The sequence below is a fragment of the Pseudomonas sp. TNT2022 ID1044 genome (assembly GCF_028656895.1).
Classification (GTDB): Bacteria; Pseudomonadota; Gammaproteobacteria; order Pseudomonadales; family Pseudomonadaceae; genus Aquipseudomonas; species Aquipseudomonas reinekei.
In genome coordinates, this window is the sequence record NZ_JAMDHB010000010.1 from 115,344 (window position 1) to 170,841 (window position 55,498).

A 55,498-nucleotide genomic window follows, 5' to 3' on the forward strand; every position below is an offset into this window, starting at 1 on the left:
CTCGAAACCCTGAACATCACCGCCCCGGTGTTCGCCATGCTGTTTCTTGGGGTGCTGCTCAAGCGCATCGACTGGATCAACGACAACTTCATTCACACCGCGTCGTCCCTGGTGTTCAACGTCACCATGCCGGCGTTGCTGTTTCTGGGCATCCTGCATGCCGACCTGCACGCCGCACTGCAACCGGCGCTGCTGATCTACTTCTCCCTCGCAACGCTTGTGTGTTTTGCCATCGCCTGGGGCTGGGCGATTTTCAAGTGTCCGCGCGAAGACCGCGGGATCTACACTCAGGGCGCGTTTCGCGGCAACAACGGCGTGATCGGCCTGGCGCTGGCGGCGAGCATGTACGGCGACTACGGAATTTCCCTCGGGGCGATTCTGGCGGCGCTGGTGATCCTGTTTTACAACACGCTCTCGACCATCGTCCTGGCGGTATACAGCCCGGTGATCAAGTCTGATCCGTGGAGTATTTGCAAAAGCGTGATGATCAATCCGCTGATCATCAGCGTGCTTGCGGCGGCCCCCTTTGCCTACTTCAAAATCGGCCTGCCGGGATGGTTGGAAACGTCCGGCCAGTATCTGGCGCAAACCACCTTGCCGTTGGCGCTGATTTGCATTGGCGGCACACTGTCGCTGGCGGCGATGCGCAAAAGCGGCTCGATGGCGCTCAGTTCAAGCCTGGTGAAAATGCTCGGCCTGCCGATTCTGGCGACACTCGGTGCGTGGCTCTGGGGCTTTCGTGGGGCGGAACTGGGGATTCTGTTTCTGTACTTCGGCAGCCCGACAGCGGCCGCCAGTTTTGTCATGGCCCGGGCGGCGGATGGCAATCATGAACTGGCGGCGGCGATCATCGTGATCACCACGTTGATGGCGGCGGTGACCACCAACATCGGGATCTTTTTGTTGCAGTGGGGCGGGTGGATCTAGCTGCCTTGTGCAGTGATCATCAGATCCATTCGCGAGCACAGACAGCACAAGTTCCAGCGATTCACTCCGGCTTCTGGTAGCTATCAATCACTTCCTGCGCTGCCCGAAACGCATCGATCGCCGCCGGCACACCCGCATACACCGCGCAATGCAGCAGCGCCTCTCGAATCTCATCCACCGTGCAACCGTTATTCAGTGCACCGCGCACGTGACCTTTCAATTCCTGCGGGCACTTCAGCGCAGTCAGCGCGGCGAGAGTGATCAGGCTGCGGGTTTTCAGTGGCAAGCCTTCGCGGTTCCACACGGCGCCCCAGGCGTGTTCATTGACGAAATCCTGTAGCGGCTGGGTGAAATCGGTGGCGTTGCCCAGCGCGCGGTCGACAAAGGCGTCGCCCATCACTTGGCGACGTACTTCGACGCCGGGTTTTTTATGTTCGGTCATGGCAATTCCTTCTTGTGGTGTTGGCGCCGCCAGGCGCGCAGCGACGTGAACAGCAAGAACGCCACCAGCGCCGGCAGGATGTAAAACAGCATCAGGTGTTCAAGCTTGCCCGCCAGGGGCATGCCGGTGGTGAACGACACCACGTGCAGGCCGTACGCCAGGTACAAGCCTAAAAACAGAAGACCTTCGGCGCGGGTGACCCGATAACCGGAATAGAACACCGGCAGGCACAGCACCGTGACACCGAGCATCACCGGCAAGTCGAAGTCCAGGGCGTTGGGCGATACCGACAACGGCGATGGCGCAATCAGTGCCGTCACGCCGAGCACGCCCAGCAGGTTGAACAAGTTGCTGCCGATCACGTTGCCCACGGCGATCTCACGTTCACCGCGTAACGCGGCGATCAGCGAGGTCGCGAGTTCAGGCAGGGAGGTGCTCACCGCAACGATGGTCAAGCCGATGATCCGCTCCGACAAACCCAGGTCGGTGGCCACTGCCACCGCTGCGCCCAGCAACAAGTGCCCCGCATACACCAGCATCCCCAGCCCGGCAACGATCATCAGCACGCTGGTGAGCCATGGCGCCTCGCCGCTGTGGTCATGGGTCTTAACCGGGCGCACCGAATGCCGTGACTGGCGCAGCAACAACGCCAGATACAGAAGCAATGCGGCCAACAGCATCACACCGTCGGCGCGGGTCAGTTCTTCATTCCAGGCCAGTACGGACACCAGCAGGCTGGCGCCGATCATCAAGGGAATGTCCAGGCGCACCAACTGCCTCGACACCCGTAGCGGAATGATCAGCGCCGAAAGTCCGAGGGTGACGAGGATGTTGAAGATGCTGCTGCCAATCACACTGCCGACAGCGATGTCAGTGTTATGCGCCAAGGTGGCTTGCAGGCTGACGGCCATCTGCGGCGCACTGCTGCCGAGGGCGACGATGGTCAGGCCGATGATCAGCGGACGAACATGCAGGCGTGCAGCCAGGTGCACCGCGGCACGCACCATCAATTCGGCGCCGGCAATCAGCAGCACCAGGCCGCTGAGCAATTCGATCACGCTGATCAGGGGTAAGTCGGCTAGTCCGAGAATGGTCGGCGCTCCAAGTGTCAGTCGTCGAGGGCCTGTACGCGAACTCGCGCAGTGCCGCTCCTGATCATGCCCAGGCGCTCGGCAGCCTCATGGGACAAGTCAATCAGGCGTCCACGGATATGTGGCCCGCGGTCATTGATGCGTACCACGCAGGACTTGTCGTTATTCAGATTGGTGACCTTCACCCGCGTGCCGAACGGCAACTGGCGGTGGGCGGCGGTCATGGAATTCTTGTCGAAACGCTCGCCACTGGCGGTGCGTTTGCCTTGGTGTCTGGCGCCGTAGTAAGACGCCACACCGGTTTTGTCGTAGCCGTGTGGATCGACGATGTCGTTGCTCGCGCAACCGGCGAGGAGCGAGAGTGTGGCGCAAAGTCCAAGTAGACGCTTCATTTGAAGGCTTCCAGATACAAGTGTGGGAGCGAGCCTGCTCGCGAATGCAGTTCTGACAGTCAACTTTGAATTGAGTGCCGAATCCCATTCGCGAGCAGGCTCGCTCCCACAGGGGCTGGAGCCAGGTTGGAAAGCTGGCTCCATCCTTATCAGCCTTCGAGCTTGCTTTTCAGCAGTTCGTTGACCTGTTGCGGGTTGGCCTTGCCCTTGGAGGCTTTCATGGCCTGGCCGACGAAGAAGCCGAACATCTTGCCGCGCTTGGCTTCGTCTGCCGCACGGTATTGCTCGACCTGCTCGGCGTTCGCCGCCAGCATTTCGTCCAGCACCGCCGAGATGGCGCCGCTGTCGGTGACTTGCTTGAGGCCGCGCTTGTCGATGATCTCGTCCGCGCTGCCTTCGCCGTTGGCCATCGCTTCAAACACGACCTTGGCGATTTTGCCGGAGATGGTGTTGTCCTTGATGCGCAACAGCATGCCGCCCAGTTGCTCGGCGGAAACCGGCGACTGTTCGATGTCCAGGCCTTGCTTGTTGAGCAGGCTGCCCAACTCGACCATCACCCAGTTCGCCGCCAGCTTGGCGTCGCCGCCGATGCTCGCGACTTTTTCGAAGTAGTCGGCTTGTTCGCGGCTGGTGGCCAGGACGCTGGCGTCGTAGACCGACAGACCGAACTGCGCCTGGAAGCGCTCGCGCTTCTGCGGTGGCAATTCCGGCAGGGTGGCGCGCACGTCGTCGAGGAACGAGTTCTCGATGACCACCGGCAACAGGTCCGGATCGGGGAAGTAACGGTAGTCGTTGGCTTCCTCTTTGCTGCGCATCGGACGAGTTTCGTCTTTGTTCGGGTCGTACAGGCGGGTCTGCTGGATCACCTTGCCACCGTCTTCGATCAATTCGATCTGACGCTGGATTTCGCTGTTGATCGCCTTCTCGATGAAGCGGAATGAGTTGACGTTCTTGATCTCGCAGCGGGTGCCGAACTCGACCTGGCCTTTCGGGCGGATCGACACGTTGCAGTCGCAACGCAACGAACCTTCGGCCATGTTGCCGTCGCAAATCCCCAGGTAACGCACCAGCGCGTGGATCGCCTTGACGTAGGCCACGGCTTCCTTGGCGCTGCGCATGTCCGGCTCGGAGACGATTTCCAGCAGCGGCGTGCCGGCACGGTTCAGGTCGATGCCGGTGGCACCGTTGAATTCTTCATGCAGGCTCTTGCCGGCGTCTTCTTCCAGGTGCGCGCGGGTGATGCCGACACGTTTGACCGTGCCGTCTTCCAGGGCGATGTCCAGGTGACCCTTGCCGACGATCGGCAATTCCATCTGGCTGATCTGGTAGCCCTTGGGCAGGTCCGGGTAGAAGTAGTTTTTACGGGCGAACACGTTGTGCTGGCCGATCTCGGCGTCAATCGCCAGACCGAACATCACCGCCATTCGCACGGCTTCCTGATTCAGCACCGGCAATACGCCGGGCATGCCCAGGTCGACCAGGCTGGCCTGGGTGTTCGGCTCGGAACCGAAGGTGGTGGAACTACCGGAAAAAATTTTCGACCGGGTGGTGAGCTGGGTATGAATCTCCAGCCCGATCACGACTTCCCATTGCATGTGTGTCTCCTCAGAAGCCGGTTGGGGTGCGAGTGTGCCAGTCAGTGTTCAACTGATACTGGTGCGCAACGTTGAGCAAGCGGCCTTCCTGGAAATACGGTGCGAGCAACTGCACGCCGACCGGCAGACCGTCGACAAAACCGGCCGGCATCGACAGGCCCGGCAGGCCCGCGAGGTTGGCGGTGATGGTGTAGACGTCTTCCAGGTACGCGGCGACCGGGTCGCTGTTCTTGGCGCCGAGCTTCCAGGCCGGGTTCGGCGTGGTTGGGCCGAGGATGATGTCGACCTCATTGAAGGCGGCCATGAAGTCGTTCTTGATCAAGCGACGAATCTTCTGCGCCTTCAGGTAGTAGGCGTCGTAGTAACCGGCGGACAGCGCATAGGCGCCGACCATGATCCGGCGCTGCACTTCCGGCCCGAAGCCTTCGCCACGGGAGCGCTTGTACAGGTCGATCAGGTTGACCGGGTTTTCGCAGCGGTAACCGAAGCGCACGCCATCGAAACGCGACAGGTTGGACGAGGCTTCTGCCGGAGCGATCACGTAGTACGCAGGGATCGCGTGCTGCATGTTCGGCAGGCTGATTTCCTTGATCACAGCGCCGAGCTTTTCCAGCGCCTTGACGCTGTTGTGGATCAGCTCGGCGATGCGCGGGTCGAGACCGGCGCTGAAATACTCTTTCGGCACGCCGATGCGCAGGCCTTGCAGCGAACCGTTGAGGCCTGCGCTGTAGTCCGGCACGGGTTCATCGATGCTGGTGGAGTCATTTGGATCGAAGCCGGCCATGCCTTGCAGCAAAATCGCACAGTCTTCGGCGGTGCGTGCCATCGGTCCGCCCTGATCGAGGCTGGACGCGTAGGCGATCATGCCCCAGCGTGAAACACGACCGTACGTCGGTTTCAGGCCGGTGAGGTTGGTCAACGCAGCGGGCTGACGAATGGAGCCACCGGTGTCGGTGCCGGTGGCTGCCGGCAACAGACGAGCGGCAACGGCTGCTGCCGAACCGCCGGATGAACCGCCCGGAACGTGTTCCAGGTTCCACGGGTTTTTCACCGCGCCGTAGTAGCTCGACTCGTTGGCCGAACCCATGGCGAATTCGTCCATGTTGGTCTTGCCCAGGGTCACGGCGCCGGCAGCGGCCAGTTTGGCGACGACGGTGGCGTCGTACGGAGCCTTGAAGTTGTCGAGCATCTTCGAGCCGCAGCTGGTGCGAATGCCCTGGGTGCAGAACAAATCCTTGTGGGCAATCGGCGCGCCGAGCAGGGCGCCGCTCTCACCATTGGCCCGGCGGGCGTCAGCGGCTTTCGCCTGCGACAGCGCCAGGTCTTCGGTGAGGCTGATGAAACTGTTGAGCTGTGGATCGAGCTGGGCGATGCGCGCCAGCAGGACTTTGGTCAGCTCTTCGGAGGAAAACTTTTTATCGGCGAGTCCGCGGGCGATCTCGGCCAGAGTCAATTGATGCATTGCAGGCTCTTTCCCTTTAGTCGATGACTTTCGGAACCAGGTACAGGCCGTTTTCGACCGCTGGTGCGATGGACTGGTAGGCCTCGCGGTTATTGGTCTCGGTCACGACGTCTGCACGCAGGCGCTGGCTGGCTTCCAGTGGGTGGGCCAGCGGTTCGATACCGTCGGTATTGACCGCCTGCATTTCGTCGACCAGCCCGAGAATGCTGTTGAGGGCTGAAGTGATGTGCGGAAGATCGGCATCATTGAGGCCAAGACAGGCCAGATGAGCGATTTTTTCCACGTCGGAGCGTTCAAGCGCCATTGGGATTCTCCAGTGGAAAACAGAACGGACGGCGTCCGTGTGTTAGATTGTCGGAACACTACCGCACTTCTACGGTCATAAGGCCGCGATTGTGGGGCTTGGTGCACAGAAAAGCGGCCAATTTAACATATTGGCGCCTTGCCCAAAATCCCTGTCGTTGTTAGAGTTTGCCGCACTTTTTTACCCACGCGTTGCCTAGGGTCCCTTTCCCATGTTCAAGAAACTGCGTGGCATGTTTTCCAGCGATCTTTCCATTGACCTGGGCACTGCCAACACCCTTATTTACGTGCGCGAGCGCGGTATCGTCCTGAATGAGCCATCGGTTGTGGCCATTCGGACACACGGTAACCAGAAAAGTGTCGTTGCTGTCGGCACCGAAGCCAAGCGCATGCTGGGCCGTACGCCGGGCAACATTGCTGCCATTCGTCCGATGAAAGACGGCGTGATTGCCGACTTCAGCGTCTGCGAAAAGATGCTGCAGTACTTCATCAACAAGGTTCATGAAAACAGCTTCCTGCAGCCTAGCCCTCGTGTGTTGATCTGCGTTCCGTGCAAATCCACCCAGGTTGAGCGTCGTGCCATTCGTGAATCGGCCCTGGGTGCCGGTGCCCGTGAAGTGTTCCTGATCGAAGAGCCAATGGCCGCTGCGATCGGTGCCGGCCTGCCGGTAGAGGAAGCTCGCGGTTCGATGGTCGTGGATATCGGTGGTGGTACCACTGAAATCGCACTGATCTCCCTCAACGGTGTGGTTTACGCCGAATCCGTACGCGTGGGCGGCGACCGTTTCGACGAAGCGATCATCACTTATGTACGTCGCAACTACGGCAGCCTGATCGGCGAATCCACCGCCGAGCGCATCAAGCAGGAAATCGGTACTGCCTACCCGGGCGGCGAAGTTCGTGAAGTCGACGTTCGTGGCCGTAACCTGGCTGAAGGCGTTCCGCGCGCATTCACCCTGAACTCCAACGAAGTGCTGGAAGCTCTGCAAGAGTCCCTGGCCACTATCGTTCAGGCCGTGAAAAGCGCCCTGGAGCAATCGCCGCCGGAACTGGCTTCCGACATCGCCGAGCGTGGTCTGGTACTGACCGGTGGTGGCGCCTTGCTGCGTGACCTCGACAAGTTGCTGGCCCAGGAAACCGGTTTGCCGGTGATCGTCGCCGAAGACCCGCTGACCTGCGTTGCTCGCGGCGGTGGCCGTGCATTGGAAATGATGGATAAACACACCATGGATCTGCTTTCCAGCGAGTAAGTCGCCGGAACGCCTCTATGCTGTTGAGCGCGCAGGCGGCACTTTGCAGTGCTGCCTGTTCGCGTTTATCTTCTGTCACTCTGCATCCAGGCCGGTTTGCTGCCGTATGAATAAAGAGAACATTTGCCTGGGAGGAGCGGCTTATTAAACCGCTTTTCACCAAGGGTCCCTCACTGGGCGTGCGCTTGTTGGTGCTGGTCGTGCTTTCGGTCGCGCTGATGGTGGTCGATGCGCGCTTCACACTGCTCAAGCCAGTGCGTAGCCAGATGTCGCTGGCGTTGATGGAGTCTTACTGGATCACCGACCTGCCGCAGCGGCTGTGGCAAGGTGTCGCCAGCCAGTTTGGCAGCCGGACCGAACTCGTCGCCGAAAACGAAAAACTCAAGACTGAAAACCTGCTGTTGCAGGGGCGCATGCAAAAGCTGGCCGCCCTGACCGAGCAGAACGTTCGACTGCGCGAGTTGCTCAATTCTTCGGCACTGGTCAACGAGAAGGTCGAAGTGGCCGAGTTGATCGGCATGGACCCCAATCCATTTACCCATCGCATCATCATCAACAAGGGTGAGCGCGACGGTGTCGTGCTGGGTCAGCCGGTACTCGATGCTCGTGGCCTGATGGGCCAGGTGGTGGAGTTGATGCCGTACACCTCCCGCGTTCTGTTGCTGACCGATACCACCCACAGCATTCCGGTGCAGGTGAATCGCAACGGCCTGCGCGCCATTGCCAGCGGCACCGGTAATCCGGAGCGCCTGGAGCTGCGGCATGTGGCGGACACCGCCGACATCAAGGAAGGCGATCTGCTGGTCAGTTCCGGCCTGGGTCAGCGTTTCCCGGCAGGTTACCCGGTGGCGACGGTCAAGGAAGTGATTCACGACTCCGGCCAGCCGTTTGCCATTGTCCGTGCCGTACCGACCGCCGCACTGAACCGCAGTCGTTACCTGCTGCTGGTCTTCAGCGATACCCGTACCCCGGAAGAGCGCGCCAACGATGCCGCCCAGGCGCAGGAGGCTCTGGATGCGCAGGGCGGTGGGCCGATCATTCCGGCGACCGTGCCGAAGGCGGCGCTTGTCCCGTCTGCCGTTGCAGTGCCGGCATCACCGGCCACGCCAGCAACCCCGGCGACAGCACCGGCTGCCGCCACACCGGTCAACCCAACGGCCACGCACCCGGTTGCGACTAAACCGCCCACGGCTGCACCTGCTGCATCCGCCAAACCACCGGCAGCTCAACCTGCCGTCGTGAAGCCTGCTGCCAAACCGCCTGTCTCCGCACCGGCTACCACTGGGGGACGAGAATAATGGTCGGTGTTACTGCCTCCCGAAACGGCTGGATCGTCTGGATGACATTCGCCATCGGTTTGCTGCTCAGCGTTTCGCCGCTGCCGCAATTCATGGAAATCCTGCGTCCGCTGTGGCTGGCCTTGCTGCTGGCGTTCTGGGCGTTGGCCCTGCCGCAGAAAGTCGGGATGGTCACCGCGTGGTGCCTGGGCCTGGCCGAAGATGTGCTCTACGGCACATTGCTGGGCCAGAACGCATTGATCCTGACCCTCATCACTTACCTGGTCCTGGCGCTGCAACAACGTCTGCGGATGTTCCCCATGTGGCAGCAGAGCCTGGTTATCCTGGTGATCTTCGGTCTCGCGCAGCTTGTCCAGTTGTGGCTCAGTGCCCTCACCGGTAACCGCCAGCCAACACTGGCGCTGGTGTTGCCGGCACTGGTCAGTGCTTTGCTCTGGCCCTGGATCAGCTTTGGTTTGCGCGGATTGAGTCGGCGCTACAAAATCAATTAATTCGCTCGAGCATTAGACAGGGAGAGGTCTTGATGAAACGGTTGTACCTCGCCTCTGGTTCGCCGCGTCGGCGTGAACTGCTCACGCAGATCGGCGTGCCGTTTTCCGTCCTCAGTGCGGATATCGATGAAACTCCTCTGACTCACGAAACCCCGTCTGCTTATGTCGAGCGCCTGGCGCGCGGCAAGGCCGAGGCCGGGCGCTGTGCAGTCGTGTCTGAAGACTCGTTCTGTGTGCTCGGCGCCGATACCGCCGTGGTGCTCGACGGAAAAATTCTTGGCAAACCGGTTGATGAAGCCGACGCGTGCGCCATGCTGATGATGTTGTCCGGCAACGAGCATCGGGTGCTGACCGCGATTGCCGTGCTCGATGGCGAGCGTTGCGAGTCAAGGGTGATCACCAGCCTGGTGCGTTTTCGACCCGTCAGTCGCGACGAAGCCGCCGCCTATTGGGCCAGTGGCGAGCCGAAAGACAAGGCCGGAGGCTACGGCATTCAAGGCCTGGGCGCGGTATTTGTCGCCGGGCTCAATGGAAGTTACTCGGCGGTGGTTGGACTGCCACTGTGCGAAACCGCAGAACTGCTCGGCCATTTCGGCATACCCTGTTGGCAAACCCATAACGCGCGTTAAGCGTCGTACTGACCAGATGCGGCCATTATCGTGAAAATGCCTGAACGAGACCCTGCCATGAGTGAAGAGATCCTGATCAACATCACGCCGATGGAATCGCGCGTGGCGGTGGTCGAAAACGGTGTCCTGCAAGAGGTCCATGTCGAACGCACGCAAAAGCGCGGGATCGTCGGCAACATCTATAAAGGCAAAGTCGTGCGGGTGTTGCCCGGTATGCAGGCGGCATTTGTCGACATCGGCCTGGATCGCGCGGCCTTCATTCATGCTTCGGAAATTTCCCTGCGCGAAGGTCCGGCGGTGGAGAGCATCAGCGCACTGGTGCATGAAGGCCAGAGCCTGGTGGTGCAAGTCACCAAGGACCCGATCGGCTCCAAGGGCGCACGCCTGACCACGCAGCTGTCGATCCCGTCGCGCTATCTGGTGTACATGCCGCGCACCGCACATGTCGGGATTTCACTGAAGATCGAAGACGAAGCCGAGCGCGACCGCCTCAAGCAAGTGGTCACCGATTGCGTCGCCAAAGAAGGCATCAAGGAAGCCGGCGGATTCATTCTGCGTACGGCGGCCGAAGGCGCCGGGGCTGACGAAATCCTCATGGATATTCGTTACCTGCGCAGGCTGTGGGACCAGATCAGCGAGCAGATCAAAACCATCGGCGCCCCGAGCGTGATCTATGAAGATCTTGGCCTGGCGCTGCGCACCCTTCGTGACCTGGTGAGTCCGAAAATCGAGAAAATTCGCATCGATTCCCGGGAAACCTTCCAGAAAACCACGCAGTTCGTTGCCGAATTGATGCCGGAGATCGCCGATCGTCTGGAGCACTATCCGGGCGAGCGGCCGATTTTCGATCTGTACGGCGTCGAAGACGAAATCCAGAAAGCCCTGGAGCGCAAAGTGCCGCTCAAGTCCGGTGGCTACCTGGTGGTCGACCCGGCGGAAGCAATGAGCACCATCGACGTCAACACCGGGGCTTTTGTCGGTCACCGCAATCTCGAAGAAACCATCTTCAAGACCAACCTCGAAGCCGCGACCGCCATCGCTCGCCAGCTGCGCCTGCGCAATCTGGGCGGGATCATCATCATCGACTTCATCGACATGGAAGATGAGGAGCATCAGCGCCAGGTGCTGCGCACGCTGGAGAAGCAGCTCGAGCGTGATCACGCCAAGACCAACATCATCGGCATCACCGAGCTGGGCCTGGTGCAGATGACCCGCAAACGCACCCGCGAAAGTCTCGAGCAAGTGCTGTGCGAGCCGTGCACCAGTTGCCAGGGGCGCGGCAAGTTGAAGACGCCGGAAACCGTTTGCTACGAAATTTTCCGCGAAATTCTCCGTGAGGCTCGCGCCTATCAGGCGGAAGGCTATCGTGTATTGGCGAACCAGAAGGTTGTCGACCGTCTGCTGGATGAAGAGTCGGGTAACGTCGCCGAACTCGAAGGGTTTATCGGTCGCACCATTCGTTTTCAGGTGGAAACCATGTACTCCCAGGAACAATACGACGTGGTGTTGCTCTGATTCGCTGCACTTTGATTTTTCCACAATGGCTGGCCTCAGCTTTTTGCAAAACTTTTGCCATGGGAGCCAACTGACATGGAGCGTCTGACACGCATTTTGGCCGCACTGACCCGCTTGGGTCTGGGCCTGTGCGCGTTGGTTTTGGTGTTGATGGCGTTGTACGTCAGCCTGGGCCGGGAACTGACGCCGCTGATAGCCGAATACCGTGCCGAAGTCGAAACCAAAGCCAGCGAGGCTTTGGGCATGTCCCTGCAAATTGGCGAACTCAAGGGCAGCTGGAGTGGCTTTGCCCCCATTCTGTCGGCCCATGATGTGACGGTCGGTGACGGTGCCAATGCCCTGCATCTGGAAAAGGTCCGCGCGGTGCCGGATTTGTGGGCCAGCCTGATGGCCCGTGAAGTACGCATCGCCCATCTCGAACTCAATGGCCTGAAGATCAGCCTCAAGGAGGGCGAGGACGGTCAATGGGCGCTGGAGGGTTTGCCGGTCAAGGATGATCAACCGCTCGACCCCGAGCAGTTGCTCAATCGCATGCAGATGATCCAGCGCTTGTCGGTGCTCGATAGCCAGGTCACCTTGCAGCCCTTTGGCGAGTCTCCGCTGACCCTGACCTACGTCGGCGCAAGTCTGAAAACCGGTGCCGTCCGTCAGCGACTGGATGCCCGCCTGACCTTGCCCGACGGGCAGCCGGTGGCCATCAACCTGCGTACGCGCATTCGTGCCAGTCAGTGGAAGGACGGCGAAGCCCAGGCTTACGTGAGCCTGCCGCAGAGCGACTGGTCGAAGTGGCTGCCGGAACGACTGACTCAACAGTGGAATTTTTCCGAGATCAAGGCCGGTGGCGAGATCTGGGTAACCTGGGGGCAGGGTGCCTTGCAGAGTGCGGCGGTGCGCCTGAATGCACCGCAACTCAATGGCGCTTACGCCGAGCGCAAACCGATCAAGATCAGCAACCTGGCGCTCAACGGTTACTTCCAGCGCAACGCCAAAGGCATGCAGGTGACGCTGGACTCGCTGGCCATGAACCTTGGCGAGCATCGCTGGGAGACGCATCTGCAGCTGCAGCAAACCGCCGCCTCCGACAAGTCTGAAGAGCTCTGGCACCTGCAGGCCGACCGCCTCGACCTGACCCCGCTGACGCCGTTGCTCAATGCCCTGGCGCCTTTGCCGCAAGGCTTTGCCACGGTGGTCGACCGGCTCAAGGTGACGGGAGGGCTGCGCAATGTGCTGATCGACCTGCGTCCCAATGCCACCGACGACAGCAAGTTCAGCTTCGCGGCCAACCTCGATCAGGTCGGTTTCGACGCCTATCACGGCGCTCCGGCGGCACGAAATGTCACGGGCAGCATCAGCGGTGACCTGGGGCACGGCGAGTTGCGCATGGACAGCAAGGATTTCATGCTGCACCTGGACCCGATTTTCGCCAAGCCATGGCAATACATCCAGGCCAACGCCCGCCTGACGTGGAAACTCGACAAAGACGCGTTCACCCTGATCGCGCCCTACCTGAAGGTGTTGGGCGAAGAGGGCAAGATTGCCGGTGACTTCCTGATTCGCCTGCATTTCGATCCCGCCCGGGAAGACTACATGGACCTGCGGGTCGGTCTGGTCGACGGCGACGGCCGCTACACCGCCAAGTACCTGCCAACGGTTCTCAGCCCGGCGCTGGACGAATGGCTGCGCACGGCGATTCTCAAAGGCGCGGTGGATCAAGGTTTCTTCCAGTATCAAGGTTCGCTCAACCAGGGTGCCGCCGATGCCGACCGCAGCATCAGCCTGTTTTTCAAGGTTCACGATGCCGAGCTGGCGTTCCAGCCAGGTTGGCCGCACGTCAGCGGGGTCACCGGTGATGTGTTCGTCGAAGACAGCGGCGTGCGCATCCTGGCCAGCAAGGGCCAGTTGCTCGACACCCAGGTCAGCGACATTTACGTGAGCATTCCCCACGTGCCCCAGGGGCAGAACTCCCATCTGTTGCTCGACGGCGGGTTTGCCGGTGGCCTGGGCGATGGCCTGAAAATCCTTCAGCAAGCCCCCATCGGTACGGCCGAGACCTTTGCCGGCTGGGAAGGCGAGGGTGATCTGCAAGGCAAGCTGAAGCTGGATATCCCGCTGGCCAAAGGCGAACAGCCGAAAATCCTGGTCGACTTCAAGACCGCCAAGGCGCGCCTGAAACTTCCCGAGCCGCCTCTGGAGCTGACTCAGCTCAAGGGCGACTTTCGTTTTGACAGCACCAAGGGGCTGAGCGGACAGAACATCACTGCGCGGGCCTTCGATAAGCCTGTGAGCGCGCAGATTTTTGCCGATGGCCGTGAAGGCAAGCTCAATACCCGGGTCGTGGCCTCGGGGCAGGTTGAAGTGAAGAAGCTTACCGACTGGCTGAGCGTGACCCAGCCGTTGCCGGTCAGCGGCGTGATCCCGTATCAACTGCAACTGACTCTGGATGGAGCTGACAGCCAGTTGAGGGTCAATTCCAGTCTCAAAGGGGTCGCCATCGATCTGCCCGCACCTTTCGGCATGGCGGCGGATGTGGGGCGTGACACGACGTTGCGCATGACCCTGCAAGGCGCGGAACGGCGCTACTGGGTGAACTACGGTGAGCTGGCGAATTTCACCTTTGCCGCACCGACGGGCAACTTTGCCGAGGGCCGTGGCGAGTTGTTCCTTGGCAACGGCGATGCGGTGTTGCCGGGTGCCAAAGGCTTGCGCATTCGTGGCGTGCTGTCGGAGCTGGATGTTGGCCCATGGCAGGATCTGGTGAACAAGTATGCCGGGCAAGATCCGGGCGGCAGTGCCAAGCAGTTGCTCAGTAGCGCCGACTTCAAGGTCGGCAAACTCAGCGCACTCGGCACCACGCTGGATCAGGCCTCGGTGCAATTGACACGCAAGCCGTCCGCCTGGGCCTTGCAGCTCGACAGTCAGCAAGCCAAGGGCAGTGCGACTGTCCCCGATGCGAAAGCCGCGCCGTTGGTGATCAACCTGCAATACGTGCGTTTGCCGGCACCTGATCCGACGGTCCTGGCTGACGAGAATTCGCCCGATCCACTGGCCTCGGTCGATCCGACCAGGATCCCGGCGCTGGATATCATCATCAATCAGTTGTTTCAGGGCAACGACCTGGTCGGCGGCTGGTCATTGAAAATTCGTCCGACCGCCAAAGGCATCGCCTTCAATTCGCTGGATATGGGCCTCAAGGGCATTCTGTTGCAGGGCAGTGGTGGCTGGGAAGGCACGCCCGGCGCCAGCACAAGCTTTTTCAAGGGCCGGGCCAGCGGCAAGAACCTCGCGGATGTGCTCAAGGGCTGGGGTTTTGCGCCGAGCGTCACCAGCAAGGACTTCCATATGGATGTCGACGGACGCTGGCCGGGATCGCCGGCATGGCTGGCCACCAAGCGCTTCTCGGGCACTCTGGATGCATCGCTCAAAGAAGGCCAGTTTGTCGAGGTCGAAGGCAGTGCCCAGGCATTGCGGGTGTTTGGCCTGCTTAACTTCAACTCCATCGGCCGCCGCTTGCGCCTGGACTTCTCCGACCTGTTCGGCAAAGGCCTGAGCTATGACCGGGTCAAGGGCCTGCTGGTGGCGACCAACGGCGTGTACGTCACCAAGGAGCCGATCCGCCTGACCGGCCCGTCGAGCACCATCGAACTCGACGGCACCCTGAACATGGTGGCTGATCAGATCGATGCGAAGCTGCTGGTGACCCTGCCGGTGACCAACAACCTGCCGATCGCCGCGCTGATCGTCGGTGCGCCAGCCATTGGTGGTGCGCTGTTTTTGATCGACAAGTTGATCGGCGACCGCGTGGCCCGCTTTGCCAGTGTGAAGTACACCGTCAAGGGGCCGTGGAAAGAACCGAAAATCACCTTCGACAAGGCTTTTTGAGTTCATTTTTGAAAAGGCACGCCCCAATCCTATGGAGTAGCATGGACGCCTGTCGATTCAGGAGTGCGTCATGTCTGTAGCGGTGATTCAAATGGTCAGCCAGAGCGATGTGCTGGCCAATCTGTCCCGGGCCCGACACCTGCTGGAGCAGGCTGCAGCCGGTGGAGCGAAGCTTGCCGTGCTGCCGGAAAACTTCGCCGCTATGGGCCGGCGCGACATTGCCGACATCGGCCGCGCCGAAGCCATGGGCGAAGGCCCGATCCTGCCGTGGTTGAAACAGACTGCACGCGACCTCAAGTTATGGATAGTGGCTGGCACCTTGCCGTTGCCGCCGGTGGATCATCCGGCGGCCAAGGTGCATGCCTGCTCACTGCTGGTCGATGATCAGGGCGAAACGGTGGCGCGCTACGACAAACTGCACCTGTTCGACGTCGACGTGGCCGACAATCGTGGCCGTTATCGTGAATCCGATGACTATGCTTATGGCAGTGGGGTCGTGGTGGCGGACACGCCGGTAGGCCGGGTCGGCCTGACGGTCTGTTACGACTTGCGCTTCCCGGAGCTGTACAGCGAACTGCGTGCAGCCGGTGCGCAGCTGATTACCGCGCCATCGGCGTTTACTGCGGTGACCGGCGCCGCGCACTGGGATGTGCTGATTCGCGCACGGGCCATCGAGACGCAATGTTATGTGCTCGCGGCTGCCCAGGGTGGAACGCATCCGGGGCCGCGGGAAACGTTCGGTCATGCTGCCATCATCGACCCGTGGGGCCGGGTGCTGGCGCAACAGGATCAAGGCGAGGCCGTGCTGCTGGCCGAACGCGATAGCAGCGAACAGGCGTCCATCCGGGCGCGGATGCCGGTGTCCAGTCACCGGCGCTTTTTCTCGCAGGGCGCCCAGCGGCCTGCCTCAGAACGATGAATTTAAGGCGTAAAGCATATGAGCGAGTTGTTGTCCTCAGTCAGTGAACACCTCCTGGCGCCTGGCGGCGTAACGATCGAGAGCCTGCAAGGCGTACTCGGCGACCTGGCCGGCCCGGGCATCGATGCCGCCGACCTGTATTTTCAGGGCCAGATATCCGAGTCCTGGGCGCTGGAAGACGGCATCGTCAAGGAAGGCAGCTTCAACCTCGACCAAGGCGTAGGCGTGCGTGCGCAATCGGGAGAGAAAACCGGTTTTGCCTACAGCAACGCCATCACTCTGGAAGCCTTGGGCGCGGCGGCCCGTGCTGCCCGTTCGATCTCCCGGGCGGGGCAGAACGGCACCGTGCAAGCGTTCACCACCCAAGACGTCGCTCAGCTTTACGGGCCGGACAATCCGCTGGAAGTGCTGACCCGCGCCGAAAAGGTCGACCTGCTCAAGCGCATCGATGCCGCGACCCGCGCCCTCGACCCACGTATCCAGCAAGTGACCGTGAGCATGGCCGGGGTCTGGGAGCGCATTCTGGTGGCATCCACTGACGGTGGTCTGGCGGCGGACGTGCGACCGCTGGTGCGTTTCAACGTCAGCGTGATCGTTGAGCAGAACGGCCGTCGTGAGCGCGGTGGTCATGGTGGTGGCGGTCGTACCGATTACCGTTACTTCCTCGCCGAGGACCGCGCCATGGGTTATGCCCGTGAAGCGCTGCGACAGGCCCTGGTCAATCTTGAAGCCATCCCTGCGCCGGCCGGTACGTTGCCGGTGGTGCTGGGTTCCGGTTGGTCCGGCGTGCTATTGCACGAAGCCGTTGGCCACGGTCTGGAAGGCGATTTCAACCGCAAGGGCAGTTCGGCCTATAGCGGACGCATGGGCGAGAGGGTCGCGTCCAGCCTGTGCACCATCGTCGATGACGGCACCCTGTCGGGGCGCCGCGGCTCGTTGAGCGTCGACGACGAAGGAACCCCGACCGAATGCACCACGCTGATCGAGAACGGCGTCCTCAAAGGCTACATGCAGGACAAGCTCAACGCGCGCCTGATGGGCGTGGCGCGCACCGGTAACGGTCGCCGCGAGTCCTATGCGCACCTGCCGATGCCGCGCATGACCAACACCTACATGCTGGCCGGCGAAAGCGATCCTGAAGAAATCATCGCTTCGGTAAAACGCGGCATCTACTGCGCCAACCTCGGCGGCGGGCAGGTGGACATCACCAGCGGCAAGTTTGTGTTCTCCACCAGCGAGGCGTACCTGATCGAGGACGGCAAGATCACTGCACCGGTCAAAGGCGCGACCCTGATCGGCAATGGTCCGGAAGCCATGAGCAAAGTGTCGATGGTGGGCAACGATCTGGCGCTGGACAGCGGTGTGGGGACGTGTGGCAAGGATGGGCAGTCGGTGCCGGTGGGTGTCGGCCAGCCAACGCTGAAGATTGATGCGATCACCGTGGGTGGCACGGGGGCGTAAGACGTGAAGCTTCGGGTGAGTCGCTTGGCGACTCACCCGGTCAGAGATTTAACGCAGACCGCGTTGAGTCTCGTCCAGCTCACGGATGTACTTGAAGATTTTACGGCTGGAAGCAGGAGGCTTGTTTTGCGCAACCTCGTGCTGGGCCTGACGGATCAGGGAGCGCAATTGCTGGCGGTCCGCGTCCGGGTAGTCGACGACGAATTTTTCCAGTACGGCATCGTCGCCGGCGATCAGGCGATCGCGCCAGCGCTCCAGATTATGGAAGCGTTCGTTGTACTGGCGAGTGGAGGCATCGAGTTGATCGAGCAAAACCAGAATGGCGTCAGTGTCCTGATCGCGCATCAGTTTGCCGATGAACTGAAGGTGCCGTTTACGCGCGATATTCGCGGTGTGCTTGGGCGCATCGGCCAGAGCCCGGCGCAAGGCGTCGGTCAACGGCAGTTTTGCCAGCAAGTCAGGCTTGAGTGTTGTAAGGCGCTCGCCGAGGTCAACCAGAGCATGCAGCTCGCGTTTAACCTGGGATTTGCTTTTTTCTCCCGTATCGAGGGAGTCGTCGTAAGAATCAACCATGGTGGCCGTCCGCAAAGAAACGCCGCCATGATAACCAGTCGGGGGCCGCTTGTCCGGCCCGGTCGCTCGATGACCGTTACCGAAAGCAGAATTTGAGTGGAGAACAGCATGAGTGCAGTTGAAAGCGTCGGCCCACAAGCGTTGCCGGCACTGCAGGAGCAAGTCGAGCAGATCATCGCTGAAGCCAGGCGCCAGGGCGCCAGTGCCTGTGAAGTGGCGGTGTCTCTGGAGCAGGGCCTGTCGACCACGGTGCGTCAGCGTGAGGTCGAAACTGTCGAATTCAATCGTGATCAGGGTTTTGGCATCACTTTGTACGTCGGTCAGCGCAAGGGTTCGGCCAGCACTTCCGCCAGTGGCCCGGACGCGATTCGCGAAACCGTCGCGGCGGCGCTGGCGATTGCCAAGCACACATCTGAAGACGAAGCGTCGGGCCTGGCGGACGCTGCGCTGATGGCGCGTGACGTGCAGGATTTCGACCTGTTCCACCAATGGGATATCACCCCGGAACAAGCCATCGAGCAGGCGCTGGCTTGCGAAGCTGCAGCGTTCGCCGCCGACAGCCGAATCAAGAACGCTGACGGCACCACGTTGAGCACGCATCAGGGTTGCCGGGTCTATGGCAACAGCCACGGTTTCGTCGGCGGTTATGCGTCGACGCGGCACAGCCTGAGCTGCGTGATGATCGCCGAGGCCGATGGCCAGATGCAGCGCGATTACTGGTACGACGTAAACCGCCAAGGCAATTTGCTGGCCGACCCGGTCAGCATCGGTCAGCGTGCTGCACAGCGTGCAGCGAGCCGCCTGGGTGCGCGTCCGGTGCCGACCTGTGAAGTGCCGGTACTGTTTTCGGCGGAATTGGCCGGTGGTTTGTTCGGCAGTTTCCTCTCGGCGATTTCCGGCGGCAGCCTGTATCGCAAATCCTCCTTTCTCGAAGGCACTCTGGGGCAGAAGCTGTTCCCGGAATGGCTGACCATCGATGAACGTCCGCACCTGATGCGCGCCATGGGCAGCGCAGCGTTCGATGGCGATGGCCTGGCGACTTATGCCAAACCGTTTGTCGAAAAAGGCGAATTGGTTTCCTACATTCTCGGCACCTATTCCGGACGCAAACTCGGCATGCCGAGCACCGCGAACGCCGGTGGCGTACACAACCTGTTCGTCACCCATGGCGATGAAGACCAGGCTGCCTTGTTGCGACGGATGGGCCGCGGTTTGTTGGTCACCGAACTGATGGGTCAAGGCCTGAACATGGTCACCGGTGACTACTCCCGTGGTGCGGCGGGTTACTGGGTCGAGAACGGCGAGATCCAGTTCGCAGTGCAGGAAGTGACCATCGCCGGCAACATGCGCGACATGTTCAAGCAGATTGTTGCCGTGGGGAATGATCTGGAGTTGCGCAGCAACATTCGCACGGGCTCGGTGCTCATTGAGCGGATGACCGTCGCCGGCAGCTAACTTTCCCGCTACACAAAAAGGCGCGCCACCCAACGGGTGGCGCGCCTTTTTTATTGGTTTTACGCAAATCACTGCAGGAGCCGGCTCGCTGGCGATGGCGATTTTATAACCGCCATCGCCAGCAAGCCGGCTCCTGCAGAATTTTTTGCACGCCATGTCACGCTTGTTTTGGTTCTAATTATCATATAATAATAAATCTCATTAACGAGCGAGCCCCGTATCATGAGCTCTGCCTTGCACGAGCAGCTGTACCTCGAAAGCTGGCGCTGGATGAGTCGCCAGATCGGTTGCGCGATGAATCCCGACGAACCGTCAACCCGGAAAAACTGACCGCGGGCGGCGTGTAAAACCCGCTACCGCTTTGGAGGCTCTCCATGGAGCACTGGAAACGCACGATCGAAAGAGCCAATCGCTGTTTCATGTTGGGCGAACTGGTTGATGCTCGTGAGGCTTATTTGCAGGCATTGGCGCTCGCACAGGTGTTGTTCGAGCGCTGGGCTGATCCCGATGAAGCGGTGGCGGCTTGCGTAATCTCCCATCACAACCTGGCGGACCTGCACTTGCGTTTGAACCAGCCGGAGGAGAGCGCCGAGTATTTGTGCGCCATTCATCAGCGGCTGTTGCAGACCATGCAGGACCCGCGACTGTCGCCAGCCCTGCGTGAAGCCGCACTGCGCCAGAGCAGCAAAACCTATGTCGAACTGCTGAATTTCATCAGCGAACACGGTGAATACCCACGCACCCATCGGTTGCTGCACATCGATGCTGCCTCGCCGTCGCAGCCCTTTGCGCCTCACCATCATGGAGTCCATTGAAATGGCTTTTACCCTGCCTGCCTTGCCGTATGCCTACGATGCCCTGGAGCCGCACATCGATGCGCAGACCATGGAGATCCACTACACCAAGCACCACCAGACGTACATCAACAACCTGAACGCAGCTGTCGAAGGCACCGAGTTCGCCGAATGGCCAGTGGAAAAACTGGTGGCCGCCGTGCAGCAACTGCCGGAGAAGCTCCGCGCGGCTGTGATCAATCAGGGCGGCGGACATGCCAATCATTCACTATTCTGGGAAGTCATGGCGCCACAGGGTGGTGGCAAGCCCGATGGCCCGCTGGCCAAGGCCATCGAGGAAGAACTGGGCGGTCTGGACAGTTTCAAAGAGGCGTTCACCAAAGCCGCACTGACTCGTTTCGGCAGCGGTTGGGCCTGGCTGAGCGTGACGCCGCACAAGACTCTGATCGTGGAAAGCAGCGGCAATCAGGACAGCCCGTTGATGAACGGCAACACGCCAATTCTGGGGCTGGATGTCTGGGAGCACGCCTACTACCTGCGGTATCAGAATCGTCGTCCCGAATACATCGGTGCGTTCTATAACGTGATCAATTGGCCGGAAGTCGCTGCGCGCTACCAGGCCGCACTGGTTCAAGTCTTCTAAAAAAACCATGCAAGGCTGACTATGGGCACTGAAACACTGGCGATCGGAAGTGGACGAATGTTTCGTTACGCGGTTGGATCGCTGCTACTGCTGGCGGGCATGAGTTTGCTGGTTGCGCACGGGCTGGAATGGCTGGACCTGGAGCCGAAGCTGTCACGGGCATTGCAGGGTGGCGCGATTTGCGCCCTCGGAACTGCCCTCGGAGCGGTGCCGGTGCTGGTAATCCGGCACATGCCCCAGGCACTCAGCGATTCCTTGCTGGGCTTTGGTGCTGGCGTGATGCTCGCCGCGACCGCGTTTTCGCTGATCGTGCCGGGTATTGCTGCGGCAGAAAACCTTGGCATGACCCCGTGGGCGGCCAGCGGCCTGATATGTTTTGGCATCATGCTCGGGGCCTTCGGGTTGTTCCTGGTCGATCGCAAGGTCTCCGGGGCTTCACCGGAGTTGCTTGTGGGCACAGCAGAGCACCCGGTGATCCCGCCGCGGATCTGGCTGTTCGTGTTTGCGATCATTGCCCATAACATTCCCGAAGGCATGGCGGTTGGTGTATCCGCGGGCGGCGGCATGCCGGATGCCGACAGTCTGGCGATGGGCATTGCCTTGCAGGATGTACCGGAAGGGTTGGTGATTGCGCTGGTGCTGGCCGGGGCAGGGATGTCGCGGTTCAAGGCATTTCTGATCGGTGCTGCATCAGGGTTGGTCGAACCGGTGTTCGCGTTGCTGTGCGCATGGCTGGTGAGCCTGGCCGAACTGCTGTTGCCATTGGGGCTGGCATTGGCGGCAGGGGCCATGTTGTTGGTGGTTACCCACGAAGTCATTCCCGAATCCCGCCGGCATGGTCACGACAAACTGGCCAGTCTTGGATTGTTGATCGGGTTTTGCTTGATGATGGTGATGGATACCGCGTTGGGCTAAAAGATGTTGATCTTTACTCGCCTTCATCGAAGTAATTGTTGATCAATGCCACCAGCGCATCCAGCGCTTCCTGTTCCTGCTCGCCTTCAGTGCTCAGATGGATCTTGGTGCCTTTGCCGGCCGCGAGCATCATCATGGCCATGATGCTTTTGCCGTCGACGGTGGTTTCCGGCGTGCGGCCGACCCTGATCGTGCAGTCCTTGAACTGACCGGCGACCCCAACGAATTTTGCAGATGCCCGGGCGTGCAGGCCCAGCTTGTTGATGATTTCGATTTCCAGAGCAGGCATCGCGATGTGAATCCTTTAGCTGAGGTCGCGGTGGCGAACCTGGACGTTCTTCAGGGATTGTTGCAGGGTCTTGCCCAGGCGTTCGGTCAGGTAGACGGAGCGGTGATGCCCGCCGGTGCAACCGATGGCAATAGTGACATAAGCGCGGTTACTGGCCGCAAAGCGCGGTAACCATTTGAGCAGGTACGCGGAAATGTCCTGGAACATCTCCTCGACATCCGGCTGTGCCGCCAGGTACTCGGCCACCGGTTGATCAAGACCGGACTGCGCTCGCAGTTCGGGCTTCCAGTAGGGGTTGGGCAGGCAGCGCACGTCGAACACCAGATCGGCGTCCACCGGCATGCCACGCTTGAATCCGAAAGACTCCACCAGAAACGCTGTGCCGGGTTCCGGCTGGTTCAGCAAGCGCAGCTTGATCGTATCGCGCAGCTGATACAGATTCAGGTTGGTGGTGTTGACTTTGAGGTCGGCAAGATCGGCAATGGGCCCGAGCAGGCTCGTCTCGTCATGGATGGCTTCGGCCAGCGAGCGATTGGCGCTGCTCAGTGGGTGACGACGGCGGGTTTCCGAAAAGCGTTTGAGCAGAGTTTCTTCATCGGCATCCAGGTACAGGACATCGCACTGGATGTGCCGGCTGCGGACTTCTTCAAGCAGCTCCGGAAACCGCGACAGGTGACTCGGCAAGTTGCGCGCATCGATGGACACGGCAACCAGCGGTTGTGCCAGTTCGGTGTGGATCAGTGCGCGCTCGGCCAGCTCTGGCAGCAACCCGGCAGGCAGGTTGTCGATGCAGTAATAGCCGTTGTCCTCGAGTACATCGAGGGCGGTACTTTTACCTGAGCCGGAGCGACCGCTGACGATGATCAAGCGCATGATTAATGCCCGTTTTGCTCGTCCAGGACAACCTGATACAAGGCTTCATTGCTCGGCGCGCTGCGCAGTTTTTCACGCACTTCCTTGCGGTCGAGCATGCTGGCGATCTGACGAAGCAGTTCCAGGTGCGCATCGGTAGCGGCTTCCGGGACCAGCAGAACGAACAGCAGGTCAACCGGTGCACCGTCGATGGCATCGAAATCGATAGGGGCGTCAAGGTGCATCAAGGCACTGATGGGTGAAGTACAGCCCTTGAGGCGGCAGTGGGGGATGGCGATACCGTTGCCAAAACCGGTTGAACCGAGTTTTTCACGGGCGACCAGGCTCTCGAAGACATCCTGCATGGCCAGATCCGGCACTTCGCGATGGATGAGGTTGGCAATTTGCTCGAGGGCTTTCTTTTTACTGCCGCCCGGCACGTTCACCAGGGAACGGCCGGGGGTCAGGATGCTTTCAAGTCGGATCATGGGTAGGGAGTGTTAACGACCGGTCGCGCCCTGGAGGAGGCTCTGGGTCTTTTCCTTATGCTTTTTGAGTTGTTTATCCAGCTTGTCGGTCAAGGCGTCGATCGCCGCGTACATGTCGGAATGTTCCGCGTTGGCGACCACTTCATTGCCGGGAATATGCAGCGTGGCTTCGATTTTCTGTTTGAGCTTTTCGACCGTCATCGTGACCTGCACGTTGGTGATCTTGTCGAAATGCCTCTCTAATCGTTCGAGTTTTTCGCCGATGTAGGTGCGAAGAGGTTCGGTCACTTCCAGTTGGTGTCCACTGATGTTGACTTGCATACAGCTTCTCCTTCGTTGCCAGTGCATAAAGCGGCAGATCAGATGATCTGCCACTGGAACGCTGTGGCGTGGCTCTACATCAACCGCTTGCGTTCGCTCGAAGGCGCGATCCCGAGGGATTCGCGGTACTTGGCGACGGTGCGGCGAGCCACCTGAATGCCTTGTGCCTCCAGTAAACCAGCGATCTTGCTGTCACTCAACGGCTTTTTCTGATTTTCAGCGGCAACCAGTTTTTTGATGATCGCGCGGATCGCCGTAGACGAGCATTCGCCGCCTTCGGAGGTGCTGACGTGGCTGGAGAAAAAGTATTTCAGCTCATAAATTCCCCGAGGGGTATGCATGAACTTTTGCGTGGTCACCCGGGAGATGGTCGACTCGTGCATGCCGACTGCTTCAGCAATGTCATGCAGGACCAGGGGTTTCATGGCTTCGTCGCCGTATTCCAGGAAGCCGCGCTGATGCTCGACGATCTGGGTGGCTACTTTCATCAGGGTTTCGTTGCGGCTCTGCAGGCTCTTGATGAACCAGCGGGCTTCCTGCAACTGATTGCGCATGAAGGTGTTGTCGGCGCTGGTGTCGGCGCGGCGTACAAAGCCGGCGTACTGGGCGTTGACCCGCAGCCGTGGCACCGATTCCTGATTGAGCTCAACCAGCCAGCGTTCGTTGTCCTTGCGCACGATGACGTCGGGAACGACGTACTCGGCTTCGGAGGACTCGATTTGCGAGCCCGGGCGCGGGTTGAGGCTCTGAACCAGCTCGATGACCTGGCGCAGCTCGTCTTCCTTGAGCTTCATGCGACGCATCAGCTGGCTGTAATCACGGCTGCCGAGCAGGTCGATGTAGTCAGTGACCAGGCGCTTGGCTTCAGCCAGCCACGGTGTCTTGGCAGGCAGCTGGCGCAGTTGCAGCAACAGGCATTCGCCGAGGTTGCGGGCGCCGATGCCGGCCGGTTCGAATTGCTGGATGCGGTGCAGGACGGCTTCGATTTCGTCCAGTTCGATGTCCAGTTCCGGATCGAACGCTTCAAGGATTTCCTCGAGTGTCTCGTCCAGATAGCCCTGATTGTTAATGCAATCGATCAGGGTCACGGCAATCAGGCGATCGGTGTCGGACATCGGCGCCAGGTTCAGTTGCCACAGCAGATGGCTCTGCAGGCTCTCGCCGGCCGAGGTGCGGGTGGTGAAATCCCACTCGTCGTCATCGTTGCTTGGCAGGCTGCTGGCGCTGGTCTGGTAGACGTCTTCCCACGCGGTATCGACCGGCAGCTCATTGGGGATGCGCTCGTTCCAGTCACCTTCCTCGAGGTTATCTACCGTCGGGGCGCTTTCCTGGTAAGAGGGCTCCTGGATCTCTACGTTGGGCTTTTGTTCGGCGTTGTCGGCCAGGGGGTCGGAATTGTCGAAATCCTCGCCTTCTTCCTGGCGTTCGAGCATCGGATTGGACTCCAGTGCCTCCTGGATTTCCTGTTGCAGGTCCAGGGTCGACAATTGAAGCAGTCGGATGGCCTGTTGCAGCTGCGGTGTCATCGTCAGCTGCTGGCCCATTCTCAAGACTAGCGATGGTTTCATGGCAGGGGCTTAACACCTTATTCGCCGGCGCACATGCGCCATCCACTACAGGGCGCCGAAGCGCCAAACATAAGCAAATTATATGCCTGAAACTGAAGTGTTTGCCTAGAGCGCGGTAACAATAAAAACCTGTTGATTTTTACTGTTTGTCGCGAACTGTGCCGCCATCACGACTTCAGCACTTACAGGCGGAACTCGTGACCCAGATACACTTCCTTGACCAGATCGTTGGCCAGGATGGTCTCGGAGTCGCCTTCAGCGATCAGTTGGCCATCGTTGACGATGTAGGCGGTCTCACAGATATCCAGGGTTTCACGGACGTTGTGGTCAGTGATCAGTACGCCAATGCCTTTGGCCTTGAGGTGATGGATGATCTGTTTGATGTCGCCCACCGAAATCGGGTCCACACCGGCGAAAGGTTCGTCGAGGAGGATGAATTTCGGATTGGTGGCCAGTGCCCGGGCGATTTCGACGCGGCGGCGCTCACCGCCAGACAGGCTCATGCCGAGGTTGTCGCGGATGTGGCTGATGTGGAATTCCTGCAGCAGGCTTTCCAGTTCCTTGCGACGGCCGGCCTTGTCGAGTTCCTTGCGGGTCTCGAGGATCGCCATGATGTTGTCGGCTACCGAGAGTTTGCGGAAGATCGACGCTTCTTGCGGAAGATAGCCGATGCCGGCCTTTGCACGACCGTGCATTGGCTGGTGGCTGACGTCCAGGTCGTCGATCAGTACGCGCCCCTGATCGGCCTGCACCAGGCCGACGATCATGTAGAAGCAGGTGGTCTTGCCGGCGCCGTTGGGGCCGAGCAGGCCGACGATCTGACCGCTGTCGATGGACAGGCTGACGTCACGCACGACCTGGCGGCTCTTGTAGCTCTTGGCCAGATGCTGAGCTTTCAGAGTTGCCATTACTGGGCCTTTTGCTCGTCGGTTTTCTTTTTCGGCTGGATCACCATGTCGATGCGCGGACGCGACTCGGTCACGTTGGTGCCTGTGGCGCGGCCGGCGCTGGCGAGCTTCTTGTTGGTGTCATAGACGATTTTCTCGCCCTGGGTCACGTTGCCGTCCTTGTCGATGACCTTGGCGCGGTCGATCAGCACGACGCGGTCTTGCGTGGCGTGGTACTGGATGGTGACGCCGTAGCCCTGCACCGGCTTGGTGTCGCCCGCCGTTTGCAGTTGCTCGAAGTAGGCCAGGTTGCCCACCGAAGTCACAACGTCGATGTCGCCATTGGGCGCACGGGTCATGGTGACTTTATTACCGGTCACTTTCATCGACCCTTGGGTAATGATCACATCGCCCGTGTAGGTGGCAACGCCATTCTTGTCGTCCAGTTGGGCATCGTCGGCCTGAATGCGGATAGGCTGCTGCTGATCGGTCGGCAGAGCCCAGGCGCTCACGCTTCCCAGTGCAGCGCCCAGACCGAGCAAAATAGGGAGGGTTTTAACGAGCCTCATACTGTCCTCTTACGTTCGATAGCAGGTGTATCCTGCTTTCTTTCAAATACGCTTTCATTCCCTTGCCAGTCGATACACCGCCAGCGCCGTCGATTCTAACGGGTTGCTCGGTCTGCGCATATTGCTGCTGCGGGAACACCGTCATACGAGTGGTGGTGATCAGGGTTCTGCGGTTTTTCTCGTCGAAACGCGTGATGCGTACCGAGTCGATCAGTTCGACCTGGGTGCCGTCAGGATTGACCTCACCCTTTTCGCTCTGGACGTGCCACGGGAACTGCGTGCCGCGGAACATGTTCAGGTCCGGGTTGGTCAGCAGCGTCACTTCGGTCGCCTTCACGTGCTCGACCTTGTCCGACGTCATTTCATACTGCAACTTGCCGTCGGGCAGGTACTGCACGCTGTGGGCGTTGATGGCGTAGTAGTCGATTGCGCTGTCATCGACCCGCACGACCGGCTTGTCGAGGAAGCGTTCCGGGCTGATGTTCCAATAGCCAACCGCGGCGAAAATTGCCGTGATGCAGCCGAACACCAGTATGTTGCGAATCTTTTTGCTCAGCATTTTTGGCTCACAGGTACGCGGCGTTAGCCGCATCGAGGCGGCCCTGGGCGCGCAGGATCAGTTCGCAGAATTCGCGGGCGGCACCTTCGCCGCCGCGGGCCTGGGTGACGCCGTGGGCGTGTTCGCGCACGAAGCTGGCAGCGTTGGCCACGGCCATGCCCAGTCCGACACGGCGAATCACCGGCAGGTCCGGCAGGTCGTCACCGAGGTAGGCGACCTGTTCATAGCTTAAGCCTAGTTGCTCCAGAAGACCGTCGAGAACGACCAGTTTGTCTTCGCGGCCCTGGAACAGGTGCGGTATGCCGAGATTCTTCGCCCTGCGCTCAACCACCGGGGTCTTGCGGCCGCTGATGATGGCGGTCTGCACGCCGGCGTTCATCAGCATTTTGATGCCCTGGCCGTCGAGGGTGTTGAAAGTCTTGAATTCGCTGCCGTCTTCAAGGAAATACAGGCGACCGTCGGTGAGGACGCCGTCGACGTCGAAAACCGCCAGTTTGATCGCTTTGCCGCGTTGCAGCAGGTCAGCACTCATTACATTACCCCCGCACGCAACAAGTCGTGCATGTTCAAGGCGCCGACCGGACGGTCTTCGCTGTCGACCACCACCAGTGCGTTTATCTTGTGATCTTCCATGATTTTCAGGGCCTCGGCGGCGAGCATCTCGGCGCGGGCGGTCTTGCCGTGGGCGGTCATGACCTGATCGATCGTGACGCTGTGGATGTCGATGCTGCGGTCCAGGGTGCGGCGCAAATCACCGTCGGTAAAGATCCCGGCCAGTTTGCCGTCGGTTTCGAGGACCACCGTCATGCCCAGGCCCTTGCGGGTCATTTCCATCAGCGCATCCTTGAGCAGGGTGCCGCGCTGGACTTGCGGCAACTCCTGCCCGGCGTGCATGACGTTTTCCACTTTCAGCAGCAAGCGGCGGCCGAGGGCGCCGCCCGGGTGCGAAAACGCGAAATCTTCAGCGGTAAAGCCACGGGCCTCGAGCAACGCGACGGCCAGGGCATCGCCCATGACCAGTGCAGCGGTGGTCGATGAAGTCGGTGCCAGGTTCAGCGGGCAGGCTTCGTGCTCAACGTGGACATTCAGGTTGACCTCGGCGGCCTTGGACAGCGGCGACTCAGGGTTGCCGGTCATGCTGATCAACTGGATGCCCAGGCGCTTGATCAGTGGCAGCAGGGTGACGATTTCATTGGTGGAGCCGGAGTTCGACAGCGCCAGGATGACGTCGTCACGGGTGATCATGCCCATATCGCCATGGCTGGCTTCAGCCGGGTGGACGAAAAACGCCGTGGTGCCGGTGCTGGCGAGGGTGGCGGCGATCTTGTTGCCGATGTGCCCCGACTTGCCCATGCCGACCACGACAACGCGGCCTTTGCTGGCCAGAATCATCTCGCAGGCGCGTACGAAATCCGCGTCGATTTGTGGCAGCAAGCCTTGTACGGCTTCCACTTCGAGGCGGATGGTGCGTTGGGCGGATTGAATCAGGTCGCTGGATTGGCTCATGTCAGAAATCGTTTAGCCTGATGAAAAGGCGGCGATTATAGCGGTTATGATCGAAACCCTCACGCAAGTTCGTCGCGCATTGTCATTCCTTGTTACTTAATCCTTCTAAATGACGCTTCATAGCCGGCATATGACCGAATATGGCCCGGCTTTGGCCTTGGGCGCGTGACCATTGCAGTGATATAGTTCGCCGCCAGTTCGGCCCGCCCGAGAGGCATGTGCTTTCGTCAGGAAGTCAGGCGTCCGAGTGAGAGGCTGCATCGCAAGGAGTTTAGATGAGTGCCGATAACGCCTACGCGGTCGAGCTGAAGGGAGTGACCTTCAAGCGCGGTGCGCGCAGCATTTTCAATAACGTCGATATCCGTATTCCCCGCGGCAAGGTCACCGGCATCATGGGACCTTCCGGGTGTGGCAAGACCACGCTGTTACGGTTGATGGGCGCGCAGTTGCGTCCCTCCAGCGGCGAAGTCTGGGTCAATGGACAGAACCTGCCGACGCTGTCGCGCAGCGATCTGTTCGATGCCCGCAAGCACATGGGCGTGCTGTTTCAGAGTGGCGCACTGTTCACCGACCTCGACGTGTTCGAGAACGTGGCTTTTCCACTGCGCGTTCACACTGAGCTGCCGGAAGAAATGATCCGGGATATCGTCCTGCTCAAATTGCAGGCCGTGGGTTTGCGCGGCGCCATCGACCTGATGCCCGACGAACTGTCCGGTGGCATGAAGCGACGTGTCGCGTTGGCGCGGGCGATTGCGCTCGATCCGCAAATTCTCATGTATGACGAGCCCTTCGTTGGCCAGGACCCCATCGCCATGGGCGTATTGGTGCGCCTGATCCGCCTGCTCAATGATGCCTTGGGTATCACCAGCATCGTGGTTTCCCACGACCTGGCCGAAACCGCGAGCATTGCCGACTACATCTATGTAGTGGGCGACGGGCAGGTGTTGGGGCAGGGCACGCCGGACGAGCTGATGAACTCGGACGACCCGCGCATCCGTCAATTCATGACCGGCGAGCCCGATGGCCCGGTCGCGTACCACTTTCCAGCGACGGATTACCGCGCAGATCTTCTGGGGAAGCGTTGATGCGCAAGATTTCACTATTAGAACGAGTGCGCCGCTTCGGCCACGCCGGCATCGATATGCTGGCGGTGTTCGGGCGCTCGACGCTGTTCCTGTTTCACGCACTGCTGGGTCGCGGCGGCATCGGCGGCGGTTTCGGTCTGCTGGTCAAGCAACTGCATTCGGTGGGCGTGATGTCCCTGGTGATCATTGTGGTCTCCGGGGTGTTCATCGGTATGGTGCTGGCGCTGCAAGGCTTCAACATCCTGTCCAGCTACGGATCGGAGCAGGCGGTGGGGCAGATGGTGGCGCTGACGCTGTTGCGTGAGCTGGGGCCAGTGGTCACCGCGTTGCTGTTCGCCGGGCGTGCCGGTTCGGCGCTGACCGCCGAAATCGGCAACATGAAGTCCACCGAACAGCTTTCCAGCCTGGAAATGATCGGTGTCGACCCGCTCAAGTACATCATTGCCCCGCGCCTTTGGGCCGGCTTCATTTCCCTGCCGGTGCTGGCGATGATTTTCAGCGTGGTGGGTATCTGGGGTGGTTCGTGGGTGGCCGTCGACTGGCTGGGTGTCTACGAAGGCTCCTACTGGTCGAACATGCAGAACAGCGTGACTTTCGCTGACGATGTGCTCAACGGCATCATCAAAAGCATCGTCTTTGCCTTCGTTGTGACCTGGATCGCCGTATTCCAAGGCTATGACTGCGAGCCCACTTCCGAGGGGATCAGTCGTGCCACTACCAAGACCGTGGTGTATGCCTCTTTGGCAGTGCTCGGCCTGGACTTTATTCTGACCGCCTTGATGTTTGGAGATTTCTGATGCAAAACCGCACCCTGGAAATCGGTGTCGGCCTTTTCTTGCTGGCTGGCATCCTGGCTTTGCTACTGCTGGCATTGCGGGTCAGTGGCCTGTCCCCGAGCCCGAGCACCGACACCTATAAACTTTATGCATATTTCGACAATATCGCCGGTTTGACGGTCAGAGCTAAAGTGACCATGGCCGGTGTCACCATCGGCAAGGTCACAGCGATTGATCTGGATCGCGACAGTTTCACCGGTCGAGTGACCATGCAGCTGGAGAAGCGCGTAGATAATCTGCCGGCTGACTCCACTGCATCTATCCTGACCGCTGGCCTGTTGGGCGAGAAGTACATCGGTATCAGCGTGGGTGGCGAAGAAGCCCTGCTCAAGGATGGCGGGACCATCCATGACACCCAGTCGTCGCTGGTACTCGAGGACCTGATCGGCAAGTTCCTGCTCAATACCGTTAGCAAAGACGCCAAATGAGGATTTTTTGAATGATCTCTACCTTGCGACGTGGCTTGTTGGTATTACTCACGGCACTGCCGTTGATGGCTAACGCCGTGGCGGCGCCTGCTTCTTCCGCGCACGAACTGGTACAGGACACCACCAACCGGATGCTGGCCGATCTGGCAGCCAATAAAGAGAAGTACAAACAAGACCCGGCCGACTTCTACGCCGCGCTGAATAACATCGTCGGGCCGGTTGTTGATGCCGAGGGCATCTCCAAGAGCATCATGACGGTCAAGTACTCGCGCAAAGCCAGCCCCGCGCAGATGAAAACCTTTGAAGAAAACTTCAAGAAGGGGCTGTTCCAGTTCTATGGCAACGCCTTGCTCGAATACAACAACCAGGGCATTACCGTTGAGCCGGCCAAGGACGAGTCGGGCGATCGCACCAGCGTCGGCATGACCGTCAAGGGCAACAGTGGCGCGATCTATCCTGTGTCCTACACGCTTGAAAAGATCAATGGTGAGTGGAAACTACGTAACGTCATCATCAACGGCATCAACATTGGCAAGCTGTTCCGCGATCAGTTCGCGGATGCAATGCAGCGCAATGGCAACGATCTGGACAAGACCATCAATGGTTGGGCCGGGGAAGTCGCCAAGGCCAAGGATACCGCCAATCAGTCCTCCGAGAAGCAAACTCAATGAGTGAGACGGCAGTCCGGATGGACGAAGCCGGCGAGTTGCGGCTCAGCGGCGTGCTGGACTACCGCACCGGCCCTGGCCTGCGCAAGCAGGGGCAGGCGCTGATCAAAGCCAGCAAGGCGACGTCAGTGGTGGTCGATTGTTCGGCGGTTGAAAAGTCCAGCAGCGTCGGTTTGTCGTTGCTGCTGTGCTTCATGCGTGACGCACAGGCCGCCGGCAAGGCGCTGAGCATCCGCGCAATGCCAGAAGACATGCGTGAAATCGCTCAAGTCAGTGAGCTGACCGAGCTGTTGGCGCATCCATAACCCGCATCTATAAAGAAGCCCCCCGTCAGAGTCCTGCTCCGCGGGGTTCGCAGGCGCGGGGCTTTTTTGTATGATGTCCGACCCGCGCGCACAGGGCGCCGATTGAGGTTGAGCATGCAGGCCGTAGAAGTGAAGAGCTTCCTTGAAGGAAAGCTGCCCGGAACGCTGGTAGAAGTTGAGGGCGAAGGCTGCAATTTCCAGCTGAACGTGATTAGCGATGAACTGGCGGCGTTGAGCCCGGTGAAGCGTCAGCAGCAGATCTATGCCCATTTGAACCCATGGATCACCGATGGCAGCATCCATGCGGTCACTATGAAATTTTTCAGCAGCGCGGCCTGGGCCGAGCGCACCTGAGCCCAAGGGCGTCGAGATTCTTATGGATAAATTGATTATTACTGGCGGTGCTCGTCTTGACGGCGAAATCCGCATCTCCGGGGCGAAGAACTCTGCCTTGCCGATCCTGGCAGCCACGCTGCTGTGCGATGGCCCGGTAACCGTTGCCAACCTGCCGCACCTGCACGACATCACCACCATGATCGAGCTGTTCGGTCGCATGGGCATCGAACCGGTGATCGACGAGAAGCTGGCCGTTGAAATCGACCCGCGCACCATCAAGACCCTGATCGCTCCGTACGAACTGGTCAAGACCATGCGTGCGTCGATCCTGGTACTGGGTCCGATGGTTGCCCGTTTCGGCGAAGCCGAAGTCGCCCTGCCTGGCGGTTGCGCCATCGGCTCGCGTCCGGTTGACCTGCACATCCGTGGCCTGGAAGCCATGGGCGCGGTCATCGACGTCGAAGGCGGCTACATCAAGGCCAAGGCGCCTGAAGGCGGCCTGCGCGGTGCGCACTTCTTCTTCGACACCGTCAGCGTGACCGGTACCGAAAACATCATGATGGCCGCTGCTTTGGCCAAGGGCCGCAGCGTCCTGGCCAACGCCGCGCGCGAGCCTGAAGTCGTCGACCTGGCGAACTTCCTGAACGCCATGGGTGCCAAGGTTTCCGGCGCCGGTACCGACACCATCACCATCGATGGCGTCGAGCGTCTGCACACCACCACTTACAAGGTGATGCCGGACCGTATCGAAACCGGCACCTACCTGGTGGCTGCTGCCGTGACCGGCGGTCGTGTGAAGGTCAAGGACACTGATCCGACCATCCTCGAAGCCGTCCTGGAAAAACTTCGGGAAGCGGGCGCGGAAATCACCACCGGTGAAGACTGGATCGAGCTGAACATGCACGGCAAGCGGCCGAAAGCCGTCAACGTGCGGACCGCTCCGTACCCGGCGTTCCCGACCGACATGCAGGCGCAGTTCATCTCCCTCAACGCCATTGCCGAAGGCACCGGTGCCGTGATCGAGACGATCTTCGAAAACCGCTTCATGCACGTTTACGAACTGCATCGCATGGGCGCCAAGATCCAGGTCGAAGGCAACACCGCCATCGTCACCGGCACCGAAAAGCTCAAGGGCGCGCCAGTCATGGCTACCGACCTGCGTGCTTCGGCCAGCCTGGTGATCTCGGCGCTGATCGCCGAAGGCGATACCCTGATCGACCGCATCTACCACATCGACCGTGGTTACGAGTGCATCGAAGAGAAGCTGCAGATGCTGGGCGCCAAGATCCGTCGCGTTCCGGGCTAGTGGCTGCTGCAGGGGCACAGGGACGTGCCCGTTGAATTGTTGAAGTCGAGCCGGTTTCCGGCTCGATGTGTGTCCGGCGCCGTTTGCGACCTGACATGAGTACCTTGATAAGGACTGACGTTTCCCATGTTGACCATCGCACTGTCCAAGGGCCGCATCCTTGACGACACCCTGCCGCTTCTGGCTGAAGCGGGCATCGTGCCGACCGAGAATCCGGACAAGAGCCGCAAGCTGATCATTCCCACGACCCAGGAAGATGTACGCCTGCTGATCGTGCGTGCCACCGACGTGCCGACGTATGTCGAGCACGGTGCCGCCGACCTCGGTGTCGCCGGTAAAGACGTGCTGATGGAATACAGTGGCCAGGGCTTGTACGAGCCGCTGGACCTGCAAATCGCCCAATGCAAGCTGATGACGGCCGGCAAGGTCGGCGCGGTCGAGCCCAAGGGCCGCCTGCGCATCGCCACCAAGTTCGTCAACGTCGCCAAGCGTTACTACGCCGAACAGGGCCGCCAGGTCGACATCATCAAGCTCTACGGCTCGATGGAACTGGCACCGCTGATCGGCCTGGCCGACAAGATCATCGACGTGGTCGACACCGGTAACACGCTGCGGGCCAACGGCCTGGAGCCACAGGATTTCATTGCTGCCATCAGCTCCCGGCTGATCGTCAACAAAGCTTCGATGAAAATGCAGCACGCCCGTATCCAGGCGTTGATCGACACCCTGCGCAAGGCAGTGGAGTCTCGACACCGCGGCTGATTCACCTGCGCGACCGTAAGGCGCGCCGTCTATCCGCCTCATAGCCAGAATTCTCAGGTGCCCAAGCGGATCGAATGTTAGCTTCGGGCGCCTGAGTTTTTTGCCATTCCTATGAGGCTCTCGCTATGACCGCACCGACTGCAATTCGCCGACTCAACGCTGCTGACCCGGATTTCGCGCATCATCTGGATCATCTGTTGAGCTGGGAAAGTGTGTCTGACGACTCGGTCAATCAGCGGGTGCTGGACATCATCAAGGCTGTGCGTGAGCGTGGCGACGCGGCGCTGGTGGACTTCACCCGCCAGTTCGATGGTCTGGACGTCAAGTCGATGGCCGACCTGATCCTGCCGCGTGAGCGTCTGGAGCTGGCGTTGACCCGCATCTCCGTGGCCCAGCGCGAAGCGCTGGAAATCGCCGCCGCCCGTGTGCGCAGCTACCACGAAAAGCAGAAGCAGGATTCCTGGAGCTACACCGAGGCCGACGGCACGGTGCTGGGCCAGAAAGTCACGCCACTGGATCGCGCCGGCCTGTATGTACCGGGCGGCAAGGCGTCGTACCCGTCGTCGGTACTGATGAACGCCATTCCGGCCAAGGTGGCTGGCGTGACCGAAGTGGTCATGGTGGTGCCAACCCCGCGCGGTGAAATCAACGAGCTGGTGCTGGCCGCTGCCTGCATCGCCGGCGTGGACCGTGTGTTCACCATCGGCGGTGCTCAGGCCGTGGCGGCGTTGGCCTACGGCACCGAAAGCGTGCCGAAGGTCGATAAAGTGGTCGGCCCGGGCAACATCTATGTCGCGACTGCAAAGCGTCACGTATTTGGCCAGGTCGGTATCGACATGATCGCCGGTCCGTCGGAAATTCTCGTGGTGTGCGACGGCCAGACCGATCCGGACTGGATCGCCATGGACCTGTTCTCCCAGGCCGAGCACGATGAAGACGCCCAGGCGATTCTGGTCAGCCCGGACGCCGAATTCCTCGACAAGGTCGCTGCCAGCATTAGCAAGCTGATGCCAACCATGGAGCGCGCCGCGATCATCGAAACCTCGATCAATGGCCGTGGTGCGCTGATCAAGGTGCGCGACATGGAGCAAGCCATCGAAGTCGCCAACCGCATCGCGCCGGAGCACCTGGAATTGTCGGTTGCTGATCCACAAGCCTGGCTGCCGCAGATCCGCCATGCCGGTGCGATCTTCATGGGCCGTCATACATCCGAAGCGCTGGGCGATTACTGCGCCGGGCCGAACCACGTATTACCGACTTCCGGTACTGCGCGCTTCTCGTCGCCGCTGGGTGTGTATGACTTCCAGAAACGCTCGTCGATCATCTTCTGCTCCGAGCAGGGTGCGTCCGTGCTGGGCAAGACCGCTTCCGTGCTGGCCCGTGGCGAGTCGCTGACCGCCCACGCCCGTAGTGCTGAATACCGCATCGTTGACGAACAAAAGGGGAACTGAACATGAGTAAATTCTGGAGCCCGTTCGTCAAGAATCTGGTGCCTTACGTGCCGGGCGAACAGCCAAAACTGGCGAAACTGGTGAAGCTCAACACCAACGAAAACCCGTACGGTCCATCGCCAAAAGCCCTGGCGGCGATGCAGGCCGAGCTGAACGACAACCTGCGCCTGTACCCGGACCCGAACAGCGATCTGCTGAAGAACGCCGTCGCCAAGTACTACGGCGTGCCGAGCAACCAGGTGTTCCTCGGCAACGGTTCCGATGAAGTGCTGGCGCACATCTTCCACGGTTTGCTGCAGCACGATCAGCCGCTGCTGTTCCCTGACATCAGCTACAGCTTCTACCCGGTCTACTGCGGGTTGTACGGCATCAAGTTCGACGCGGTGCCGCTGGACGAGCAGTTCCAGATCAACCCGGCGGACTACGCCAAGCCGAACGGCGGGATCATCTTCCCTAACCCGAACGCGCCGACAGGTTGCCTGCTGGCACTGGAAGCGGTCGAGCAGATTCTCAAGGCGAGCCCGGATTCAGTGGTGGTGGTCGACGAGGCGTACATCGACTTCGGCGGCGAAACCGCGATTGCACTGGTGGACCGTTATCCCAACCTGCTGGTGACCCAGACCTTGTCCAAGTCCCGTTCCCTGGCCGGGCTGCGAGTGGGCCTGGCGGTCGGCCATCCGGACCTGATCGAGGCGCTGGAGCGGATCAAGAACAGCTTCAACTCCTATCCGCTGGATCGCATGGCGAATGTCGGCGCGGCGGCAGCATTCGAGGACCGTGAGTATTTCGACAAGACTTGCCGTTTGGTGATCGAGAATCGCGAGAAGGTCGTTGCGCAGTTGGAGGAGAAGGGCTTTGAAGTGCTGCCATCGGCGGCTAACTTCATTTTTGCCCGCCACCCTCGGCACGATGCGGCAGGGCTGGCGGCGAAATTGCGTGAGCAAGGCGTGATCGTGCGGCACTTCAAGCAGGAGCGAATTGCGCAGTTCTTGCGGATCAGCATCGGCACGCCAGAGCAGAACCAGGCGCTGATCGACGGCCTCGGCGATCTCTGAACCACCGCTGACCCTGTAGGCGCCGGCTTGCCGGCGATGGTGGTCTAACATTCAACATCAAAGTTGAATGTTAGATCTCATCGCGAGCAGGCTCGCTCCCACATTGTTAGTGGTTTGGCTTACTCGTGATGCGGCTCGCCCAGGAACGTCAGCGAGCTGAACAAGCCGCGACTGTTCACATCAACGCTGTCCTTCACCGGCACTTCCACCTGCGCCGAAATCACGTTCAAGCCTTCGTTGCGAACCAGCACTTGCGCCCGACCGTTTGCATCGGTTTCGGTGCTCAGGGTATTCGGTGCGTTCCGATAGTCCCCGACCAGCTTCACGCCCGCAGCGGGTTTGCCATCCAGTAACACCTGGACAGGCAGCGACTTGCCCGGCCCTACGGTCAGCGGATCGACCTCCGGCAGAATCAGCAACTTTATCTGGTCCAGCTTGGGCAACTTTGCCCCGGGCTGATAAATCGCCAGGCTGTACTTGAACGTCTGGGTCGCCTCGATCGCTCCCGGCACTTTGCTGCGACCTTCGTTGATCCACTTCTTGTCGGCAGTCTGCGACCACATGCCATTGTCCAGCGCCACCGCCATCACGGCGGGTGGTTTGAGCGGTTGCAGGCGCGCGTGGTCGGGCAGGCGCTGCACGGTCACCGGGATCATTTTTGCGCTGATGTCATAAGCCCAGGCGCCGCTGATTTTTTGCGCCTTGAAGGCATTGTCTTCGGCGCCATGCCCGTAAATGACCTCGATGTTGCCGCGACGTTGTTCGGTCCACAGGCCGTGGGCCGAGACCTCAGTGGCAAACAGCAAGCCGAGCAGTGCCAAGGGTTTGAGTGGGTGCATGGGGGTGTCCTTTTACAGAGTGAGTGTCAGGCTGACAGTGAAATTGCGCGGCTCGCCGGGGTTGACCCAGTAGTTGCTGTAGGAGCGCTCGAAGTATTTCTCGTCGAAAATGTTGTTCAGGTTCAGGCCCACCGTGATGTTCTCGCTGGCCTTGTAATGGGCCAGCAGGTCGACGGTGTGATAGGCCGGTAATTCAAAGTCGCTGCCGGCTTCGCCCGAGCGATCGCCGACATAAGTGAACGCGGCGCCAAGGTCCGAACCACGCAGTCGACCGTCCTGGAACTCATAAACACCCAACAGGCTGCCGCTGCGTTTAGCCACGCCGAGAATGCGGCTGCCGGCGGGAATGACCTTGTCGCCCTCAGTGACCTCAGCGTCGATGTAGGCGAAAGCGCCGATCACCCGCACAGCGTCGGTGACTTGCCCGGTGACTTGCAGATCGAAACCCTGGCTGCGTGCCTTGCCCATGGCCCGGCTGGTGTCGGTACCCGGGTCGAGGGCGAGGACGTTTTCTTTCTCGATATGGAATGCGGCGAGGGTACTGCTCAGACGGTCGTCGAACAGCTCGCTCTTGATCCCGATTTCGTAGCCAACGCCTTCTTCCGGGTCGAAGGATTTACCGGCCGCGTCCAGGCCATTGTTCGGCTTGAACGAGGTCGAAGCGTTGGCGAACAGGCCGACTTCAGGGGTCAGCTGATAAAGCAAACCGGCCCGTTGGGTCAGCGCGTCGTGACTCTGAGTGCTGGTGGCGCCACGGGTGTGATCGTCGATGCTTTGCTCGAAATGTTCGAAGCGCACACCGAGCATGCCCCGCAGCTTGTCGGTGAAGATGATCTGGTCCTGCAGGTTCAGTGCATGGCTTTCGACGTGTTCGAAGAAGTCCGTGCCAGAGCGTGCGCCGTTGGGTTTTGGCTGGCCGTAGACCGGTTGGTAGATGTCGATGGCGTAGGGGCTGCCGGCAATGGTCGTTACCCGTTCGTTTTTGCGGTAGTTCTCGTATTCGCTGCCGATCAACAGTTCGTGCTGCAAACGGCCGGTGTCGAAAAAACCGCGCAGTTCGAGTTGGGTAATGCTGTCGTGCCAATTGTTGTCACGCTCGCGATAGCGGCGATTGACGGTATGGCCGTCGGCATTCAGTGGGCGCGATTCTGACGCGAAGCCCCAGAGTTTGCCTTCCTTGTAATGGCTTGCCAGACGCAACTTCCAGCTGTCGCTGAGCTGATGTTCAAGGGCGGCCTGCAGCATGTTGTTGTGGTTGTCGATGTCACCATCGTCGGGTTCGCCGAGGAAGGTCGAACGGGAGACGCCGCTCCAGGTGTTGTTGGGGGCGACAATGCCGCGATCGAACGTCGAGCTGTGGCGAACGAATTCGCTTTCCACCAACAGGCTGGTGTCCGGATTGAGTTGCCAGCTGAAAGAGGGCGCGACAAACACACGCTGGCTGTCGACGTGATCGCGGAAGCTGTGGTTGTCCTCGACGGCCAGGTTGACCCGCGACAGCACGTTGCCTTGGTCATCCAGTGGCGTGTTGACGTCCAGCGCGGTGCGATAACTATCCCAACTGCCCGCGCTGGTGTTCAGGGTCGCGAAGGCTTCCGGCTGAGGTTTCTTGGTGACGATATTCACCGTGCCCCCCGGATCACCTCGGCCGTACAGGCTGGCGGCGGGGCCTTTGAGTACTTCGATGCGCTCGATGTTCGCCACGTCCGGGGTGCTCGGGTAGCCACGGTTGGCGCTGAAACCGTCCTTGTAGAATTCCGACGTGGTGAAGCCGCGCACGCTGTATTCGTACAGCGTCAGGCCACCGAAGCTGTTCTGCTTCGAAACACCGCCGGCAAAGTCCAGCGCGCGTTCAACGCTGTTGCTGCCCAGATCGTTGAGCACGCTGACGGGGACTACGCTGATCGACTGCGGGATGTCGCGGATGGCGGTGTCGGTTTTGGTCGCGCTGGCGGAGCGGGTGGCGCGGTAACCAGCGACAGGTCCGGTGGGGGACTCGTAGTCGGAAGTGACGCTGATGGCGTCCAGTTCCAACGCTTGGGATTCCTCGGCGAAAGCCGGTTCTCCCAACAACCCGAGGGCAAGACTTGCCACGGAGGCCTTTATTCGAGACGACATGTTATGTTGTTCCAATTGCTAGAATTGAAACAATATAACATGCCTAATGAGAATGTCTTCTGTTAACGACGTTGGCTTTGCGGGGGCTGCCTATGCCGCAAAAGATTGCAGCCGGCGGCAGCTCCTGCAGCTAGTTCGCTTCTTTTTCCTTGACCGGGGCTGGCGGTGGACGCAAACCGATTTCCGCCGTTAGCTTGATCTCCTTGCCGTTGCGCATGACCTGAATCGTGACCTTGTCAGTCGGTTTGATCCGCGCAACCTGGTTCATCGAACGGCGGCCATCGCCTGCCGGCTCGCCATCGATGGCAAGAATCACGTCGCCCAATTGCAGCCCGGCCTTCTGCGCCGGACCGTCACGGAAAATCCCGGCCACGACAATGCCCGGACGCCCCGACAGACCGAACGATTCCGCCAGCTCCTGGGTCAACGGTTGTACTTCGATCCCCAGCCAGCCACGAATGACCTGGCCGTGCTCGATGATCGATTTCATCACTTCCATCGCCAGTTTTACCGGGATCGCAAACCCGATGCCCTGGGAGCCGCCGGATTTGGAGAAGATCGCGGTGTTGATGCCCGTCAGGTTGCCGTTGGCGTCCACCAGCGCACCGCCGGAGTTGCCGGGGTTGATCGCGGCGTCGGTCTGGATGAAGTCTTCGTAGTTGTTCAGGCCCAGCTGATTGCGCCCGGTGGCGCTGATGATGCCCATGGTCACGGTCTGGCCGACGCCGAACGGGTTACCGATGGCCAGCGCGACGTCGCCGATGCGGATGTTGTCGGAACGGCCGACGGTGATCGAAGGCAGGTTCTTCAAATCGATCTTCAGGACCGCGAGGTCGGTTTCCGGGTCGCTGCCGATGACGCGGGCGAGGGTTTCACGCCCGTCCTTGAGCGCTACCACGATTTGGTCAGCACCGCTGGTCACGTGGTTGTTGGTCAGGATGTAACCTTCCGGGCTCATGATCACACCGGAACCGAGGCTCGACTCCATGCGTTTCTGCTTGGGCGAGTTGTCGCCGAAGAAGCGGCGAAATTGCGGATCCTCAAACAGCGGATGGCTGGGTTTGCTGATGACTTTGGTGGTGTACAGGTTCACCACGGACGGCGCGGCGGTGGTCACCGCTTCGGAATAGGACACCGGGCCTTGCTGCATGGTGGTGGTTTGCGGCGCCTGCTGCAGGTTGACGTCGAGGCTCGGAAGCCCGACCCACTGCGGGTAACGCTGGATGATTAACAGTGCGACAAGCACGCCGGCCAACAGCGGCCAGCCGGAAAAACGCAGCGCCTTGAGCATTAAGCACGTCCTGAGAGAGTTGCAGGCGGAATGATACCGCTCATAATGACGCGCATTATACGAGGCCGCGCGTGCCTCTGAACGGGATATTTAGGAGTCTTTTATGGCCGTCGCCCTGAGCACCCTGGTCGAAGAAGCCGACCGTTACCTCGGCAGTTCGAAAATTGCCGATTACTGCCCCAACGGCTTGCAGGTCGAAGGGCGGCCGCAAGTGATGCGTATCGTCAGTGGCGTCACCGCCAGTCAGGCTTTGCTCGATGCCGCCGTGCAAGCCAACGCCGATCTGGTGCTGGTGCACCACGGTTACTTCTGGAAGGGTGAAAACCCGTGCATCACCGGCATGAAGCAGCGCCGCTTGAAGACCTTGCTCAAGCACGACATCAGCCTGCTGTCGTATCACCTGCCGCTGGACCTGCACCCGGACGTCGGCAATAACGTGCAGCTGGCGCGTCAGCTCGACATCACCGTCGAAGGCCCGCTGGACCCGGACAACCTGAAGATTGTCGGGCTGGTCGGCTCATTGAACGAGCCGGTGACCCCTCGCGACTTCGCTCGCCGTGTGCAGGAAGTCATGGGCCGCGAGCCTCTGCTGATTGAAGGCAGCGCGATGATTCGCCGGGTCGGCTGGTGCACCGGTGGCGGTCAGGGCTATATCGATCAGGCCGTGCTGGCGGGTGTCGATCTGTACATCAGCGGCGAAGCGTCGGAGCAGACGTTCCACAGCGCTCGGGAAAATGACATCAGCTTCATCGCCGCCGGTCACCATGCTACCGAGCGCTATGGCGTTCAGGCGCTCGGTGACTATCTCGCCCGGCGTTTTGCCCTCGAGCACATTTTCATCGATTGCCCAAACCCCATTTGACGCTGGTCCCTCCAGGAGCCGGCTAGACCCAAACAGGCAGGCATATTCATATGCCCTTTCGATCTAGTTGGCGTCCTGATTAGAAGAGGTCGCTGTGCTAGGATTCCCCGCTCGAACACGGCCCGCTGGCCGTTCATAAGAAAGATTTCGTGAGTAGCCATGGTCGACAAACTGACGCATCTGAAACAGCTGGAGGCGGAAAGCATCCACATCATCCGCGAGGTGGCCGCCGAGTTCGATAACCCGGTGATGCTGTACTCCATCGGTAAAGACTCCGCCGTGATGCTGCACCTGGCACGCAAGGCATTTTTCCCCGGCAAGCTGCCGTTTCCGGTCATGCACGTCGACACTCGCTGGAAATTCCAGGAGATGTACGCCTTCCGCGACAAGATGGTCGCGGAACTGGGCCTGGACCTGATCACCCACGTCAACCCGGACGGTGTGGCGCAGGGCATCAACCCGTTCACCCACGGCAGTGCCAAGCACACCGACATCATGAAGACCGAAGGCCTGAAACAGGCACTCGACAAATATGGTTTCGACGCTGCCTTCGGTGGTGCCCGTCGCGATGAAGAGAAATCCCGCGCCAAAGAGCGTGTGTACTCGTTCCGCGACAGCAAGCACCGCTGGGACCCGAAAAACCAGCGTCCAGAGCTGTGGAACGTCTACAACGGCAAGGTCAACAAGGGCGAATCCATTCGTGTGTTCCCGTTGTCGAACTGGACCGAGCTGGACATCTGGCAATACATCTACCTTGAAGGCATCCCGATCGTCCCGCTGTACTTCGCCGCCGAGCGTGAAGTCATCGAGAAGAACGGCACGCTGATCATGATCGACGACGAGCGCATCCTCGAACACCTGAGCGATGAAGACAAAGCGCGCATCGTCAAAAAGAAAGTGCGTTTCCGTACCCTTGGCTGCTACCCGTTGACGGGCGCGGTGGAGTCCGAGGCCGAAAGCCTCACGGACATCATTCAGGAAATGCTCCTGACGCGAACTTCCGAGCGCCAGGGCCGTGTCATCGACCACGATGGCGCCGGCTCGATGGAAGACAAAAAACGTCAAGGTTATTTCTAAGGGGCTGTCATGTCGCATCAATCTGATTTGATCAGCGAGGACATCCTCGCCTACCTGGGCCAGCACGAGCGTAAAGAACTGCTGCGCTTTCTGACCTGCGGTAACGTCGACGACGGCAAGAGCACCTTGATCGGGCGCTTGCTGCACGACTCCAAGATGATCTACGAAGATCACCTGGAAGCCATTACCCGCGACTCGAAAAAAGTCGGCACCACTGGCGAAGACATCGACCTGGCATTGCTGGTCGACGGCCTGCAGGCCGAGCGTGAGCAAGGCATCACCATCGATGTCGCTTACCGCTATTTCTCCACCGCCAAGCGCAAGTTCATCATCGCCGACACTCCCGGCCATGAGCAGTACACCCGCAACATGGCCACCGGTGCGTCCACCTGTGACCTGGCGATCATCCTGGTCGACGCCCGTTACGGCGTGCAGACCCAGACCCGTCGCCACAGCTTCATCGCCTCGTTGCTGGGCATCAAACACATCGTCGTCGCCATCAACAAGATGGACCTCAAGGACTTCGACCAAGGCGTGTTCGAGTCGATCAAGGCCGACTATCTGAAGTTCGCCGAAGGCTTGAAGATGAAGCCGACGAGCATGCACTTCGTGCCGATGTCTGCCCTGAAAGGCGACAACGTGGTGAACAAGTCCGAGCGCTCGCCGTGGTACACCGGCCAGTCGCTGATGGAAATTCTCGAGACCGTGGAAGTGGCGGGCGATCGCAACTTCACCGATCTGCGTTTCCCGGTGCAGTACGTCAACCGTCCGAACCTGAACTTCCGTGGTTTCGCCGGCACTTTGGCCAGCGGCATCGTCAAGAAAGGCGACGAGGTTGTGGTCCTGCCGTCGGGCAAGAGCAGCCGCGTGAAATCCATCGTCACCTTCGAAGGTGAGTTGGAACACGCCGGTCCTGGTCAGGCGGTGACGCTGACCATGGAAGACGAGATCGATATCTCCCGTGGCGACCTGTTGGTGCATGCCGACAACGTGCCGCCGGTCACCGACAGCTTCGAAGCGATGCTGGTGTGGATGGCTGAAGAACCGATGCTGCCGGGCAAGAAGTACGACATCAAACGCGCCACCAGTTACGTGCCGGGCTCCATCGCCAGCATCGTCAACAGGGTCGACGTGAACACCCTTGAAGAAGGCCCGGCCAGCGCGTTGCAGCTGAACGAAATCGGCAAGGTCAAGATCGCGCTCGACGCGCCGATTGCCCTCGACGGTTACGAAAGCAACCGCACCACCGGCGCGTTCATCATCATCGACCGCTTGACCAACGGCACCGTTGGCGCGGGCATGATTGTGGCCCAGCCTTTGGCCCATGGCACCAGCACCCACCACGGCAAACTGGCCCACGTCGCCACCGAAGAACGCGCCCAGCGCTTCGGCCAGCAACCGGCCACCGTGTTGTTCAGTGGCTTGTCAGGTGCGGGCAAAAGCACGCTGGCCTACGCCGTTGAACGCAAGTTGTTCGACCTGGGACGTGCAGTGTTTGTACTGGATGGCCAGAACCTGCGTCACGACCTGAACAAAGGTCTGCCACAGGATCGCGCCGGACGTACCGAGAACTGGCGTCGTGCCGCGCACGTGGCGCGTCAGTTCAACGAAGCGGGTCTGCTGACGCTGGCGGCGTTCGTTGCGCCGAGTGCTGAAGGTCGTGAACAGGCCAAGGACCTGATTGGCAAGGAGCGTCTGCTGACGGTCTACGTCCAGGCCTCGCCGACTGTCTGCGCCGAGCGTGACCCGCAAGGTCTGTACGCGGCGGCCGGGGATAACATCCCGGGCGAATCCTTCCCGTACGACGTGCCGCTGGATGCCGATCTGGTGATCGACACCCAGGCTGTGTCGCTGGAAGAAGGCGTCAAGCAAGTGCTGGATCTGCTGCGCAAGCGTGGCGCGATCTAAGCCTTAGCCTGAAATAAAAAACCCGCCGATGAGTGATCATCGGCGGGTTTTTTTGTGTCTTTGAAATGGCAATCGCCAGCAAGCCAGCTCCTACAGGATTGTGTCAACGCCGACTATCACTGTGGGAGCTGGCTTGCCAGCGATGAGGCCGGTACAGACACCTCAAAACTTTGCGGGATACTCGCGATGCATCTGCTCCAGCAATGCATCCTTGTCCTGCCACATCTGATTGATCCAGCCCTGGAACTGCAAGCGATACTCGCCGTCCTGGTCGTAGTTCTTGCCGATGAACTGGGGCGGAATCTTCAATTCCTCAAAATGCACCACCACATCCGCAACGTTCCCGCACAGCAAGTCCCAAAAGCCGGGACGCCCGGCAGGGTAGTGAATGGTCACGTTGACGATGGATTCCAGTTGCTCACCCATGGCATCCAGCACAAAGGCAATGCCGCCGGCCTTGGGTTTGAGCAGGTAGCGGAACGGTGATTTCTGCTGGGCGTGCTTGCCGTCGGTGAATCGCGTGCCTTCAACGAAATTGAAAATCCCCACCGGATTATTGCGAAACTTCGCGCAGGTCTTGCGGGTGGTTTCCAGGTCTTTGCCTTTCTTTTCCGGGTGCTTTTCCAGATAAGCCTTGGAATAGCGTTTCATGAATGGAAAGCCCAGTGCCCACCACGCCAGACCAATCACCGGCACCCAGATCAGTTCCTGTTTGAGGAAAAACTTCAGCGGCTGGATGCGCCGGTTGAGCACATATTGCAGCACCAGAATGTCGACCCAGCTTTGGTGGTTGCTGGTGATCAGGTACGAGTGCTGATAGTCGAGGCCCTGCAGGCCGCTGATGTGCCAGCGAGTGCGGCGTACGAGGTTCATCCAGCCTTTGTTGAGGCTGATCCAGGCTTCGTGGGTGTGGCTCATCAACCAGCCGGCAAGACGTTGAGTGAGGGCAAACGGCAAGGCTTTGACAAGCGCCACACAGAACAGAAACGAGCAGAGCAAAATCGTGTTCAGTGCCAACAGCAGCGAGGCGATCACGCCCCGCAACGGAGCAGGTAGGAAATCCAGCATTTAAACATCCATAGGTCGGTTGGCTGCCTGGATCGCGGTCAACGCGATGGTGTAGACGATGTCATCGACTTGCGCACCCCGGGGCAGGTCGTTCACCGGTTTGCGCAGACCTTGCAGCATCGGCCCCAGGCTGACGCAGTCGGCGCTGCGCTGCACGGCTTTGTGGGTGGTGTTGCCGGTGTTCAGGTCGGGGAACACGAACACCGTGGCGCGACCGGCCACCTGACTGTTCGGCGCCAGTTGCCGGGCCACGGTTTCGTTGGCGGCGGCGTCGTATTGCAACGGGCCGTCGATCAGCAGCGAGTTTTGCTGTTCATGGGCGAGCAGGGTGGCTTCGCGGACTTTCTCGACCTCTTCGCCGCTGGCTGATTCACCGCTGGAATAACTGATCATCGCCACGCGTGGCGTGATGCCGAACGCTGCTGCCGAATCCGCACTTTGCAGGGCGATCTCGGCCAGTTCGCTGGCGCTTGGGTGCGGGTTCATCACGCAGTCGCCGTAGACCAGCACTTCCTCCGGAAACAGCATGAAGAACACCGACGACACCAGGGTGCAGCCCGGTGCCGTCTTGATCAATTGCAGGGCCGGGCGGATGGTGTTGGCGGTGGAGTGAATGACACCCGAGACCAGGCCATCGACTTCATCCAGTGCCAGCATCATGGTGCCGATCACCACCGTGTCTTCCAGTTGCTGCTCGGCCATCGGCGCGTTGAGGCTTTTGCTCTTGCGCAGCGAAACCATCGGTTCGACGTAGCGCTCGCGGATCAGGTCCGGATCAAGAATTTCCAGCCCCGGTGGCAGCTCGATTCCCTGGGCGCGGGCGACGGCCTGCACGTCTTCGGGCTTGGCCAGCAACACGCAACGGGCGATGCCTCGGGCCTGGCAGATCGCGGCCGCTTGCACGGTCAATGGCTCGCTGCCTTCGGGCAACACGATGCGCTTGTTAGCGCTCTGCGCACGCTGGATCAGCTGATAACGGAACACTGCCGGCGACAAGCGCATTTCCCGGGGCGTGCCGCAGCGCTGGTGCAGCCATTTGGCATCCAGATGGCTGGCAACGAAATCGGTGATGATTTCGGCGCGCTCGCGGTCGTCGATCGGGATTTCCTTGTTCAGCCCGTTCAACTGGTTGGCGGTGTCGTAGGAACCGGTACTCACCGACAACACCGGCAAGCCCGCCTGCAACGCGCCCCGGCACAAATCCATGATGCGCGGGTCGGGCAGGGTGTCGCTGGTCAGCAGCAGGCCGGCCAACGGCACGCCGTTCATGGCCGCGAGGCTGACGGCGAGGATGATGTCGTCGCGATCACCCGGAGTCACCACCAGCACGCCGGGCTTGAGCAGCTCCACGGTGTTGCGCATGGTGCGGGCGCAGATGATGATTTTGGTCATGCGCCGGGTTTCGTAGTCACCGGCGTTAAGCACCTGGGCGCCCATCAGATCGGCCACGTCACGGGTGCGCGGCGCGTTCAGTTCCGGTTGAAACGGGATGCAACCCAACAGGCGGAAATCACCGCTACGCAACAACGGCGAATGCTCTTTCAGACGCGTGGAGAATGCCTCCATGCTCTCGTCGGTTTGGACCTTGTTGAGGATCACGCCAAGGACTTTCGGGTCCTTCGGGCCACCGAACAATTGCGCCTGCAATTCCACGCGACCGGAGAGTTCGGTCAGCACTTCGTTTTCCGGTGCCGAGACCAGGATCACCTCGGCGTCCAGACTCTTGGCCAGGTGCAGGTTGACCCGCGCGGCGTAACTGGCGCTGCGGGTCGGGACCATGCCTTCGACGATCAGCACGTCTTTGCCGATGGCGGCCTGCTGATAAAGGGTGATGATTTCTTCGAGCAGCTCATCGAGCTGACCGTCGCCGAGCATGCGCTCGACGTGGGCCAGGCCCAAAGGTTGAGGCGGCTTCAAACCGTGAGTGCGGGCCACCAGCTCGGTGGAACGCTCGGGTCCCGTGTCACCCGGATGCGGCTGGGCGATCGGTTTGAAGAAGCCGACCTTGAGGCCGGCGCGCTCAAGGGTGCGCACCAGCCCGAGGCTGATGGAGGTCAGACCCACACCAAAATCGGTGGGCGCGATAAAAAAAGTTTGCATGCGGATTCTCTGAAGGAGCATGGCAATGGTGAGGGCCTATGACTGGCCGTCTACCGATATTCAGTCACCAAGGTTAGCGCTAACCGAGCCTTGTGCGCACCAACCGCAAGCAAAGGACTGGCCTATTTTTTCAAGGCGTTGCAGCGGGTCCATGACCCAGGCCCGTGATTGCCACGGCGGCTGGTGGCGCAGGTGCTGGGTGTGGCCGCAGGAAAGCTCGACCACCCAGTGACCGTCCTCGTCCTGATGAAACCCGGTGATCGTCGAATCCCGTCTGTCCGGGTTGTGTTCGCTTTCGGGCGATTGCTTCGCTAAACTGGGTCTTTCAATATTCTTATGCAAAAGGTCTCGCCCCATGCTGATCGCCGCCAATAAGGCTGTCTCCATCGACTATACCCTGACCAACGACGCTGGTGAGGTCATCGACAGCTCCGCCGGCGGCGCGCCGCTGGTCTACCTGCAAGGTGCAGGCAACATCATCCCGGGCCTGGAAAAGGCGCTGGAAGGCAAAGCAGTCGGCGAAGAGCTGACCGTAGCTGTTGAACCGGAAGATGCCTACGGCGAATACGCTGCAGAACTGGTCAGCACCCTGAGCCGCAGCATGTTCGAAGGCGTTGATGAGCTGGAAGTGGGCATGCAGTTCCACGCTTCCGCTCCGGACGGCCAGATGCAGATCGTGACCATTCGCGATCTGGACGGCGACGACGTAACCGTCGACGGCAACCACCCGTTGGCCGGTCAGCGCCTGAATTTCCAGGTCAAGATCATCGCCATCCGTGACGCCAGCCAGGAAGAAATCGCTCATGGCCACGTCCATGGCGAAGGTGGCCATCACCACTGATTTCTGCGCTAAGCTCAGATAACTGGAGAGGCGCCCTGTGGGCGCCTTTTTAGTCTGCGGCTGTCTCGGGTGACACCGCAAAGCGGCTGTTTCGAGAAGAACACTGGAATCTGGAGTACGTCATGAGTGCTTTTCACGACCTTAATTTGACAGCCCTGGATGGTCAGGCGCTTCCTCTGGCACCGTTCAAGGGGCATGTCGTGCTGGTGGTCAACGTTGCCTCCAAATGTGGCCTTACCCCACAGTACGCCGCGCTGGAAAACCTCTACCAGCAATACAAGGCCAAAGGCTTCAGCGTACTGGGTCTGCCATGCAACCAGTTTGCCGGGCAGGAGCCGGGCACCGAGCATGAGATCCAGGAGTTTTGCAGCCTCAACTACGGCGTGACCTTTCCGTTGTCCAGCAAGCTGGAAGTCAACGGTCATGAGCGTCATCAGCTATACAAACTGCTGGCGGGCGAGGGCGCGGAGTTTCCGGGGGACATCACCTGGAACTTCGAAAAGTTTCTGTTGGGCAAAGACGGGCGCGTACTGGCGCGATTCTCGCCGCGTACCGCACCGGACGATCCGACGGTGATTCAGGCGATCGAGAAAGCCCTGAGCTGACACTCCCTTTTGTAGGAGCTGGCTTGCCAGCGATCGCGGTGGTCCTGATCCACCGTGGCGCCTGGATCGCCAGCAAGCCGGCTCCTACAGATCTCCCTTTGGATCCTTAATCACCCAAATCAATAGTGCTTTTCAGCGCGCATGAAGCTCCATATTATCGCCGTCATAAAGTTACTTCTCCGTGGAGCGTCCCATGCCCGTAAAAGCCTTGTTCAAACCGTTCCACCTCGGCACCCTCGAACTGCCGACCCGCGTCGTCATGGCGCCGATGACCCGCTCGTTTTCGCCGGGTGGCGTGCCTAATTCCAAGGTGATCGAGTACTACCGTCGTCGCGCCGCCGCGGGCGTTGGCCTGATCATCACCGAAGGCACCACCGTGGGTCACCAGGCTTCCAACGGCTACCCGAACGTACCGCATTTCTACGGTGAGGCCGCGCTGGCCGGCTGGAAGAAAGTGGTCGACGCCGTACACGCCGAAGGCGGCAAGATCGTTCCGCAGCTGTGGCACGTGGGCAGCGTGCGGCGTATCGGCACTGAGCCGGACGCCAGCGTACCGGGCTACGGTCCGTCGGAAAAAATCAAGGACGGCCAGGTCGTGGTTCACGGCATGACCCAACAAGACATTCAGGACGTGATTGCCGCCTTTGCCCAGGCTGCGAAGGATGCCCAGAGCATCGGCATGGACGGCGTGGAAATCCACGGCGCCCACGGTTATCTGGTCGACCAGTTCTTCTGGGAAGGCAGCAACCAGCGTACCGACGAATACGGCGGCAGCCTGGCCAACCGTTCGCGTTTCGCCATTGAGCTGATCCAGGCTGTGCGTGCCGCGGTCGGTGAAGGCTTCCCGATCATTTTCCGCTTCTCGCAGTGGAAACAGCAGGACTACACCGCGCGTCTGGTGCAAACCCCGCAAGCCTTGGGCGAGTTTCTCAAGCCGCTGTCTGACGCTGGCGTGGATATTTTCCACTGCTCGACCCGCCGCTTCTGGGAGCCGGAGTTCGACGGTTCCGAACTGAACCTGGCAGGCTGGACCCGCAAGCTCACCGGCAAACCGACCATCACCGTGGGCAGCGTTGGCCTGGATGGCGAGTTCCTGCAGTTCATGGTCAACACCGACAAGGTCGCGCAACCGGCCAGTCTGGAAAAACTGCTGGAGCGTTTGAACAACGATGAGTTCGATCTGGTGGCGGTCGGTCGAGCGTTGCTGGTCGACCCGGACTGGGCGCAGAAAGTGCGTGACGGTCGCGAGGAAGACATCCTGCCGTTCAGCCGTGAGGCGTTGATGACGCTGGTTTAAGTTTAAGCGGCGTCTGGACTGACTCAATCGCCAGCAAGCCGGCTCCTGCAGGTTCTGAGAAATCGCGACACCTGTAGGAGCTGGCTTGCCAGCGATGGCAATCCCAAAAACACAAAAAACTCAAGGCACGGTCGATGCATTCGGCGCCACCTGCTCCCCCACACAAGCACCCCGTAACTGCCCTTCAAATTGTTCAATGATCGCCGGCCATCCCTGCCGACTGGCATGCTGGCGCGCATTGAGCCGCACGCAACGCAAGGTTTCAGTCTCTTCAAGCATCCACACCGCCGCATCGCAAAATGCATCTTCATCCCCAGGCATCGCGAGCACGCCGTTGTAGCCATGGCGAATGTGTTGCGCCGCCGCAGCCTGATCGTAAGCCACCACGCCGAGCCCGGAAGCCAATGCCTCAAGCACCACGTTGCCGAAGGTTTCCGTCAGGCTCGGGAACAGAAACACATCCCCTGACGCATAGTGAGCCGCCAACGCTTCGCCGCGTTGTGAGCCACAAAAGATCGCCTCGGGCAGTTCTTTTTCCAGGTCCGCACGTTGCGGCCCGTCGCCGATCACAATCAGCTTGAGGTGGCGCTGTGGATAAGTGCTCTTCAGGGCGTCGAAACAGCGCTTGAGCAGCCCCAGATTTTTCTCCGGTGCCAAACGTCCCACATGGATGACGGCAATGTCGTTCTCACCCAGTCCCCATTGCTCGCGCAGCGCGTTCAAGCGTTTGGCCGGGTGGAACAGCTGGCTGTCGACGCCCCGGGACAACAATGCCAGACGCTCGAAATGACGACGTTCCAGCTCCAGGCGCTGGCTGACACTGGGCACCAGCGTCAGGTTCGAGCGGTTGTGGAACCAGCGCAGGTAGTGGGTCAGCAGGCGGGTGAGCAAACCGAGGCCGTACTGGCTGGAATACTGCTGGAAATTGGTGTGAAAGCCGCTGACCACCGAAATGCCCAGGCGCCTTGCCGCGCGCAATGCGGACAGGCCCAGCGGGCCTTCGGTGGCGATGTACAAGACATCCGGGCGATGGCGCTTCCAGCGTCGCAGCAACTTGTGCATCGACGACTGGCCCCATTGCAAGCCAGGGTAACCGGGCAGCGGCCAGCCTCGGCACAGCAGCAATTCATCGTCGCTGCCAGTCTGCTGATCGCAGCCCTGACGTGGTCGAACCAGCTCCACCTGATGCCCGCGCGCGCGCAAACCGTCACACAGGCGGCCAAGGGTATTGGCCACGCCGTTGATTTCCGGAGGGAAGGTTTCGGTGATCAGGGTGATATGCAGAGCTGTCGTCATGACCCCAGTGTCTGCTGGGGCCATGTCGACGTTGTGACGGCGGGATGATGGATTTGTGACAGCGTCAGCGTTGTACCACGAGGTTCTCCGCGCCGCGCTCGCGCACCCAGAACAGCGTTGCCCCGGCCACGGCAGCCGGCATCATCAAAATGTTGACCACCGGGATCAGCAGCACCAGGTAAACACTGCCGCCAAAACCCATGCTCTGCCAGCGCTTCTCGCGCAGCCAGGCAAGCATTTCGTTCCAGCCCAGCTTGTGGTTATCCGCCGGGTAGTCGATGTACTGGATCGCCATCATCCAGACCCCGAACAGCAGCCACAGCGGTGCGGCGATGATGTTCACCACCGGAATGAACGAGAGGATGAACAGCCCGATAGCCCGCGGCAGGAAGTAGCCGAGCTTGCGCATCTCGCGGGCCAGGGTGCGCGGGATCATCGCGACCAGCTCACCCCAGCTGAAGGCCGGGAAGTCATCGGTGCCGCGCACCACCACCTCGACTTTCTCGGCGAGAAATCCGTTGAACGGCGCGGCGATGATGTTGGCGAGCATGGTGAAAGTGAAGAACACCATCAACACCACCAGCACCACGAACAGCGGCCAGAGGATGTAACTGAGGAAACTCAGCCACTCGGGCAGGGAAGGCATCAGCGTATCGACCCACAGGCTGAACTGATGGCCGGCCAGATAGATCAATCCGACGAACAGCACCAGGTTGATTGCCAGCGGCAGCAACACGAATAAACGCAGGCCGGGGCTGAGGACCAGTTTGAGGCCTTCACGCAGGTATTGCGGGCCGGAAAGAACGGGGGCGGGCATAACGTGCTCCGAGCAGAGGGTAAACGCGCCGACCTTACCGGCTTTGCCTGACAGGTGAAAGCACGGCAGCGGTATCGACATTCACTGTAACAAAGGCGTCCTGAAAATCACGCTGACGGGATAGAGACCACCTATGAGCTGGATTGTTAAACCGTATTTCCTTAATCTTCGCCCCCTCGATACGCTGCACCCAATCTTTTTACAGGACGGTCGTGTTCAAGCCTTCCCCAAGTGCTTTCAACCGTTCTTTTTTATTCCCGCCGGTGATCCGGCGTTCCGCGCCAGGTGTTCCGGGCCGGTCAACAGGAGCAGGTCATGTCTGAAGTCCGTCATTCGCGAGTGATTATTCTCGGTTCCGGCCCTGCCGGTTACAGCGCTGCGGTGTATGCCGCCCGTGCCAACCTCAAGCCACTGCTGATCACCGGCATGCAGGCCGGCGGTCAACTGACCACCACCACCGAAGTCGACAACTGGCCTGGCGACGTCCACGGCCTGACCGGCCCGGCGCTGATGGAGCGGATGCGCGAGCACGCCGAGCGCTTTGAAACCGAGATCGTTTTCGATCACATCAATGCCGTGGACTTCGCTGCCAAGCCGTACACCCTGACTGGCGACAGCGCGACGTACACTTGCGACGCCCTGATCATCGCCACCGGCGCCAGCGCTCGTTACCTGGGCCTGCCGTCCGAAGAAACCTTCATGGGCAAAGGCGTTTCGGCCTGCGCGACCTGCGACGGTTTCTTCTACCGCAACAAGCCAGTGGCTGTGGTCGGCGGTGGCAACACCGCCGTTGAAGAAGCCCTGTACCTGGCCAACATCGCCAGTACCGTAACCTTGATCCACCGTCGCGAAACGTTCCGCGCCGAGAAGATCCTGATCGACAAGCTCAATGCTCGCGTGGCTGAAGGCAAAATTATCCTTAAGCTGAACGCAACCCTGGACGAAGTCCTGGGCGACAACATGGGCGTGACCGGTGCTCGCCTGAAGAACAACGATGGCAGCTTCGACGAAGTGAAAGTCGACGGCGTGTTCATCGCGATCGGCCACACCCCGAACACTTCGTTGTTCGAAGGCCAGTTGACCCTGAAAGACGGTTACCTGGTTGTGCACGGCGGCCGTGACGGCAACGCCACCGCGACCAACCTGGAAGGTATCTTCGCCGCCGGTGACGTGGCTGACCACGTCTACCGTCAGGCCATCACCTCGGCCGGCGCCGGTTGCATGGCGGCACTGGATGCCGAGCGTTACCTCGACGGTCTGCAGAACGCTTGATTGTGTTTTCGTCGATATGAAAAAACCGGCTTCGGCCGGTTTTTTCATGGGCAACACAAATCAGACTTGCAGGGGTCGAGGTCAGGTCAGTCTTGCCAGGCAGGCTTCAAGGATATCCAGGCCTTCTTCGAGCACCGCAGCTTCAGTGGTCAGCGGCGCCAGCAGTCGAATGATGTGCCGCGACTTGCCGCTAGGCATCAACAACAAACCGGCATCACGCGCCAAGGCCAGCAGTTGCGTCAATTGTGCGGCGGCGGGTGTGCCGTCGGCGTTGCTCAGTTCGATACCGCGCATTGCGCCAACGCCGGTCAGGCGCCCGAGGTACGGCGTCAGCTTGCGATCTCGCCAGGATTGGTAGCGGCTGACAATCGCCTCTTCCTGTTGTGAACCCCAGGCTTGCAGATTCTCATCCGTCATTTCATCCAGCGTCGCCAATGCAGCAGCACAGGCGATGGGATTGCCCGAATAGGTGCCGCCGAGCCCGCCCTTGGGCAAGTTGTCGAGCAGCGCCTTGCGTCCGACCACCGCACCCAGCGGCACGCCGCCGGCGATGCTTTTGCCGAGCAGGATCAGGTCCGGCTCGATGCCCAGTCGCGAGAATGCAAAGCGCTGCCCGGTACGGCCGAAACCGGACTGGATTTCATCAGCGATCAACACAATGCCTTTCTCGTCGCAGAAGCGGCGCAGCGCCTGGGCGAACGCCACCTCCATGGCCAGGAAGCCGGCTTCACCCTGCACGGGCTCGACGATGAAGCAAGCCACGTCCTCGACGTCGATTTCGACACTGAACAGACGCTCCATG

General features: G+C 60.3%; 56 protein-coding genes and 1 pseudogene (2 of these 57 only partly in view). 31 read left to right on the forward strand and 26 right to left on the reverse strand.

Annotation, left to right across the window (positions count from 1 at the left end; translation table 11 throughout):
• A protein-coding gene (locus M5G20_RS15355; RefSeq protein WP_273919773.1) for an AEC family transporter crosses the window boundary here: on the forward strand, window positions 1-927 show its 3' portion. 15 nt of this gene lie to the left of the window's left edge; 927 of the gene's 942 nt are visible here — the last part of the coding sequence; its start codon lies off the left edge, out of view; the stop codon is at window positions 925-927.
• Between the two features lie 61 nt (window positions 928-988).
• On the opposite strand, the gene M5G20_RS15360 is transcribed toward M5G20_RS15355, so the two are convergent.
• The 6 genes from M5G20_RS15360 to gatC form a co-directional block, all read right to left on the reverse strand.
• A complete protein-coding gene (locus M5G20_RS15360) occupies window positions 989-1,369 on the reverse strand; it encodes a carboxymuconolactone decarboxylase family protein (RefSeq protein WP_056855011.1) in 381 nt (126 codons plus the stop codon).
• Entirely contained in the window at window positions 1,366-2,427 is a 1,062-nt protein-coding gene (locus M5G20_RS15365) for a calcium/sodium antiporter (protein ID WP_273919774.1), read from the reverse strand. The genes M5G20_RS15360 and M5G20_RS15365 overlap by 4 nt, the downstream gene beginning before the upstream one ends.
• Window positions 2,428-2,477: 50 nt before the next feature.
• Complete coding sequence (locus M5G20_RS15370) at window positions 2,478-2,852, reverse strand: septal ring lytic transglycosylase RlpA family protein (protein WP_273919775.1); 375 nt, start codon at window positions 2,850-2,852, stop codon at window positions 2,478-2,480.
• A gap of 149 nt (window positions 2,853-3,001) precedes the next feature.
• A complete protein-coding gene (gatB, locus tag M5G20_RS15375; RefSeq protein WP_273919776.1) occupies window positions 3,002-4,447 on the reverse strand; it encodes an Asp-tRNA(Asn)/Glu-tRNA(Gln) amidotransferase subunit GatB in 1,446 nt (481 codons plus the stop codon).
• A 10-nt stretch (window positions 4,448-4,457) separates the two neighbouring features.
• Entirely contained in the window at window positions 4,458-5,909 is a 1,452-nt protein-coding gene (gene gatA / locus M5G20_RS15380; protein ID WP_150731820.1) for an Asp-tRNA(Asn)/Glu-tRNA(Gln) amidotransferase subunit GatA, read from the reverse strand.
• 16 nt (window positions 5,910-5,925) lie between these two features.
• Window positions 5,926-6,213, reverse strand: a complete 288-nt coding sequence (gatC, locus tag M5G20_RS15385; RefSeq protein WP_007976465.1) for an Asp-tRNA(Asn)/Glu-tRNA(Gln) amidotransferase subunit GatC — start codon at window positions 6,211-6,213, stop codon at window positions 5,926-5,928.
• Between the two features lie 211 nt (window positions 6,214-6,424).
• On the opposite strand from gatC, the gene mreB reads away from it, so the two are divergent.
• The 8 genes from mreB to tldD all read left to right on the forward strand — a co-directional run bounded on the left by mreB (window position 6,425) and on the right by tldD (window position 17,654).
• Window positions 6,425-7,462 (forward strand): rod shape-determining protein MreB, encoded by a 1,038-nt coding sequence (gene mreB / locus M5G20_RS15390; protein WP_002555108.1) that lies wholly within the window; start codon window positions 6,425-6,427, stop codon window positions 7,460-7,462.
• A gap of 143 nt (window positions 7,463-7,605) precedes the next feature.
• Window positions 7,606-8,760: a rod shape-determining protein MreC gene (mreC, locus tag M5G20_RS15395; protein WP_273919984.1), complete on the forward strand. Its 1,155-nt coding sequence runs from the start codon at window positions 7,606-7,608 to the stop codon at window positions 8,758-8,760.
• Window positions 8,760-9,251 (forward strand): rod shape-determining protein MreD, encoded by a 492-nt coding sequence (mreD, locus tag M5G20_RS15400; RefSeq protein WP_273919777.1) that lies wholly within the window; start codon window positions 8,760-8,762, stop codon window positions 9,249-9,251. Before mreC ends, mreD begins: the two co-directional genes overlap by 1 nt.
• 32 nt (window positions 9,252-9,283) lie before the next feature.
• Window positions 9,284-9,880: a Maf family protein gene (locus tag M5G20_RS15405; protein WP_273919778.1), complete on the forward strand. Its 597-nt coding sequence runs from the start codon at window positions 9,284-9,286 to the stop codon at window positions 9,878-9,880.
• Between the two features lie 57 nt (window positions 9,881-9,937).
• Window positions 9,938-11,395, forward strand: a complete 1,458-nt coding sequence (rng, locus tag M5G20_RS15410; RefSeq protein ID WP_150731822.1) for a ribonuclease G — start codon at window positions 9,938-9,940, stop codon at window positions 11,393-11,395.
• A gap of 75 nt (window positions 11,396-11,470) precedes the next feature.
• Window positions 11,471-15,274, forward strand: coding sequence for a YhdP family protein (locus M5G20_RS15415; protein WP_273919780.1), 3,804 nt, complete (start codon window positions 11,471-11,473; stop codon window positions 15,272-15,274).
• A gap of 70 nt (window positions 15,275-15,344) precedes the next feature.
• Entirely contained in the window at window positions 15,345-16,193 is an 849-nt protein-coding gene (locus M5G20_RS15420) for a carbon-nitrogen hydrolase family protein (protein ID WP_273919782.1), read from the forward strand.
• 18 nt (window positions 16,194-16,211) lie between these two features.
• Window positions 16,212-17,654 (forward strand): metalloprotease TldD, encoded by a 1,443-nt coding sequence (gene tldD / locus M5G20_RS15425; protein ID WP_075947625.1) that lies wholly within the window; start codon window positions 16,212-16,214, stop codon window positions 17,652-17,654.
• Between the two features lie 48 nt (window positions 17,655-17,702).
• Here tldD and yjgA read toward each other — a convergent pair whose 3' ends face one another.
• Window positions 17,703-18,227, reverse strand: coding sequence for a ribosome biogenesis factor YjgA (gene yjgA, locus M5G20_RS15430; RefSeq protein ID WP_008054354.1), 525 nt, complete (start codon window positions 18,225-18,227; stop codon window positions 17,703-17,705).
• A 108-nt stretch (window positions 18,228-18,335) separates the two neighbouring features.
• On the opposite strand from yjgA, the gene pmbA reads away from it, so the two are divergent.
• From pmbA to M5G20_RS15455, 5 genes and pseudogenes are all read left to right on the forward strand, one after another.
• Window positions 18,336-19,682 (forward strand): metalloprotease PmbA, encoded by a 1,347-nt coding sequence (gene pmbA, locus M5G20_RS15435; RefSeq protein ID WP_273919783.1) that lies wholly within the window; start codon window positions 18,336-18,338, stop codon window positions 19,680-19,682.
• Between the two features lie 222 nt (window positions 19,683-19,904).
• Window positions 19,905-19,994, forward strand: a pseudogene (locus tag M5G20_RS15440) (FagA protein); the annotation flags it as partial.
• 62 nt (window positions 19,995-20,056) lie between these two features.
• A complete protein-coding gene (locus M5G20_RS15445) occupies window positions 20,057-20,497 on the forward strand; it encodes a hypothetical protein (RefSeq protein WP_150731826.1) in 441 nt (146 codons plus the stop codon).
• Between the two features lies 1 nt (window position 20,498).
• Window positions 20,499-21,119, forward strand: coding sequence for a superoxide dismutase (locus tag M5G20_RS15450; protein ID WP_273919784.1), 621 nt, complete (start codon window positions 20,499-20,501; stop codon window positions 21,117-21,119).
• Between the two features lie 21 nt (window positions 21,120-21,140).
• On the forward strand, window positions 21,141-22,034 hold the full coding sequence (locus tag M5G20_RS15455; RefSeq protein WP_150731828.1) for a ZIP family metal transporter: 894 nt from the start codon (window positions 21,141-21,143) through the stop codon (window positions 22,032-22,034).
• A gap of 13 nt (window positions 22,035-22,047) precedes the next feature.
• Here the strand turns inward: M5G20_RS15455 and M5G20_RS15460 are convergent, their stop codons facing one another.
• The 10 genes from M5G20_RS15460 to M5G20_RS15505 form a co-directional block, all read right to left on the reverse strand.
• A complete protein-coding gene (locus M5G20_RS15460; RefSeq protein WP_180205699.1) occupies window positions 22,048-22,323 on the reverse strand; it encodes an HPr family phosphocarrier protein in 276 nt (91 codons plus the stop codon).
• A gap of 15 nt (window positions 22,324-22,338) precedes the next feature.
• Window positions 22,339-23,196 (reverse strand): RNase adapter RapZ, encoded by an 858-nt coding sequence (rapZ, locus tag M5G20_RS15465; protein WP_150731830.1) that lies wholly within the window; start codon window positions 23,194-23,196, stop codon window positions 22,339-22,341.
• Window positions 23,197-23,198: 2 nt separating this feature from the next.
• Complete coding sequence (gene ptsN / locus M5G20_RS15470) at window positions 23,199-23,663, reverse strand: PTS IIA-like nitrogen regulatory protein PtsN (RefSeq protein ID WP_075947620.1); 465 nt, start codon at window positions 23,661-23,663, stop codon at window positions 23,199-23,201.
• Between the two features lie 12 nt (window positions 23,664-23,675).
• The gene (gene hpf / locus M5G20_RS15475) at window positions 23,676-23,984 is read right to left on the reverse strand and encodes a ribosome hibernation-promoting factor, HPF/YfiA family (RefSeq protein WP_273919786.1); all 309 of its coding nucleotides are present in this window, start codon (window positions 23,982-23,984) and stop codon (window positions 23,676-23,678) included.
• Window positions 23,985-24,058: 74 nt separating this feature from the next.
• Window positions 24,059-25,552 carry an RNA polymerase factor sigma-54 gene (locus M5G20_RS15480; RefSeq protein WP_150731831.1) on the reverse strand — a complete coding sequence of 498 codons (1,494 nt, stop codon included), beginning with the start codon at window positions 25,550-25,552 and terminating at the stop codon, window positions 24,059-24,061.
• Between the two features lie 182 nt (window positions 25,553-25,734).
• Complete coding sequence (gene lptB / locus M5G20_RS15485; RefSeq protein ID WP_150703632.1) at window positions 25,735-26,460, reverse strand: LPS export ABC transporter ATP-binding protein; 726 nt, start codon at window positions 26,458-26,460, stop codon at window positions 25,735-25,737.
• The gene (gene lptA / locus M5G20_RS15490; protein ID WP_075947618.1) at window positions 26,460-27,008 is read right to left on the reverse strand and encodes a lipopolysaccharide transport periplasmic protein LptA; all 549 of its coding nucleotides are present in this window, start codon (window positions 27,006-27,008) and stop codon (window positions 26,460-26,462) included. Before lptA ends, lptB begins: the two co-directional genes overlap by 1 nt.
• Window positions 26,995-27,567 carry an LPS export ABC transporter periplasmic protein LptC gene (lptC, locus tag M5G20_RS15495; RefSeq protein ID WP_273919787.1) on the reverse strand — a complete coding sequence of 191 codons (573 nt, stop codon included), beginning with the start codon at window positions 27,565-27,567 and terminating at the stop codon, window positions 26,995-26,997. The genes lptA and lptC overlap by 14 nt, the downstream gene beginning before the upstream one ends.
• A gap of 7 nt (window positions 27,568-27,574) precedes the next feature.
• The gene (locus M5G20_RS15500; RefSeq protein ID WP_150731833.1) at window positions 27,575-28,099 is read right to left on the reverse strand and encodes a KdsC family phosphatase; all 525 of its coding nucleotides are present in this window, start codon (window positions 28,097-28,099) and stop codon (window positions 27,575-27,577) included.
• Window positions 28,099-29,073, reverse strand: coding sequence for a KpsF/GutQ family sugar-phosphate isomerase (locus tag M5G20_RS15505; RefSeq protein WP_150731834.1), 975 nt, complete (start codon window positions 29,071-29,073; stop codon window positions 28,099-28,101). The genes M5G20_RS15500 and M5G20_RS15505 overlap by 1 nt, the downstream gene beginning before the upstream one ends.
• A 275-nt stretch (window positions 29,074-29,348) precedes the next feature.
• On the opposite strand from M5G20_RS15505, the gene M5G20_RS15510 reads away from it, so the two are divergent.
• The 10 genes from M5G20_RS15510 to hisC all read left to right on the forward strand — a co-directional run bounded on the left by M5G20_RS15510 (window position 29,349) and on the right by hisC (window position 37,305).
• Entirely contained in the window at window positions 29,349-30,158 is an 810-nt protein-coding gene (locus tag M5G20_RS15510; RefSeq protein WP_273919788.1) for an ATP-binding cassette domain-containing protein, read from the forward strand.
• Window positions 30,158-30,955, forward strand: a complete 798-nt coding sequence (mlaE, locus tag M5G20_RS15515) for a lipid asymmetry maintenance ABC transporter permease subunit MlaE (RefSeq protein WP_075947613.1) — start codon at window positions 30,158-30,160, stop codon at window positions 30,953-30,955. The genes M5G20_RS15510 and mlaE overlap by 1 nt, the downstream gene beginning before the upstream one ends.
• On the forward strand, window positions 30,955-31,422 hold the full coding sequence (gene mlaD / locus M5G20_RS15520; RefSeq protein ID WP_046026814.1) for an outer membrane lipid asymmetry maintenance protein MlaD: 468 nt from the start codon (window positions 30,955-30,957) through the stop codon (window positions 31,420-31,422). Before mlaE ends, mlaD begins: the two co-directional genes overlap by 1 nt.
• An 11-nt stretch (window positions 31,423-31,433) precedes the next feature.
• Entirely contained in the window at window positions 31,434-32,093 is a 660-nt protein-coding gene (locus M5G20_RS15525; RefSeq protein WP_273919790.1) for an MlaC/ttg2D family ABC transporter substrate-binding protein, read from the forward strand.
• A complete protein-coding gene (locus tag M5G20_RS15530) occupies window positions 32,090-32,395 on the forward strand; it encodes an STAS domain-containing protein (RefSeq protein WP_273919791.1) in 306 nt (101 codons plus the stop codon). Before M5G20_RS15525 ends, M5G20_RS15530 begins: the two co-directional genes overlap by 4 nt.
• A gap of 114 nt (window positions 32,396-32,509) precedes the next feature.
• On the forward strand, window positions 32,510-32,749 hold the full coding sequence (locus M5G20_RS15535) for a BolA family protein (RefSeq protein WP_007912386.1): 240 nt from the start codon (window positions 32,510-32,512) through the stop codon (window positions 32,747-32,749).
• Window positions 32,750-32,771: 22 nt separating this feature from the next.
• Window positions 32,772-34,037 (forward strand): UDP-N-acetylglucosamine 1-carboxyvinyltransferase, encoded by a 1,266-nt coding sequence (gene murA / locus M5G20_RS15540; protein ID WP_150731837.1) that lies wholly within the window; start codon window positions 32,772-32,774, stop codon window positions 34,035-34,037.
• Between the two features lie 126 nt (window positions 34,038-34,163).
• A complete protein-coding gene (gene hisG, locus M5G20_RS15545; RefSeq protein WP_273919792.1) occupies window positions 34,164-34,799 on the forward strand; it encodes an ATP phosphoribosyltransferase in 636 nt (211 codons plus the stop codon).
• A gap of 125 nt (window positions 34,800-34,924) precedes the next feature.
• A complete protein-coding gene (gene hisD / locus M5G20_RS15550) occupies window positions 34,925-36,250 on the forward strand; it encodes a histidinol dehydrogenase (protein WP_273919793.1) in 1,326 nt (441 codons plus the stop codon).
• 2 nt (window positions 36,251-36,252) lie between these two features.
• Window positions 36,253-37,305: a histidinol-phosphate transaminase gene (gene hisC / locus M5G20_RS15555; RefSeq protein ID WP_150731839.1), complete on the forward strand. Its 1,053-nt coding sequence runs from the start codon at window positions 36,253-36,255 to the stop codon at window positions 37,303-37,305.
• Window positions 37,306-37,424: 119 nt separating this feature from the next.
• On the opposite strand, the gene M5G20_RS15560 is transcribed toward hisC, so the two are convergent.
• The 3 genes from M5G20_RS15560 to algW form a co-directional block, all read right to left on the reverse strand.
• Window positions 37,425-38,144 (reverse strand): DUF4198 domain-containing protein, encoded by a 720-nt coding sequence (locus tag M5G20_RS15560; RefSeq protein WP_273919795.1) that lies wholly within the window; start codon window positions 38,142-38,144, stop codon window positions 37,425-37,427.
• A gap of 12 nt (window positions 38,145-38,156) precedes the next feature.
• The gene (locus M5G20_RS15565; protein ID WP_273919796.1) at window positions 38,157-40,262 is read right to left on the reverse strand and encodes a TonB-dependent siderophore receptor; all 2,106 of its coding nucleotides are present in this window, start codon (window positions 40,260-40,262) and stop codon (window positions 38,157-38,159) included.
• Window positions 40,263-40,392: 130 nt separating this feature from the next.
• Window positions 40,393-41,553, reverse strand: coding sequence for a Do family serine endopeptidase AlgW (gene algW, locus M5G20_RS15570; RefSeq protein ID WP_273919797.1), 1,161 nt, complete (start codon window positions 41,551-41,553; stop codon window positions 40,393-40,395).
• Window positions 41,554-41,656: 103 nt separating this feature from the next.
• On the opposite strand from algW, the gene M5G20_RS15575 reads away from it, so the two are divergent.
• The 3 genes from M5G20_RS15575 (at window position 41,657) to cysN (ending at window position 45,400) form a co-directional block, all read left to right on the forward strand.
• Window positions 41,657-42,415: a Nif3-like dinuclear metal center hexameric protein gene (locus M5G20_RS15575; RefSeq protein ID WP_273919798.1), complete on the forward strand. Its 759-nt coding sequence runs from the start codon at window positions 41,657-41,659 to the stop codon at window positions 42,413-42,415.
• 159 nt (window positions 42,416-42,574) lie between these two features.
• A complete protein-coding gene (gene cysD / locus M5G20_RS15580; protein WP_090316153.1) occupies window positions 42,575-43,492 on the forward strand; it encodes a sulfate adenylyltransferase subunit CysD in 918 nt (305 codons plus the stop codon).
• A gap of 9 nt (window positions 43,493-43,501) precedes the next feature.
• Window positions 43,502-45,400 (forward strand): sulfate adenylyltransferase subunit CysN, encoded by a 1,899-nt coding sequence (gene cysN / locus M5G20_RS15585; protein WP_273919801.1) that lies wholly within the window; start codon window positions 43,502-43,504, stop codon window positions 45,398-45,400.
• A gap of 162 nt (window positions 45,401-45,562) precedes the next feature.
• Here the strand turns inward: cysN and M5G20_RS15590 are convergent, their stop codons facing one another.
• Genes M5G20_RS15590 through M5G20_RS15600 form a run of 3 tightly spaced genes read right to left on the reverse strand, consistent with a single transcriptional unit; the run spans window position 45,563 to window position 48,955 of the window.
• Window positions 45,563-46,468, reverse strand: coding sequence for an acyltransferase (locus M5G20_RS15590; protein WP_273919802.1), 906 nt, complete (start codon window positions 46,466-46,468; stop codon window positions 45,563-45,565).
• Entirely contained in the window at window positions 46,469-48,568 is a 2,100-nt protein-coding gene (pta, locus tag M5G20_RS15595; RefSeq protein ID WP_273919803.1) for a phosphate acetyltransferase, read from the reverse strand.
• A 60-nt stretch (window positions 48,569-48,628) separates the two neighbouring features.
• Window positions 48,629-48,955, reverse strand: a complete 327-nt coding sequence (locus tag M5G20_RS15600) for a DUF3565 domain-containing protein (RefSeq protein ID WP_273919804.1) — start codon at window positions 48,953-48,955, stop codon at window positions 48,629-48,631.
• Here M5G20_RS15600 and M5G20_RS15605 point away from each other — a divergent pair.
• The 3 genes from M5G20_RS15605 to M5G20_RS15615 all read left to right on the forward strand — a co-directional run bounded on the left by M5G20_RS15605 (window position 48,924) and on the right by M5G20_RS15615 (window position 51,311).
• Entirely contained in the window at window positions 48,924-49,409 is a 486-nt protein-coding gene (locus M5G20_RS15605) for an FKBP-type peptidyl-prolyl cis-trans isomerase (RefSeq protein ID WP_150731849.1), read from the forward strand. The two genes, M5G20_RS15600 and M5G20_RS15605, sit on opposite strands and share 32 nt — an antisense overlap.
• Before the next feature lie 122 nt (window positions 49,410-49,531).
• Complete coding sequence (locus M5G20_RS15610; RefSeq protein ID WP_273919805.1) at window positions 49,532-50,014, forward strand: glutathione peroxidase; 483 nt, start codon at window positions 49,532-49,534, stop codon at window positions 50,012-50,014.
• Window positions 50,015-50,207: 193 nt separating this feature from the next.
• On the forward strand, window positions 50,208-51,311 hold the full coding sequence (locus M5G20_RS15615) for an NADH:flavin oxidoreductase (protein WP_273919806.1): 1,104 nt from the start codon (window positions 50,208-50,210) through the stop codon (window positions 51,309-51,311).
• 120 nt (window positions 51,312-51,431) lie between these two features.
• On the opposite strand, the gene M5G20_RS15620 is transcribed toward M5G20_RS15615, so the two are convergent.
• A complete protein-coding gene (locus tag M5G20_RS15620; protein WP_273919807.1) occupies window positions 51,432-52,631 on the reverse strand; it encodes a glycosyltransferase family 4 protein in 1,200 nt (399 codons plus the stop codon).
• Between the two features lie 40 nt (window positions 52,632-52,671).
• A complete protein-coding gene (gene cysZ / locus M5G20_RS15625) occupies window positions 52,672-53,424 on the reverse strand; it encodes a sulfate transporter CysZ (protein WP_075947597.1) in 753 nt (250 codons plus the stop codon).
• A 315-nt stretch (window positions 53,425-53,739) separates the two neighbouring features.
• Between cysZ and trxB the strand changes: the two genes are divergently transcribed.
• Window positions 53,740-54,696, forward strand: coding sequence for a thioredoxin-disulfide reductase (gene trxB / locus M5G20_RS15630; protein ID WP_150703658.1), 957 nt, complete (start codon window positions 53,740-53,742; stop codon window positions 54,694-54,696).
• An 81-nt stretch (window positions 54,697-54,777) separates the two neighbouring features.
• Here the strand turns inward: trxB and M5G20_RS15635 are convergent, their stop codons facing one another.
• Window positions 54,778-55,498 carry the 3' portion of a 2-aminoadipate transaminase gene (locus M5G20_RS15635; protein ID WP_273919808.1) on the reverse strand. Its footprint extends 530 nt past the window's final position, so only the last 721 of its 1,251 coding nucleotides appear in the window; its start codon lies beyond the right edge, outside the window; it ends in the stop codon at window positions 54,778-54,780.

Bases quoted from the DNA above. Each gene is read 5' to 3' on its own strand.
- lptC (WP_273919787.1), bottom strand. From the start codon at position 27,567: ATGCTGAGCAAAAAGATTCGCAACATACTGGTGTTCGGCTGCATCACG.
- gatC (WP_007976465.1), bottom strand. From the start codon at position 6,213: ATGGCGCTTGAACGCTCCGACGTGGAAAAAATCGCTCATCTGGCCTGT.
- M5G20_RS15590 (WP_273919802.1), bottom strand. From the start codon at position 46,468: ATGCTGGATTTCCTACCTGCTCCGTTGCGGGGCGTGATCGCCTCGCTG.
- mlaD (WP_046026814.1), top strand. From the start codon at position 30,955: ATGCAAAACCGCACCCTGGAAATCGGTGTCGGCCTTTTCTTGCTGGCT.
- cysD (WP_090316153.1), top strand. From the start codon at position 42,575: ATGGTCGACAAACTGACGCATCTGAAACAGCTGGAGGCGGAAAGCATC.
- M5G20_RS15460 (WP_180205699.1), bottom strand. From the start codon at position 22,323: ATGCCTGCTCTGGAAATCGAAATCATCAACAAGCTGGGCCTGCACGCC.
- M5G20_RS15445 (WP_150731826.1), top strand. From the start codon at position 20,057: ATGGAGCACTGGAAACGCACGATCGAAAGAGCCAATCGCTGTTTCATG.
- M5G20_RS15565 (WP_273919796.1), bottom strand. From the start codon at position 40,262: ATGTCGTCTCGAATAAAGGCCTCCGTGGCAAGTCTTGCCCTCGGGTTG.
- M5G20_RS15510 (WP_273919788.1), top strand. From the start codon at position 29,349: ATGAGTGCCGATAACGCCTACGCGGTCGAGCTGAAGGGAGTGACCTTC.
- M5G20_RS15370 (WP_273919775.1), bottom strand. From the start codon at position 2,852: ATGAAGCGTCTACTTGGACTTTGCGCCACACTCTCGCTCCTCGCCGGT.
- M5G20_RS15605 (WP_150731849.1), top strand. From the start codon at position 48,924: ATGCTGATCGCCGCCAATAAGGCTGTCTCCATCGACTATACCCTGACC.
- M5G20_RS15620 (WP_273919807.1), bottom strand. From the start codon at position 52,631: ATGGCCCCAGCAGACACTGGGGTCATGACGACAGCTCTGCATATCACC.
- lptB (WP_150703632.1), bottom strand. From the start codon at position 26,460: ATGGCAACTCTGAAAGCTCAGCATCTGGCCAAGAGCTACAAGAGCCGC.
- hpf (WP_273919786.1), bottom strand. From the start codon at position 23,984: ATGCAAGTCAACATCAGTGGACACCAACTGGAAGTGACCGAACCTCTT.
- M5G20_RS15360 (WP_056855011.1), bottom strand. From the start codon at position 1,369: ATGACCGAACATAAAAAACCCGGCGTCGAAGTACGTCGCCAAGTGATG.
- M5G20_RS15480 (WP_150731831.1), bottom strand. From the start codon at position 25,552: ATGAAACCATCGCTAGTCTTGAGAATGGGCCAGCAGCTGACGATGACA.
- ptsN (WP_075947620.1), bottom strand. From the start codon at position 23,663: ATGATCCGACTTGAAAGCATCCTGACCCCCGGCCGTTCCCTGGTGAAC.
- M5G20_RS15525 (WP_273919790.1), top strand. From the start codon at position 31,434: ATGATCTCTACCTTGCGACGTGGCTTGTTGGTATTACTCACGGCACTG.
- hisD (WP_273919793.1), top strand. From the start codon at position 34,925: ATGACCGCACCGACTGCAATTCGCCGACTCAACGCTGCTGACCCGGAT.
- M5G20_RS15560 (WP_273919795.1), bottom strand. From the start codon at position 38,144: ATGCACCCACTCAAACCCTTGGCACTGCTCGGCTTGCTGTTTGCCACT.
- M5G20_RS15420 (WP_273919782.1), top strand. From the start codon at position 15,345: ATGTCTGTAGCGGTGATTCAAATGGTCAGCCAGAGCGATGTGCTGGCC.
- lptA (WP_075947618.1), bottom strand. From the start codon at position 27,008: ATGAGGCTCGTTAAAACCCTCCCTATTTTGCTCGGTCTGGGCGCTGCA.
- hisG (WP_273919792.1), top strand. From the start codon at position 34,164: ATGTTGACCATCGCACTGTCCAAGGGCCGCATCCTTGACGACACCCTG.
- cysZ (WP_075947597.1), bottom strand. From the start codon at position 53,424: ATGCCCGCCCCCGTTCTTTCCGGCCCGCAATACCTGCGTGAAGGCCTC.
- M5G20_RS15610 (WP_273919805.1), top strand. From the start codon at position 49,532: ATGAGTGCTTTTCACGACCTTAATTTGACAGCCCTGGATGGTCAGGCG.
- gatB (WP_273919776.1), bottom strand. From the start codon at position 4,447: ATGCAATGGGAAGTCGTGATCGGGCTGGAGATTCATACCCAGCTCACC.
- M5G20_RS15415 (WP_273919780.1), top strand. From the start codon at position 11,471: ATGGAGCGTCTGACACGCATTTTGGCCGCACTGACCCGCTTGGGTCTG.
- gatA (WP_150731820.1), bottom strand. From the start codon at position 5,909: ATGCATCAATTGACTCTGGCCGAGATCGCCCGCGGACTCGCCGATAAA.
- M5G20_RS15530 (WP_273919791.1), top strand. From the start codon at position 32,090: ATGAGTGAGACGGCAGTCCGGATGGACGAAGCCGGCGAGTTGCGGCTC.
- mlaE (WP_075947613.1), top strand. From the start codon at position 30,158: ATGCGCAAGATTTCACTATTAGAACGAGTGCGCCGCTTCGGCCACGCC.
- algW (WP_273919797.1), bottom strand. From the start codon at position 41,553: ATGCTCAAGGCGCTGCGTTTTTCCGGCTGGCCGCTGTTGGCCGGCGTG.
- tldD (WP_075947625.1), top strand. From the start codon at position 16,212: ATGAGCGAGTTGTTGTCCTCAGTCAGTGAACACCTCCTGGCGCCTGGC.
- M5G20_RS15615 (WP_273919806.1), top strand. From the start codon at position 50,208: ATGCCCGTAAAAGCCTTGTTCAAACCGTTCCACCTCGGCACCCTCGAA.
- pta (WP_273919803.1), bottom strand. From the start codon at position 48,568: ATGCAAACTTTTTTTATCGCGCCCACCGATTTTGGTGTGGGTCTGACC.
- cysN (WP_273919801.1), top strand. From the start codon at position 43,502: ATGTCGCATCAATCTGATTTGATCAGCGAGGACATCCTCGCCTACCTG.
- mreD (WP_273919777.1), top strand. From the start codon at position 8,760: ATGGTCGGTGTTACTGCCTCCCGAAACGGCTGGATCGTCTGGATGACA.
- M5G20_RS15500 (WP_150731833.1), bottom strand. From the start codon at position 28,099: ATGAGTGCTGACCTGCTGCAACGCGGCAAAGCGATCAAACTGGCGGTT.
- M5G20_RS15455 (WP_150731828.1), top strand. From the start codon at position 21,141: ATGGGCACTGAAACACTGGCGATCGGAAGTGGACGAATGTTTCGTTAC.
- pmbA (WP_273919783.1), top strand. From the start codon at position 18,336: ATGAGTGCAGTTGAAAGCGTCGGCCCACAAGCGTTGCCGGCACTGCAG.
- rapZ (WP_150731830.1), bottom strand. From the start codon at position 23,196: ATGCGCTTGATCATCGTCAGCGGTCGCTCCGGCTCAGGTAAAAGTACC.
- murA (WP_150731837.1), top strand. From the start codon at position 32,772: ATGGATAAATTGATTATTACTGGCGGTGCTCGTCTTGACGGCGAAATC.
- M5G20_RS15575 (WP_273919798.1), top strand. From the start codon at position 41,657: ATGGCCGTCGCCCTGAGCACCCTGGTCGAAGAAGCCGACCGTTACCTC.
- trxB (WP_150703658.1), top strand. From the start codon at position 53,740: ATGTCTGAAGTCCGTCATTCGCGAGTGATTATTCTCGGTTCCGGCCCT.
- rng (WP_150731822.1), top strand. From the start codon at position 9,938: ATGAGTGAAGAGATCCTGATCAACATCACGCCGATGGAATCGCGCGTG.
- M5G20_RS15600 (WP_273919804.1), bottom strand. From the start codon at position 48,955: ATGGAGACAGCCTTATTGGCGGCGATCAGCATGGGGCGAGACCTTTTG.
- M5G20_RS15535 (WP_007912386.1), top strand. From the start codon at position 32,510: ATGCAGGCCGTAGAAGTGAAGAGCTTCCTTGAAGGAAAGCTGCCCGGA.
- yjgA (WP_008054354.1), bottom strand. From the start codon at position 18,227: ATGGTTGATTCTTACGACGACTCCCTCGATACGGGAGAAAAAAGCAAA.
- M5G20_RS15405 (WP_273919778.1), top strand. From the start codon at position 9,284: ATGAAACGGTTGTACCTCGCCTCTGGTTCGCCGCGTCGGCGTGAACTG.
- M5G20_RS15505 (WP_150731834.1), bottom strand. From the start codon at position 29,073: ATGAGCCAATCCAGCGACCTGATTCAATCCGCCCAACGCACCATCCGC.
- hisC (WP_150731839.1), top strand. From the start codon at position 36,253: ATGAGTAAATTCTGGAGCCCGTTCGTCAAGAATCTGGTGCCTTACGTG.
- mreB (WP_002555108.1), top strand. From the start codon at position 6,425: ATGTTCAAGAAACTGCGTGGCATGTTTTCCAGCGATCTTTCCATTGAC.
- M5G20_RS15450 (WP_273919784.1), top strand. From the start codon at position 20,499: ATGGCTTTTACCCTGCCTGCCTTGCCGTATGCCTACGATGCCCTGGAG.